The organism is Gilliamella sp. wkB308, from assembly GCF_001690185.1.
Lineage (GTDB): Bacteria > Pseudomonadota > Gammaproteobacteria > Enterobacterales > Orbaceae > Gilliamella > Gilliamella apicola_I.
In genome coordinates this window covers 1-57,671 of record NZ_LZGN01000038.1, presented here as the reverse complement: position 1 = coordinate 57,671, position 57,671 = coordinate 1, and the positions used below count along the sequence as shown (strand labels likewise).

Here is a 57,671-nt window from a genome sequence, read left to right as displayed (position 1 = left end):
CCGTATTAACATGGCTGGAAAAAAAGAACTTGAGTTCAAATATTCCCCTAGGACATTGCAAATATTTTTGCGATGTTACTCTCGAAACAGTGGATTCATGCATATCAATTGCCGTGGCAACATCAGATAAAATCAGCGGTTTCATCTGCTCTGTTCCATGTTCAAAAAAAGCTTGTTGATGTTCAACAATAAATTGACTCACTTTGAATAAAGTTTCATTGCGACTTTCAATACTTTTTATAAACCAATTTGCTTCTTGCAAATTTGCACGAATATATTGACCATCGCTGTCATTAGCCGATTTTGCCATTTTCGCATAGTGTTGATTAATGCGTAGGTTGGGTATGGTATCGGTATTCAATTCAACCTGCCATTTACCCGCCACTTTTTTAACTAGTACATCGGGAACAACATAATCAGGTTGCGTCGTATTTAGCAGATCACCTGGATAAGGATGTAAATGCTTGATAAATTCAATCGATGCTTTAAGTTGTTCATCACTCACATTGAGTAATTTTTTCAATGTTCGATAATCATGGCTTGCCAATAATTCCAAATGATTATCAATTATCTGTTTAACTAATTTTGGGGCATCTAAATATTGAATTTGAATTGACAGACACTCTTGTAGCGTTCTGGCTCCCACGCCAATTGGGTCAAAATGCCAAATCCGCTTTAAAACAGCCTCAATTTCATCAAGCTCTATTTCAGCATTACCTTGCGCTTCAAGCAGTTCTTGAGTTGTCGCCGTTAAATAACCGCGATCATCTATGGCTTGAATGATTGAAATTGCAATGGCGCGATCAGTCTCGCTAAAAGGGGTAAGATCAAGTTGCCATTTTAGATAATCGTATAACGTTTCGTGAGTTTCACCCTGATAGATAGGTAATTCATCGTTACGATAATCCGAATAAGTACCAGACGGTGTCCCAGCTGAATAAATATCATCTAAGGATGCATCTAATGGTATATCCTCAGGTATTTCTTGGCTATCTAATGCTTCACGGGTATCTAAATTTTCAGTCACCGCACTTTCGTCAACGTTAATTTCGTCATAGTGTTCAGCAATTTCTAATAAAGGATTATTTTCCAGTGCGGTTTGAATTTCTTGTTGTAATTCCAACGTTGACAACTGAAGTAATCGAATAGCAAGTTGTAATTGTGGCGTCATCGATAATTGTTGGGATACTTTCAGCTGAAAACTAGGTTTTATCATAGTCTAAATTCATTTCCTAAGTAAACGCGTTTGACATATTCGTTACTTAAGATACTACTTGGTGTTCCATCGGCAATCAAATGACCTTTATTGACGATATAAGCTCTTTCGCAGACATCTAAAGTTTCACGTACATTGTGATCAGTGATTAAAACACCAAGGCCACGATCACGTAGATGTTTTATAATATTTTTAATATCAATTACTGAAATCGGATCGACGCCAGCAAAAGGTTCATCCAACAAAATAAATTTTGGATTAGCCGCTAAAGCTCTGGCAATTTCAACTCGTCGCCGTTCACCACCCGATAAAGATTGACCAATACTATCCCGAATATGCGTAATATGAAATTCTTCAAGCAGTTCTTCTGCCCTTTCTAATTTTTCATTTTTATCTATGTCTCGGCGAGTTTCTAAAATCGACATGATATTATCAATAACAGATAGTTTTCTGAAAATTGAGGCTTCTTGAGGTAAGTAACCTATTCCTTTTTGAGCACGTTCATGTAATGGTAAAATACTAATATCATCGTCATCCAGATAGATTTTACCCGCATCTAACGCCACAATTCCAACGACCATATAAAATGTGGTTGTTTTACCTGCGCCATTAGGTCCTAGCAATCCGACTATTTCGCCAGAATTGACTGTTAAGCTCACATCTTCCACAACGCGCCGTTTTTTATAAACTTTGGCTAAATTTTCTGCCTTTAATATTGACATTTTATTTATTCATCTCTTTAACTTGATTAGGTAAGATAGTGCTCTTAACTCGTGCGTTATTATTTGAATGTGCAGTAATGTATTGTTTTTTGACATCATAAGTAATGAGTTCACTGCTAACATGATTATCTTGTTGATACATATGGGCATTACCTTGCAAAGTTACCTTATTGTCCTTAACGCTGTAGATTACTTGTGAAGCGTGACCTGTTACAATTTTATTTTTTTCAGGTAAAATTTGCTTAAACTTTACTGGTTTGCCATAAGCGGTGATTTTTTGTTTTGATGAATCTTGCATATCTGTAATAACAACTTTATCTGCAATAATAGTTAATTCATCTTGAACAATATTCACATTACCACTAAAAGTAATGGTATTTTTTTCAATATCAATTTGTTGATTATCGGCATCAATAGCAATCGGTTTATTGTTAATTGTTGTTTTTGGCGTTTGTTCTTGATTTTCATTTGAAATTTGAATATTGGATTGATCCGCAAAACAACAAAATGACACAGATAATAGTAAAAATAATGGAAGAATAACTTTTTTTTGCGAACTCATTTTTTATTTTGCCTCAGTATTATAATACGTTTTTATATTTTCAAGGATATTAGCCGTTTTGGCTTGTAAATCACCATCTAACCCAATGCCTGTTGAGTAAAATCCAATGCCTTTGAGTATTACGGGGTCTTTAGATGTGACATGTTGTGTATTTAAATCAACCACTGCTTTATCCGTTTTTACTTGTTGCAATTGAGCATCTGGCACAAGATTATCTAACTGAACATCCTGATAAAGATAAATCAATTTATCATCAGTCAAGGTTGCTTTTTTTGCTTTAATATGCCAAGTGGCAACATGATCGGCATCATAAAGGGTAAAATTAGGTAAATCAAATTCGGTATTATCCGTATCATCAAAATAACGGACATGTGCTGATTCAATTTTATAAATAATTTCTCCTGATAAATCATAAATTTTAGTTATCATTTCATCACTTTGATAAATAGGCGTATTAGATAAATCTGTAATAGGTTGAGTGACAACATCATTATCTTTCTGATAATTATAGTAAACGCCAATCACAATAATGAGAAGTAAAATACAGATTAAGTTTTTTTTATTCATAACAGAAGTCAATTACGCTCATAAAGTTAATCACAAGTTAGGAAAAAATATTATTTAATTAAGCCAGAAATTTAAGATATTTTACTGCATTTTTCATTAAATTAATATCTGACATTAAAAGAAGTTAAATTTTCTTGGGGTGGTAATTCACTCATATTAATTTGGGTAATGCGAGCAGATCGCGGTCCACCATGCTCTAACCACAGTATTAGCTGTGAAATCTGTTGATTATTACCTTGTGCAATTATTTCAACGGCACCATTTTCTAAATTTTTAACATAACCCACTAAGCCAATTTTGACTGCTTGTTGATAAGTAAAAAAACGAAAACCGACACCTTGCACCGAACCACTTACTATAATTTTAATTAGTCTTATCATGTCACAACCTTATACGACTATTTTCTTAGTCCATAATAATGAAGTTATATTGATATTTGAATCAATATATTCATATTTTATATATTTTACTTTTATTGATAAAAAGCTATGATGAATAAAAAAACAAAACCTAAATACTCAAATGATTAAATAAGGAATAACAATGAAACTACTGTTCAAATATAAAAAAAGTTTGTTTTTAATTATGTTGATTTTGTCATTAAGTAGCTACCTTTTTTGTCAACAAATTTATGCGTATTTTCTGGTTGATAAAGATAAAATAGGCGTTGTTGTCGATGAATTTAATGGTGTCAAAGTTTACTATAATGGTCATGTAGGTAATGTGAGTGGACGCAATACGTCTAAAGATGGATATAATCTCGGTTTGAAATACCAATGCGTCGAATTTATTAAGCGTTATTACTATGAGCGCTTTGATCATAAGATGCCAGATAGTTATGGTCATGCGAAAGATTTTTTTGATGATTCTATCGCCGACGGAAAAATCAATCCCAAACGTAATCTACTGCAATATCACAATGGTTCAGGGTCAAAACCTCAAGTTGAGGATATCATTGTCATGGGATGGAGCAGATATGGTCATGTCGCTATTATCAGTAAAGTCAGCGATAATGAGATAGAAATTGTCCAGCAAAACCCTGGTCCTAATGCTAGCTCTCGTGAAACGATTCCTTTAATTTATAAAGACGGTCTATGGAAGATTGATTCATTTCGGGTTTTAGGCTATCTGCGTAAAAATTAATGTTAAATTAATCATTATTAAGAGAATATAAATTTAAAAACTATTTATAATTTATATAAATAGTTAATTACGATCCCAGTTTTTTCCATCAATAAACTAGGATCGTTATTGTTTCTTGTAAAAAAGCAGTTCAATAATTTACTTATAACTCTTTACTTTTGATATCTCCAATAATCAATCCATTATTGATTAGTTCAGGAACATCAACATAAATATTAATACCATAAATTTTACCGTGCCAATCATTATTAACTTTTTTTGCTTTTATATAAAGCTCTTTATCCCCAATTAGTTGACCTTGATTATAAACTTTATCAACATCAATTTTCTGTACAGTGTTAGATCTAACTAGATTGTGATTTTCAAATTCGTTACCTGATATTGATAATCCTAATCCAGCAATAATTACACCGTTCCAATCATTGAACAGTTTAGTTGGTGTTAAATCTATCGTATGTTCAGAAATAAGTTTTCCTTGATTATAAACATCCTTAGATTTTATAGACATTGTTTTGTATACATCAACAATATTATTATTTTCAAACTTTTCTCCTGAAATATTGATATCATATCCTTGCATTTGACCTTTCCAATCATTTATTAAATAATCTGAATTGGTATTTAAGGTTTGTTCAGAAGCTAATGTTCCTTGATTATAAACTTTTGTTGAATCTATACTTAATAACTTTTCTGCAGTAACTTGGTTATGGTTTTCAAAATTTTTTCCAGTAATCGTGATATTGCTACCTTTAACGAATCCATTCCAATCATTTTTGAAATAGCCTTGACTTATCAACGCTGATTTAAAAGATGATAATTCGCCTTGGTTATATAAATCAGTAGCGTTAATTGTTAAGTTATTATACCCTTCAATTAAATTATGATTTTCAAGTTTTTCACTTGATAGTGATATATTGTAAGAAGTAATCCTACCATTCCAGTCATTTTTGAAAATTTTGCCGTAAATGGACAGATCCCCTTTTGAATTCAGTTCTCCTTGATTGTAAAGATATTCTTTTTCAGAAATAGATAAATTTTCACCTCCATATATTACATTGTAGTTTTCTAAATTTGAACCAGTTAAAGATATTGAATTAGCTGTTAACTCACCTTTCCCTGCATTTATAAAGTAAAAAGCGTTTATATTAATGCGATCGGATAAAAGTTCTCCATAGTTATTTAAATGAATTACCGAACTATCTAAATCAACTGAAGACTTAACTAAACCATAATTTTTAAATGACGACCCCTTTATATTAATATATTTACCAATTTCAATATTTCCAGTGCTGTTATTTATAAAGTCATCACTATTTACATAAAGATGATATGATTTTATCGTGCCTTGATTTTCAAAAATACTAGAATTTAGTTGGATGTTTTGGTTCTGTGATTGAATCAAACTTTGTTTGTCGTTAAAAATAGTGTAACCAGATAGGGCAATATTATTTTCCGCCAATATTTTGTTTGCATTATACGTGTTGTTAGCTTTCATAGTTATATCATTACTTGCTTCAATAACACCATAATTTTTAACATATTGAGCTTTAAGTTGAACATTTTTTGATTTGATATCATTTGTATTTAATATATAACCGCTATCAGCAGTAAATTGTTCTCCAGCGGAAAGCTTACCGAAATTTTCTACATATTGACTTTGTATATTAAGATTTTTTCCACTTTCTATAGTCGTATTGTTTCTTATTTCAGAACTATTAAAATTGATTGAGTCCTTTGCCGTCATATAATTGTTATTAATAATGATACCATTGGCATTGATGTTAAGGTCTCCAGCACTTACGCCCAACGTTCCTGAATTACGCACACCGACACCTTGTTCATTTGCACTCAATGTAATTTTACCTGCGTACATGCCACCTAAAGCAGATACATCAATACCATAATTAAATCTATCTTGATAGATTTCATCTTTTTTATTCTCAGTAAAGCTTAAATCTGTACCGACATTATTTTGACCTGCTATCACATTAATTTCTTTATTAGCCCATAATTCAGCATTAATTTTCACACTTCGAGCAATGATATCCGTATAATCTTGCCCAGTATTTTTTAAGCCTTGACCCGTAACATAAATATGTCCACGTTCAACTTGATACCCAGTCAATTTTCCGTTTTCTACTAGCGGTTTACCGGTTGTTAAAGTTGCTCGGTCAGCATTGATAAAACCACATCCATTACAGGTTATACCCGCTGGGTTGGCAATGATCACTTGTGCTTTTGGACCGGCCACTTCAATGTATCCATTCAACTGACTAATATTAGGTGAATTGACTTCATTCAAAATGACTTTAGCGCTTTGTGCGAGTAATATATTTGGGTTAACAAACTCCACTAATTGCGTTTTATATCGATCTGTTCCATTATTTAATATCACTCCTTTTTTGGATACATCAAATTGAGTATATTTATTATGTGAAACCCCACTACTCGATGGATTAGTAATATTAATTATTTTGATACCGTCAGAATGTTGATAAATATTGGGGCGTTGACTACGGTCGGCTGTATTGTCTACGACAATATTGCTAGCATAACAGCTAGCAATCAGACTAACCATTCCCAATGCGATATACGATATAAATATTAAAGGTTTTATTTTGAAGGGTTTTGCTGGGTAAATTGAGCCGTGCTTTTGATGAATTATTCCGACTTTATTTTTATTACTTGCCACCATTTGATGCGATTTAACCAGTTCAGATACAACAATAAATACATTTCGAGCTTTATTAAAAATAATTCGATATAAATTTCTATTCATATTATTTCTACCTTTCATCAATTGTTAATGCATTAAGTTATATACAGCTAATTTTTAGATAAATAAAAGTTTAGTGAACATTGAAGAAAATTTGATACAGTAATTAAAACTCAAGAATTTTTATCATTTATTTATATCATCAATAAGATCTATTGATCTGTTAAGTCTATTGTCACATAAAGAACATTTAAATTAGATAAGGAGGAACAGCGTAACAATTTAAGTTAATTACAACTCACTGAGGGAATTATGATAAATTCCCTGTGATATAGAATTTTGTTTTATTGAATAATAACAATAGGATATCTCATCAAACCTTAGTGTAACGATAAGATTTTATTGATTTTTCTGATTGTTATAATCGCGATGCATTATATGGAAAATAATCATATCCGTAATATTAGATATGATAGTTTCCGTTTTTATTGTATTTTGTTTGTCATTGGAAAAAGTATTATTATCCAAAGTGAAAAACATCTCTGAAGCCGAATTTTCGATTTTATATCGCTGATTATGTTGAGCGTTATCTAATTTATCAACATTAATTGTACCTAGATTGTTGATATTATTTCTACCTGCTACATTGATATTATTAGTTTTGATAATTCCTAACCAATCATTTTTAAATTGATTAGTTTCTGTATATATCTCATTTTTGGCAAATATCTCGCCATTATTATAAATTTGTCCAGCTTTAATAACGAGCTTATCCTTTGCGTTTACGATTTTTCGATTGTCAAAATTTTCACTGTTTATTTCAATTTTATTAGCGCTGATTTCCGCTTGCCAATCGTTTTTAAAATTAGTGCTTTTAGTCGTTAATCGCTCAACAGCTATTAATTTCGCTTGATTATAAATATCAGCTGTATCAAGTTTTAAATTTTTGTTGGCAGTAACTTTATTGTAGTTATCAAACCTACTATCTTCAAATGAAACCAAATCATTAACAGCAATACCATTTAGACTTATTTCATCGGCATTCACCTCTCCTAACCAATCATTTTTAAAATAATTACTGGATATTGCTATTTTATCCTGAGCCAATAATTTTCCTTGATTATATAATATTTCAGTAGAATTGATTTCAAGTTGTTCTTTAGCAATAATTTGATTGTAATTATAGATTTTTGATGAAGATAATTTAACTTTATTCGATTTTATGATGCCTTCCCTACCATTTTCCAATTTGCTAGCGTTTAAAGATAGCGACTCCTTTGCTAACAATTGACCAAAGTTGGATACTTCTTCAAGTTGTAAATTCATGTTATCTGCATCAATAACACCAAAGTTAGTTAAATCTGTCCCTGAGTCATCATTTTTGATCTCTATGTTTGAACTTTTTAAAATACCTTGCCAATCATTTTTTAAGTTTTTGATATTTAATTCCATCTTATCTTTAAATGCGATATTACCATTATTGTACATTCCGTTAGTTAATCTTATATTAGCCCAACCTCCAGTAATCCAGCCATGGTTATCAAATTGCATACCGTTTACATTGATTCGATCCTCTGCAATGATTTTACCTTGCGATGTATTGGTTATTTTCGATTCAGATGTGTTTCCTAAGTTTACCGTTGGTGATTTTACTTCACCTTCATTAACGATATTATTTCCTTCTAATGAAACATTTTCTCCAGCTTGAATTAAGCCTTTATCCTTATTGGTGATATTATCACTATGTACGATTAAATCTTTTTCTGAGGTTAATTTGTTCTCATTTGTCACGTCATCTGCAACTATGTTTAATTTATCCTTAGCTTCAACTTCACCGTAATTTTCAACGTTTTTACCTTCTAAATCTACATCTGCTGATTCAATTTTCCCTTCCCAATCATTTTTAATATTATCACCCGATACACTAATTTTATCGGTGGTTGATACATTTCCCGCATTTTCAGTATAATTAGCAGAAATTTTTATCATTTGTGCTCTTAATCTTCCAACATTTTTGGTACGTTTGGCTGTTATTGTAATAGCTACAGCATTTATATTACCTGTCCATGTACTAATAAATTCTTGACTAAATGAAGTAATATTTTTTCCTGCTGACAATTTACCCTCATTCGCAACCAATTTAGATGCTTTTAGATTGATATCTTCTTCCGCTTCAACGGTTCCATAATTCTTTATCTCTGTTTTTGCCATTAAACTGACATTTTTTTGAGCGGCAATTGTGCCATGATTTTCTATTTGTTGACTGTTTAATAAGATGTCTTTTGTTGCTTTAAGATTACCACCGACATTATTTAAAATTTTACCATCCACCGATAGATTCAATGTTCCCGCACTGGCCATAAGTATTCCATTATTACGTACACCTACCCCTGTTTCGGTACCTATCATCTTAATTTTTCCAGCATACATTCCGCCTAACGCTGAAACATCCAGCGCAAATTCTGGTTGTGCAGTATTGGTGTCTGATACAATTTTTTCAATCTTTGTCAGATCTGCTTTCACTTTGCCTTGACCGGTCACAATAGTGATTTCTTTATTCGCCCACAATTCCGCATTAACATTTACACTGCGTGCGATCAAATCGGTATAATCTTGCCCTGAATTCTTTAATCCATCTCCTGTAATGGCTATTTGACCTTTTTCTACATGATAACCAATCAATTGTCCATCTTTCAGTAGTGGTTTACCGGTGGTCAAGGTTGCCTTATCTGCATTAATAAAACCACAACCATTACAGGTTATGCCTGCCGGATTGGCGATGATCACTTGGGCTTTTTGACCAGCCACCTCGATATAACCATTTAATTGGCTGATATTTTGCGAATTTACTTCATTTAATATGACTTTGGCGCTATTTTGCAGTAATGCATTACCATTAATATCACCGGCTAATTGTGTTTTACTACCGTCACGAGAGTTATTTAAAATAACCCCATTTTTTGATACGTCAAATTGCGTATATTTATTATGTGATACGCCCCCTTTTGTTGGCGTTGCGATATCAATTTGTGTTACACCGTTTGGTAATCCTTGAATGGCTGGGCGTTGTGCTTGATTGGCATTTTGATCGACAACGATATTATTTGCGTAACTAGATTCAACAATGCCAACCATACCTAATGCGATATAGGATAAAAATACTAAGGGTTTTAACATAAAGGATTGATTTTTATGTTTAGAAATCACTTCAATTTTTTTTGTAGTCTGATTATGACTTGTCATGACTTGATGGGAACTAACCATTTCGGATACCACAACATACAATCCACGAGTCTTATTAAAAACAATACGAAAAAAATTCTTGTTCATAGTATTTCTCACCTTTCATCTATTTTCTAAAATGCTAAGACAAATCATATTTATCTATTAAACAATGGGTCATGCTCAATAAATCCATATTTTTTTTATAATTAACCAAACAAATAATTATTGAAATTGATACAACTAAAAATGACAACGATAAGATTTATATATTTGGAACTATTACCACAATTTGATTGCCCCTAAAATAAACAGGCAAATAGCAACGGAAAATTTTATATGATTTAGATAACTTAATTTTTTTATAATAAACTTTAACTTCATATTTAGTCAAAGATTTTATTTATTTTTTTGTCAATTTTCGAGTTTAACTAAGTTAGACTTTAATTCTTTTGAAGTTTATGCCACACAATAAAATTTTAATATTTGGTTTGATAGTCCTCTTATTAAGGAGTTTATGTCAAATCAGACGCTTTTATTAATCCGATTAACAAATCATTGATGTCTTTTGAACAGTTAAATGATCAATGTTGCTAATAAACCTTCAGCACAAAATTATCAATTAAAAAACAAAATGTTATTGCAAAATAATCTGTCAACAAAGGGAAGGAAATTGAAAGAAAGGATTATCAAAGGAACGAAATGTGGCATTATTGGCTTATCAGTCATTTAAACACAACTGATAAACCAATATGATATTTTACCGAGATAAAATTTTATTTAACCGGATCAAAACTTTTAAATGTTGGATAAATACTAATCGCTGATTTCTTGTAATTCTTTTGCATTTATCTGTCCAAAATTTTCTATCCCATTTTCAACTTTTAATACAAGAAGATTAGTATCGATAACGCCAAACCAATCATTTTTGAAATGTTTACTGACACCGTCTATTTTATTTTGGGCAAATAACTCTCCATTATTGTAAAACTCTGTTACGTTAATCTTCAATGTATCAGTAGCACGGATTGATTTTCGATTATCAAATCGTCCTTCAATTATTCCTTCTTCATTTATTTGTCCTTCTATTTTAATCGTGTTGGCACTGATTTCACCTTGCCAATCATTTTTAAAGTTATTACTGATTATATCTAATTCTTTTAATGAATGAATTTTTCCTTGGTTATAGCCATCTGTAACTTGAATCATTAACTTGTTAGCAGCAGTGATTTCATTGTAATTTCTAAAATTTTCATAATGGGAATATATTTCATTAGTTTTTATTAGGCCTTGCCAATTATTTACAAAATTACCGCCTGATAAATATAAATAATTCACTAAAATTTTTCCATAATTATAAACATTACCATAAGGCATTTTCATCTCATCACCCTCTATTAGGCCATAGTTGGTAAAATCATTATCAGAATTAGCAGAATCAATCCCAATTACAGCAGAATCGAAAGATAGTTTACCGTTCCAATCATTTTTAAATTGATGATATATAATATCTAATTTTGATTTTATCGCTATTTGACCTTGGTTATACATTTTCCCATACGATAGAATATTTCCATAATCACCACTTACCAATCCCCAATTATCAAATTGATTTGCGATTATGTAAAAATCTTGATCCGCTTCTATTTTTCCACGCCAAGTATTAACCACGGTTCCAACCTTTCCGGTATATAAATTTACCAATGAACCTTTGATATTACCTTCATTAACTATATTAGTTCCATTTAAATTAATCTCTTCTCCAGCTTGAATTAAGCCTGTATCTTTATTGATAATATTTTTTTCACTAACGACCGATATTTCCTTTCCAGATGTTAGTTTATTTACGTTCATAACATCAGCAACAATGCTTAAATTAGCCTTGGCATTTACTTCGCTATAATTCTCAAAATCTTTCCCTTCTAAGGTAATATTTTTCGACTGAATTACACCAAACCAATCATTTTTGATTTTATCACTCGATACAGTAACGCTTTCTCCTGCTGATAAATCACCCGCATTTTCGGCAAATGATGCTTTAATTTTAACACTTTCAGCTGCATTCATTTTGCCCACATTTTTAGTGTGCCCTGATTTTAATACAATTGTGTTGGCGCTCACATTCCCTGTCCATGTACTAAGAAAGCCCTCACTTATTGCGCTAAGATTATTGCCTGCAGACAATCTATTTTCGTTGGCAATCAATGTGTTAGTTTTTATTTTGATATCTTCTTTCGCTTCAATAATCCCATAATTTTTTATCTCTGTTCTACCCAACACGTCGACATTTTTTTGACTGGCAATTGTGCCATGATTTTCTAATTGTTGACTGTCTAGCAAGATATCTTGTGTTGCCTTAATATTACCCCCCACATTATTTAAAATTTTACCACTAACCAATAGATTCAACATTCCCGCACTTGCCATGAGTGTCCCATTATTACGAACACCTACCCCTGCGTCAGTACCCACCATCTGAATTTTTCCGGCATACATTCCGCCTAACGCTGATACATCTAGAGCAAACTCAGGTTGTACAGTATTCGTGTCTGATACCACATTTTTAATTGTTGCCAGATCTGCATTCACTTTGTTTTGACCTGTCAGAATAGTGATTTCTTTATTAGCCCACAATTCCGCATTAACCTTTACACTACGTGCAATTAAATCGGTATAATCTTGCCCTGAATTTTTTAATCCATCCCCTGTTATGGCTATTTGACCCTGTTCCACGTGATAACTCGCCAATTTTCCATTTTCCATTAGCGGTTTACCAGTAGTTAAGGTTGCCCGGTCTGCATTAATAAAACCACAACCGTTACAGGTTATGCCTGCCGGATTAGCGATAACTACTTGGGCTTTTTGACCGGCCACCTCGATATAACCATTTAATTGACTGATATTTTGCGAATTTACTTCGTTCAATATGACTTTGGCATTATTTTGCAGTGATGCATTACCATTGATATTACCGGCTAATTGTGTTTGGCTACCATCACGAGAGTTATTTAAAATGACACCGTTTTTTGAAACGTCAAATTGCGTATATTTATTATGGGATACCCCATTATTGCTTGGTGCTGCGATATCAATTTGCGTTACACCGTTTGGTAAACCTTGAATCGTTGGGCGTTGCGCTATATTGGCATTTTGATCGACAACGATATTATTTGCGTAACTAACGCCAGTCATACTGACAAAACCTAATGCAACATAGGATAAAAAGACTATCGGCTTTAATAGATAAGATTGAGCACTCTTCTTTGAATCATTTTTAATATGAACACATTTGCTTTGCTGCCCCTTGCTGACAACAACGTGATGTGATTGTGCAATATCAGACACAACAACAAATAAACCACGAATCCGATTAAAAACAATACGATAAAAACTTTTATTCATAATATTTTACCTTTCATCTTTTTGTTAATAGCCGTAATCAATCATATTAATATTAAATTATGAACAGCAAATTTTCTAAAATGACCTCAGAATCAGATAAGACAATTAAAAAATTTAATACGAATTCAACTAAAACGGCTGCGTTATGATTAATGCTTTAAAAAAGCACGCAAATGACTTACAGAACACTTAATGACTTTTATTAAGCTAACGGTACAAACAAAATTTTTATATTGTTTAGATAACTTAATGTTTATATATTAAACTTTAAATTTTCATTTAGTCAAAGAATTTTACCTAATGAATTGTAAGCAAAATATTATTTTCAAATTTCAAGATGATTAAAAACGAAGACTTGTATTGAAATCTTTTTATGAGAATGATTAAAGGTGAGAGATAAATTTAGATAACATTTAACATAATAGAATCTTAACAACCTGATTTATCAAACGAGAAATAACGTTTGGTAAACCAGGTGAGTAATTTTATCAATTATAGCTTACTGTCATGCATTTTATTGATTAACGAAAATACCATTGATCACGCCAATGTTGTTAATATAGGATAATTTAGATTCAATATATTTTGCATTAATTATTCCATGGCTGTCATTGGTCAATGTCCTAGCTGTTAACTTGATATAATCATCAGAAGTTATTTTTCCTTCGTTATAAATGAGGTTAGCGAGTATACTGATTGATTTATTGACAGATAGTGTTCCATAATTATTAAAATTATAGTCAATATCTAAATCAATAGTGTCTGATGCTATCCAACCAAACCAATCATTGTGAAAATTTCTACTGTGTAACTGTATTTTATTTTTGGCCAGTAACTGACCATTATTGTATAAACTACTTACGTTTAATTTGAAATCATCATTGGCTTTTGCGAAATTTCGGTTATCAAAATTTCCACCTTTGATTTCGATTTGATTAGCATTAATTTCGCCTTTCCAATCATTTTTAAAGTTATCAGTTTTTATTGCCAATTTATCAGATGCAAAAATTTTCCCTTGGTTATAGCCGTCTTTCACTTTGATCACCGATGAATTTAATGCATTAATTTCATTATAATTATCCAACTTATTGGTATCCATTGTAATTAAATCGGCTTTGATTTCACCTTTCCAGTCATTTTTAACTTCATTGCCTTTTAAAATGATTTGTTTATTGGCAAATAATTTTCCTTGATTATAAAACTGGTTATTCCCATTAACTGACAGCAATTGACCCGCTTTGAGTTCATTATGATTTTCAAAATTGCTCGTATTTATATCCACCTCATCAGATTTGATAAGACCTTGCCAACTATTTACAAAGGTATTGTTTACTACAGATAAAGTATGATTCACTAAAAGTTGACCATAATTATAAACATTATTATTCAAAATATTTAAATTATCAGCATTGATGACACCATAATTAGTGATAGTAGCGTCCGATTTCGTTTTGTTGATATTCATATAATTACTGGTTAATTTGCCATTCCAATCATTTTTAAAATCTTTAAGGTATAAATTCAAATTGTTATTTAGCGTAATTTGACCTTGGTTATACATATAATCTTGTAATTCCATTAATCCATTATCCGCATTTATCTGTCCAGAATTTTCAAATTGGTTAGCATGAATATCAAATAATTGCTTAGCATTTATTTTTGCTCGCCAAGTATTCACAACTTTTCCAACTTCTCCTTCCCCTAAAAATACTGAGTCACTATTGATTATGCCATCATTGATGATGTTCTTTGCAACTAATGAAACTTTGTCATCAGCTTTGATCAATCCTGTATCGCTATTAGTAATATTGGTTCCTTTTAACAACAATTGTTCATCTGATAGTAATTTATTGATATTGTTTATGTTTCCTATCGATATCACTAAGTTTTCAGCAGAATTAACTTCGCCATAATTTTCAAAATTTTTCCCATTCAAGTTAATATTTTTAGCGTTAATAATCCCTTGCCAATCATTTTTGATATTATCGCTTGTTAGGATAATTTGTTTTCCTGCCGTTAAGTTCCCATTATTTTCTGCAGTTGAAGCATTAATGGTGACAGTTTCATAGGCTTTCATTTTACCCACATTTTTTGCGTGCTTAGCATTAATCACAATGTTATTTGCTTTTACATCCCCTGACCAAATACTAATAAACTCATCACTGGTTGTTGAAAGAGAATTTTTTGCAGACAGTTTTCCTTCATTGGTAATTAACGTGTGGGATTGAAGTTTAAGGTCATTTTTAGCTGTGATTGTGCCTAAATTTTTAATTTCAGATTGACTTGTTAGGATAGTTCCTTCAGAGGATTGCATCGTTCCTTTATTAATAATTTTGCCATCAGCAGAAAGATTCAATGAACCAGCACTCGCCATCAGTTTCCCTTCATTTCGTACCCCTACACCATTTTCGGTACCGACCATTTTAATTTTACCTGCATACATTCCTCCTAGCGCAGAAACGTCTAATCCAAACTCAGGCTGATCAACTTGATTATTAAATCCTTGCTTTTCAATGGTACTCAAATCAGCACTTACTTTAGCTTGTCCTGTGATAACATTAATTTCATTATTTGCCCATAATTCCGCATTAACATTGACACTACGTGCAATTAAATCGGTGTAGTCTTGACCTGAGTTTTTTAAACCATAGCCATTAATTTCAATACGTCCGCCATCAACTTGGTAACTTTGCAATTTACCATTATCCATAATGGGTTTACCCGTCGTTAACGTGACTCTATCAGCATTAATAAAACCGCAACCATTACAAGTTATACCGGCAGGATTGGCGATAATGACCTGCGCTTTTTGACCTGCGACTTCAACATAACCATTTAACTGACTAATATTGGGAGAGTTAACTTCATTTAAAATCACTTTTGCACGATTTTGTAATAATCTATTACCATTAATATCGCCAGCTAATTGGGTATTAGTTCTTCCAGTCGCGTTATTGAGTATGACACCATTTTTGGATACATCAAATTGGTTATATTTGTTGTGAGAGACACCGCTATTACTTGGCGTTGCAATATCAATTTGTGTTACGCCATTTTGCAAGTTGTGTACATTAGGACGTTGTGCTTGGTTAGCCGTTGGATCGACAACGATATTATTGGCATAACTGACATTAACCACACTAACCAAACCCAATGCAATATATGACATAAAGACTAAAGGTTTTAATCTGCAAAACTGAACATGCTGGATTGGATTAGGGCTAACATGAACTGTTTTGATTTGCTTAGCATTGTCGGTTATGACTTGATGCGATTTAGTTATATCTGATACAACGACAAACAATCCACGGACTTTATTGAAAATGATGCGATAAAAATTCTTATTCATAGTATTTACACCTTTCACCTATTATCTTGTTAAAACGTAAAAAAATCATCATATTAAACAAATGATTACTTCGATAAATCTACAAAAATAGTTAAATACGGCAATACAAATAATATTTTGAATTTAATGCAACAAAAGGAAATCGACAGGATGACAAATTGCTTTAAAATTAACTAGTTATCTACTAATTGACCATCATCCTTGGTAGAACAGAAAGAAACAGACACACCAAATTAACATCATTTAGATAATTTGATGCATGTATAATAAACATTAAATTTATATTTAGTCAAAGTTTTATTTGTGCATCCGTAATTTACATTTCTTTGTTAATCCAAACAATTTTTAGGTTTAGCTAAGACTTTTGAAAACAAGATTTTTCTAATTTATTAATATATCACTTAATGTGTTTTCTGTTTTGTTAAAAAAGTATTTCTATCAAGCAGATAGTTGGTGTGATCAAATCGGTTTTAATATTTGGGCTCTTGATGATGTTTTAATTTTATTCGGTGTAGATATTTCTATTATCTGCAATTTTATTGATATTAATTAGCGAAGTTATAAAATTTTTTACGTTTTTTGGGGATTAAAGTGAATGAGAAGAGAGCTCATAAGTTGACAAAGATTGAAAAAATTAATTTTTAAGATCCTAGCTTACCTATTGATGATATATTTCAGTAAACTAGGATCTTATCTTTACAACAAAACAGAATTAATTGATCAAATTAATCTATTCATCTTTTGCATTAGTGGACTTTCCATTAATTAGACCACGATTAACGATTTTATCAGATAAATTGTCAGTAATAATTTCAGCATTAATCACACCATGCCAATCATTGAGAAAATGATTACCCGCTAATTTAATCTCTCTTTTCGAAATCACATTGCCTTGGTTGTATGTATAATTAGAATTAATAGTTAACTGATCACCAGCTTCAACCTCACCAAAGTTTTCCATATTTGTTGTAACATTCAGATCAATATTTTCAGCTTTAATTGAACCAAACCAATCATTTTTTAGGTTGTGACTGACTACTTTTACTTGTTGGTTAGCCAATAATTCACCATTGTTATTAAAATCATTCAGGTTAATATTCATTGTATCATTCGCTATTAATTTATTACGGTTATCAAATCTATTACCTGTGATTTCAATGTTATTTGAATTTATTTCACCAAGCCAATCATTTTTGAAATTATTGCTATTAATTAATAACTTGCCTTCAGTTAAGAGCTTAGCTTGATTGTAAGCGTTTTCGACATTGACATTCAGCTCAGAATTAGCAAAAACTTGATTGTAATTGTCAAATTTTGCACCTACCAAAGCAATATTATTAGCTTGTACTTCGCCTTTCCAATCATTTTTGAAGTTGTCACTCGTTATAGATAAATCATTTTTTGCCAATAATTTACCTTGATTGTAAACATTCTTAACATCAATATTGAGTAAGTCATTGGCATTCATTTCGTTATAATTAATAAATTCACCCGTTTCGTTAACTTGATCATTGTTGGTTTTAATGTTCACAAGATTTATTTGATCAGCATTAACTTTACCGTTCCAATCATTTTTAAATGAATCAAAAGATAGATTAATTTTGAAACTTGGTGTTTCTGAACTTTCAGAATGTGGTGAAGGTTCGGGTGAAATTGATGATAAAATTCCTTGATTATAAAGTATTCCTTTTACGGCGATATCGATGGCTTGTACACCATTAACAGCACCATAATTTCTAAAGTTATTGCCTTTTAAATCAACGATTTTCGATTGCATTGTACCATTCCAATGATTAAAGACATCATCACTAATAACATTCATATTTTCTATTGATGCTAACACACCGTTATTGGATAACATTTTGGACTTTATGGATAATTCTTTTTGCGATCGAATCTGACCTGTTGAATGATTTTGAATGTTCTGACCTGCTAGCATTAATTTATTATCTGAGGTTAACGTATTAATATTATTTATATCTACAACGTCAATGATCAAGTTGTCAGTTGCGTTAATTTCTTTATAATTTTCTAGATTTTTTCCTACAAGTTCAATATGTTTTGACTGAATCACGCCAAACCAATCATTTTTGATTTGATCAGTTACTATCGCAAGAAATTCTCCCGCAGTTATATCACCAGCATTTTCAGCATATGATCCACGAATGTTCATTTTTTCAGCCGCATTGATTTTACCTACGTTTTTAGTGTGTTTTGCCAATAAGCTAATTGTATTGGCACTCACTTTCCCAGTCCATGTACTAAGAAATTCATTACTTTCTGAATTAAGAGTATTTCCTGCTGATAATTTATTTTCGTTGGCAACCAATTTAAATGCTTTTAGATTGATATCTTCTTTTGCTTCAACAGTACCATAATTTTTTATCTCTGTTTTACCCACCAGTTCGACATTTTTTTGACTGGCAATTGTGCCATGATTTTCTAATTGTTCACTGATTAATGAAATGTCTTCTAAAGCATTAAGGTTACCACTTACGGTATTTAAAATTTTGCCATTTGCTAATATATCTATTGTTCCTGCACTGGCCATAAGTACCCCATTATTACGAACACCTACCCCTGCTTCAGTACCGACCATCTTAATTTTTCCGGCATACATTCCACCTAACGCTGATACATCCAGTGCAAATTCAGGTTGTTCAGTATTGGTGGTTGAGGCGACTTTTTCAATACTTTTCAGATCTGCCCCCACAATCACTTGACCTGTCACAATATTGATTTCTTTATTAGCCCATAACTTGGCATTGACATTTACACTGCGTGCAATTAAATCGGTATAATCTTGCCCTGAATTTTTTAACCCATCCCCGGTAATGGCTATCTCACCTTTTTCCACTTGATAACCAATCAATTTTCCGTCATTCATTATCGGTTTACCGGTGGTTAAGGTTGCCCGGTCTGCATTAATAAAACCACAACCATTACAGGTTATGCCTGCCGGATTGGCAATAATCACTTGTGCTTTTTGACCAGCCACCTCGATATAACCATTTAATTGGCTGATATTTTGCGAATTCACTTCGTTTAATATTACCTTGGCGCTATTTTGTAGTGATGCATTACCATTAATATTACCAGCTAATTGTGTTTGGCTACCATCACGAGAGTTATTTAAAATGACACCATTTTTTGATACGTCAAATTGGGTATATTTATTATGGGATACGCCATTATTGCTTGGTGCTGCGATATCAATTTGTGTTACACCGTTTGGTAAACCTTGAACGGTTGGACGTTGTTCTTGGCTGGCATTTTGATCAACAACGATATTATTTGCGTAACTAGATTCAACAATACTAACCATACCTAATGCGATATAGGATAAAAATACTAAGGGTTTTAACATACAGGATTGATCTTTTTGCTTATAATACCCTTCCATTTTTTTTGTGGTTTGATTTTGACTGGTCATGACTTGATGAGATTTAACTATTTCAGAAACCACAACAAATAATCCACGAACTTTATTAAAAACGATGCGATAAAAATTTTTATTCATAGTATTTTTCACCTTGTATCTAATTGCTGATGTCTAAAAACAAAAGCATATTAAGTTATTAAAAATTAATTAAATTTATAAAAAAACTAAAAAAGAAAAAATTAATATCCTTTTATTAATAAGCAAAGATATTAATGGGTTACTACAACTTGAAAAAAATATACAAATTCTATCATTCGGGTATTTATGGGGATTTCCTATTAACCAATAGCAGGTTAATTAGTTTTGATTATCATCAATTTTATGTCGTTAATATGAATAGTTTGACCACTGACTCTATATTCAAAAATTTAAGTAAAAAGAACAGTATTTCAAATCACTCATTGGATCTTATTAACAAATAGCTATTGGTTAAATATTGTTTTTATTTGATATATAAATGTAAGTTAATCTTATTTAACATGACTAATGAATATCAAAAAAACAAATAATACTGGAACTTATTGATTTCACAATGGTGTGTCTTTTATTGATTGATGTGAAATTATGCCTATACCACAAGGCATACATTGGATAAATTAAAGTGTACTATATAAACATTTATTTGAGGTTCGGTCAAAGACTTTATTAAATTATTTTATATATTATTGAAAGAATTTAATTCAATTTTAATTTAAATCAAAAAAATTTAACTTTAGTAAATTTTTATATCAATGTTTTGCGATTTGAATGTTTATATTTTTAATAAGATGAAAAAATTAGTTTCTAATTAACCATTATTTTTACTTTACTACGTTTTTTCGACATTTATTGCTTTTTAAAAAATAGCGGTGGTTATAGGGGTAAAAATTTATATGAGCAGCATCTAAAGACAGCAATGTTAGCGAAAAGAAGCATTACATTTGATCACACCTTTTTAAGATAGCTAACATTAATGAGCAAGTTAAATCGGTTTCTATTTTTAGTATATGATTATTTAAATTTCGAAAAATAGACCCTGGTTTTCTAATTTTTATATATAGAAAACCAGAATCTAAAGTTATAAACAACTGTTCAAGTTAAAAAACATTAGCAATCCAGAAGTTATAGTTGATTTTCATCATTTATAATTCCTGTTATTAATCCATAATTCTCAATATGATTCACTTTCGTTTTAATGTATTTTGCATTCATCACAGCTTTCCAATCATTTCTAAAATAATCAGCATATAACCAGATGTGCATATCAGAATCAACTCGTCCGTAATTATAAAAATTCTTTGTCACAATATTCATTAAATTACTTGTTTCAAATTTTCCATAATTCGATAACTGAGTCGAAAGAATATCTAGGTTTTCAGCTTTAATCAAACCATACCAATCATTTTTAAAATTGGTGCCGCCTATTTCTAGATCTCCAAATGTAAATAAAGTCTTGTTATTGTAGAAATCATTAACGTTGATAGTTATATATCGATTAGCTTTTATTTCGTTCATGTTGTTCATTTTTCCACCGGCGATATCCAGTTTATCGGCATCAACATGACCAGCCCAATCATTTTTAAAGTCTGCACTATATATACCAATATGATTATTTGATGTAAACCGACCTTGATTGTAAATGTTGTTAACAATGATTTGTAGATCATTAGTCGCATTAAAGGTACTATGATTGTCCAGTTTATTAGCAAATATTGTCACTAAATCAGCTTTAACAAGACTTTCATTTCCTTCATTTGAAAAATATGAGGTATTAATATCTAAATTTTCATCAGATAATAATTTAAATTTGTTATACAACTGTTTAACATCGATTTTTAGGGAATCTTGAGCAGTTATCAAACCTTTATTTTCTAATGTTGAACCTGATAGATTAATTTTGTCACTGTTTATTGAAGCATTCATTTCATTTTTTTGTTTTTCAGCTTGAATGTTTAATGCATGTTTCGCCAATATCTGTCCTTGGTTATAAAAATCCTTAGATTTAATTTTAATTTGATCTTCTGACTGTATCGTACCAAAGTTAGAAAAACTTTCATTGACGATCTGTTCGTCGAAATCAATGAAATTAGCTTTGATTGTTCCATGCCAATCATTTTTAAAATTCTTATTCTGATTTACTTTTAGAGTTCTTCTTGCATCAAATTGACCATTATTGTAAAAATCATTACTTTCAACGATTATTCCACTGGATGAGTATACCGAACCTTTATTTTCAAAATAATCATTATTGGCATATAATTCACCGACTTTTACTTTGCCAAAAGCGGTGTTAATAAAGTCACTACCCGATTCATAAAAATAGCCTACATCGATAAGACCTTCATTAACACTTTTATGTTGATTTATTAACTTGAAATTATCAGCTATTATTTTGCCATTAATGCCATTGTTATAGTTTATTTGAGCAAATATATCCAATACGCCAGTTGAAATTGTACCATCAGAATCGAAATTTTGTGTTACAACTGCCGCATCATAAGCTTTTATTATTCCGTCTTTTTTGTTAGAAAATTCTATACTATTAATCCTGATTTCGTATCTTCCCACTAATTCATTAAGATTCGTGATACTTTTAACATTCAGAGTTAATCTATGGTCGGCAATAAGTTGACCATAATTGACAAATTGGTCACCAAAAATTTTGATATCATTTGATTCAATCTTGCCTTTCCAATCATTTTTGAATTTTCTACTGTTTATAGCGACTTCTTTTTTAGCAGCTAATTTTTTATTATTTTCAAACTGATCTGCGAGCAGATTAATTGTGTCATTTACGTTAATATTGCCTGTATTTTTTGCCATATTCGCATTAATTTTTAGATTTTGCGCTTTTATATTTGCTGAATAACTATTATCAAACTCTTTACTCGTTGTTGTAATCTGTTTACCCGAAGATATTAATCCTTGGTTACCAACCCAACTTTCCGCATTAAGCGTGATATCACCTTGCGCATTTAATCTATCAACATTTTTTATTTCTGCTTTACTGGATAATACAATGTTTTTTGAACTTTCAATTGTTGAATGGTTTTCAATTCCACCATAAGTCGTTTTGAATTCGAGGTTTTGCGCTGAACTGATATAACCAGCATTAATTACTTTGCCATCGTTGGTTACAGTTAATGTTCCTGCATTTGCCAATAACGTCCCATTATTTCGTACACCAACACCACGTTCTGTCCCAACCATTCTAATTTTATCCGCATACATGCCCCCTAATCTTGAGACATCTATGCCAAACTCGGGTTGTCCAACGTGATTATCAAAGCCTTGTGTATCAATATGTTTTAAATCCGCGCTAACTTTTGCTTTACCCGTTATGACATTGATTTCTTTATTTGCCCATAATTTAGCATTGATATTGACACTTCGAGCGATCAGATCACTATAATCTTGTCCGGTATCATTTAAACCATTACCTGTAATTTGAATTTGACCTTTTTCGACCAAATAGCCTTCTAGGTTACCATTTGTTACAATCGGTTTACCGGTTGTTAACGTGGCTCTATCTGCATTGATAAAGCCACAATTATCACAGGTAATCCCAGCTGGATTAGCGATTATCACCTGTGCTTTTTGCCCGGCAACTTCAATATAACCATTTAATTGGCTGATATTGTTAGAATTAACTTCATTTAAAATGACTTTTGCGCTGTTTTGTAATAATGGATTACCATTGATATTTCCTGCTAGTTGTGTATTCGTGCCACCAGTAGCATTATTAAGAATCACACCCTTTTTTGACACATCAAATTGAGTATATTTATTATGAGACACACCGTTTCTACTCGGTGCAACAATATTGATTTGTGTTGTACCATTTTGTAATTCCTTAACGACAGGACGTTGATTTTGATTGGCTAAGGGATCAACCACAATACCTTTTGCATAAGTTGTACCAACAACACTTACCATACCTAATGCAATATAGGATAAAAATGCAAGTGGTTTTAATGTGCAATATTTTGTATCGTTATTTGAATTCTGTTTAATATCCGTTTTTTTAGCTTTTCGGCTGCAACGTGATATCGCCTGATGTGATTTTACAATTTCAGATACCACAACGAACAATCCACGAGTTTTATTAAAAACAATGCGATAAAAATTTTTATTCATAGTATGTCTCACCTTTCATAGATCTACTCTTTTTTACTCAAAAAGAATCGGAATTTTCTTAAAAATCAGTCATTTTATAAAAATCAATTTATTCTATAATCAAGGCATAAATTAAGATTACTGGTTTACAAAATGACTAATATCAATTAGTTACTACAATGAAAAAATGACTACAGTGTAATTAACAATCTGTTAATTGAATTGAATTGAATCAAATCCAATTAATATCAATAGTTAATATAACTTTTTACTGCAAAATGTAATGTGAAATTAAGCTCATATCCATTAGTCATCGTTTTGTATAAGTTATCAATAGTTAACTTTCATAAAATAGGACTATTCGAATAAGGTTAATTCTAGTTATAAAAAGGAAATTTAATAGAATCTAACAACCTGTATAGCGAAATTAGATGGCTATTCTTTTATGGCTGACTGAATGCTTACAATCAACAAAAATAGTGACCTTTTTAATGTTATGTATCTTATCTTGGTGGTAAGAGTTAAGACTTTTCCGCGATTAATAAACACTTAAAAAAACTGTAATCAATTTATTAATATTTGATCATTTTATCATCAGTTTACAAAGTAATGATAAAACCCATAATTATGCGGTTTAGATAAGATAACTTATATATAATAATCTTTAAATAAACTTTCAGTCAAAGGTTTATTTAAAATATCTTCATTAGCTTTACAAAAATTTTTTTTAATTTTTCTTCATTAACTAATGCATTAATTATTATGGAGTTATTTAATTGATTTTATTTAGTACTTTATTATTGTTTATTGAAAACAATAATAAGTACTAATATATAGTTGGCTAAATGATAGGTAACACTAATAAGTCCAATTTAAATAGAATCCGAGTGTTAAATGATTAGTATTAAATTTGTCAGGTTTATGTAGGGGCACGCCAGCAAACATATCATAATAAAGACCAAAGTGACGTCCTCTGATTCCGATAGCCGAACCGACTAATTTTTTACCCGTCAGATTTTCGGAATTTCCCCCAAATACGCCACCGGCATCCAGTCCTAAATATAATTGCTGGTTTAGTGGCGTATACCATATTAAATCATTGCGAACAAACCAGCCATTATCAGCGCTTAACATCTCTTCACCATCAAATCCTCGTACCGTCCAACGACTACCAATCGAAAATCGATCCGGTGCAGTTAATTTATTACGTCGAGTGTATTGTCCTTGTGAATCAAGGCTGTACCCAAAATTTTGATTACCGAGTTTAAAAGGCACATAAACGGACAAATTAGCATTAATGATATCGGTTAAAGCACTACCGATTTCAGATTTTTCTTCAAATGCTTTTTGTGCGCCAAACCAACGTACGCCTTTTTGATAAGATGCACCTGCATAAAAAACGATATTATCGAAGTAGTGACTATGCTGTAAGCCAATTCGCCAATTGCTTGTTTTGCGCCGCTGAATTTCGATTTCAGTATCATTGATGAAATTGTGAGACTCTCTTAAATTGATGCCATAACTTAATATTGTTTTTTGCGCTTCATTACGGTGCAATACTCGGCTAATTTGAAAATTATAATATTTACTTCGTCCTTTATATTGATAATCGACCACATCCGAAATTTTTTGATTGTAGGTATTTGCATACATCGAGGCATCAAAAAGCCAATAACCAAATGGGACAGAATAGGCGAATAGATAATTTTTTGAGCCATAATCGTCCACTCCCTCTAAATTATGTCCACCAGAAACATAAAAACTGTCACTAAGACCAAGTGGATTATCCAAATAGAGTGTGAGCCCACCTTGATAGCGACCTGTACTTTTTGATCCCGAATTATCTAACGATAATCCTATTCGCCAATATTTCGATTGTTGACGTTGGATAACAATATCTGTTTCACCGGCCTCTTCTCCTGGTAATAATTGGATTTGAGCGCTGGCAGTTGGGATTCGCTGAAAATTTTCAAGTCCTTGTTCGATAGCACGTAAGTTAAGTAAATCGCCTTTTTTTAATGGCATATTACTTGTTAAATTGGCTCTGGTGTCGCTATCTGATGAATAAAAAATATTTCTTACCGTTCCTTTCAGCAACAATAAAGTAAATGTTCCTGAATTGAGATCTTGTTGAGGCGCCAAAACCCGTGTTGTGATATAGCCATAACTAATAAGCTGATTTTGTAATTCCGTCATCAGTAAATTTAAACCTTTGCCACCCAAGCAACGACCTTCTGCTTGTTTGGCTAACGTATTTAGCGGTATGGTAATTGGAAAGGCATCACGTTCTAACAGTTCAACGTGTTGAATCGGAAAACAAAATTCCTCTTCAGGAAAATTGATCGTCTGAATTTTTTGTAAAGGTGACATTAAACTCACATTAGGTGTTTTATTAGACAATGCCTCTTCTGTTGCTTTTTGCCTTTCTTGTTGATAAATCAGCTGCTGATCACTGATCTTTCGTTCTTGTGCTGTCGGTAACTGCTCAGCAAATACGTTATTTGAAAAGATAAAACTTATTACTACAATTAACAATACTCTGATTTTCATCATTTTTCCTATTATTGTATTTTAGTTTGCGCTAATGTTAATTCGATAATCTATTTTAGTCCATAAAAAAATAGACATGCGTTAAAAATAATCAGTTCAATCGTTAAAATCTTTTCTAAATAAAAGAAAATATATTAGGATATATCAGCATGAAAATTTGAAATAAATCGTTTGAAATCTCGCAGGCAATATTTTGATTATACTAATTGATAATTATGATTCTTTTACGTTTAATATTTATGATTATCTTTGTCGAGCTAAAGCCAAAGTTAAAGTGATTAAAAATAATGAGATGACAATTGACCAATTGAAAAAATTAAACTTTTCTAAAATTGTTCTCTCTCCAGGACCGGGGAATCCTAGCAATGCAGGCATAACGCTTTCCGTTCTGGCTGAATTCAATCGTATCTGCCCAATATTCGGGATCTGTTTAGGACATCAAGCAATAGCACAATATTTTGGATATGAGATTGTCAAATCTCCGCAACCAATGCATGGTAAACTCGATAATATTAATCATGATGGTCAAGGAATATTTACTGGAATTGACAATCCACTGACGGTAGTGCGTTATCACTCTTTAATGGTAAAGGATAATTTATTACCTACATCATCACCACTCATTGTCACCGCACGAAATAAACAAGGATTGATTATGGGATTACGCCATAAACATTTACCTATTGAGTCGGTACAATTTCATCCTGAAGCAATCAAAACAGATTGTGGTTTGCAAATCATCAAAAATTTTGTTCATCAATAGGATTTACATGAAAGTTCATATCGATTTTGAAGGTCAACATAAATATTTTTGCGATCCCATAAAAATATTGGCAACAGCTAATGTGTCATCCATAAAAAAATGCGTAGAAGAGATTGAATCATTTATTGCACAAGGATTTTATGCAGTAGGGTATTTAGCCTATGAGAGTGCAATGGGCTTTAATCAGGCTAATCAAACCCAATCCAATCCACCTCAAGATACCGATTTACCTCTACTATTATTTGGTATTTTTGATAAATACACATCTCACTCCCCTACATCAATACCTCATTATCAGGCAGAACCATTAGAATTAAGCTGTGATACAACTATTGAAGAATATAATCAAAAAATTGATTTTATCCATTCTCAAATTGAATTAGGAAATACTTATCAAACCAATTATACCATTCAATTTAAAGCGCCTTTTGACGGAAATCCAATTGATTATTACTATTTTCTTCAAAAAAATAATCAGGCAGATTATTGCGCTTATCTTGAACATGATGATTATCATATTTTATCGATTTCACCCGAGTTATTTTTTAGGATTGAAAATAAAACGATTACCACTAAACCGATGAAAGGCACCATAGGGCGTGGTTTGACTACACAACAAGATAATCAACAACGCATTTTGCTGATGTCAGAAAAAAATCTAGCAGAAAATATGATGATTGTTGATTTACTTCGCAATGATTTAAGTCAAATTTCCAAACCCGGCACGGTTGTTGTACCAAAGCTCTTTTCTGCTGAAAAATATCCAACCGTGTGGCAATTAACTTCAACTATTGAGGGACAATTAATAGAGGATATTCATTTATTTGACATTTTTCGGGCATTATTTCCATGCGGTTCAATTACCGGTGCGCCAAAAGTTAGTACGATGCAAATTATTACACAAATTGAAAACACTGCTCGAGGAGTTTATTGTGGCACGATTGGATATATTGAACCGTTTGGGCATAAAATGATATTCAATGTGCCAATTCGCACATTAACGATAAATCAGCAATATATGCATTATGGTGTGGGTGGAGGGATTACTTGGGATTCCACTTCGCAAGATGAATATAACGAAATTTTAATTAAATCAGCAATTTTAAATCGTACTATAACCATACCAGAATACATTATTGAATCACTGTTACTTGAAAAGGGTCAGTTTTTTTTATTGGATCAGCATTTAACAAGATTAGCTGATTCTGCAAGTTATTTTAATTTTGAGTGCAATATCCATATCATTAAATTAACCCTAATTAATCTGGCAAAAAACTATTCTGAAAATGTGTATAAAATACGGATTTTACTTAGAGAAAATGGGCATTTTGAGATTAACCACGATAGTATTATCGCACCTATGCAAATCGCCGAAATTGCGTTTGCTCCAAATTGTGTTAATAACCAGAACCTCTTTTTATACCACAAAACATCAATTCGGCATCATTTTCCGGCACTACCCCCTGCAAAAGAGTATATTAACTTTAATCAACATGACGAAATCACTGAGTTTGTTAATGGTAATATCGCGTTATTGGTTGATAATCAATGGGTAACCCCCAAGATCACCTCTGGATTATTGGCAGGGACAATGCGGCAATTTTATTTGGAGTCAAAGCAATTAATTGAAAAAACACTAACTAAAAAAGAGTTATTACACGCTGAAAAGATCGCGTTCATTAATAGTGTTCGCAAATGGGTAGAAATTGATGATAAAGTTTTCAACCAGTTTAAACAGCAATTAATAAACGCAACGATATAAAGGTGACGATTTCGCCAACTTATTGGCGAAATATTATCGAATAGATTAATGTGTTATCGAGGTAGCAAACTCACGCTCTTCATCTTGCCAACCTTTCGATAATGCATTGACTAATGCAGCATAGCCATTATTTTTTAACGCTATACGATGTTCAAAAAATTTTGTTTCAATATTATCTTTACTATCTTTAACAACCCAACGCCCCTTTATTATCGCATCGCCAGTGTAACTGCCATGAAATCCATCAATGAATAGTTTAACGGTCAATGTTGGGGTGGTAATTGCTTTGGTTGAAACTAAATAATGAGGTAGAAAAATCGATAAATCTTGTTCTAAACGATCACCAAGTTGTTGTGAAAGCGATGAGCCCCATAAATTGTTTGAAGCCGTAACAAACTGAATATTATCCGTTTGCAAGACAATCCCTTGTTTGTTTAAAAAACTGGCTACATCTATGGATTCAATCCATATAAAACCATGTGTTGAATTCAAAGTTTGTGAACGTTGATTTTGTAAGTGACTCTCTAATTGAAAGTAATGTTTTTCAGCGGTACCTGAAGAACAGCCAACTAATGTCGTTAATAATGCCATAATCCCAATTGTAAAAATGCGATTTATTATGCTTTTCATTATTTTTTACCTTTTGCTTTGGGTTCCAAATCTTGTTTAACAGGTGCAGAGAATATCAACGCATTGCTTTTATCATTCAATGTGCTTAACAATGGCGTTAACTCATCCATCATTTGTTGAATTTTTTGCAAACTCTCTTTTATTTGATTATTCATCTCTGAACCGGGTTGTAATTCTTTCATTGTATCGTTCAATGAGCGTAACGCTTTTTGCAGATCTTTTGGCATCGTTTGCATCTCTTTGCTTGCCATGATCTTATTCAACGAATTCATTAAACGCTCACTCGATGCCAATGATTGATTAAACTGATCCATTGTTTTATTCAGTGGTAAATTATTAAAGTTATCTAATAATTGTAAAATTTTAGCTTGTATTTGTGCTATGCCTGTTGAAGTAGTATCGATGGTATCATAACCATATTGCACAGCTGTTTTTTCATTGTATTCATTTTTTAAATCAGGGTAAAAATCCAAATCAATATACAGCGCACCCGTAAATAAATTTGATGTTTTAAGCGAAGCTCTTAAACCATTTTTTTGTTCTTCCATGATCTGCTTTGCAATATCGATTTTTTCATCCACTAAGTCGGATAAACGATCAGGCTCAATCTTAATTAAGACCGGTACTTTCTGATTCAGTATTGACGATTCATTTAGCATGTCTATGGTATAAAATGGCACTTTGCTAACCGTACCGAGCCTTATTCCATGATACTCAACCGGTGCGCCAACATTTAGCCCCGATATTGAATCTGAAATCATAATCAGGAACTCTTTATATTGAGTGTATTGAGATTCTTGTATCGACTTTTTATCATCGTATAATTGATATAATGCATACTGCTGTGCTGGTGCCCCCAATTTAGATCCGTCCGGTAAATCAAAACTGATTCCCCCTGATAACAGAACATCTAAAGAAGGAAAATTTAAACTTGCACCCATAGAAGAAAGTGTTAAATTAATTCCACCTTCTTTCCAAAATCTAACATTTTGTGTCACTAGCGCATCGTAAGGCTCTTTGATGAAAATTTGATATTTCATTTTACGCGCTTCAACATCAAATAACGAGGTTTCTACATTCCCTACCCGATAGCCTCTAAACATCACTGAAGCACCACGCGGTATCATTCCACTTTGATCGCTTTCTAAATTTAACCGAATACCCTTAATACTAGGATCGGATATGGGTGGCGAATCGGACAATTCAAACGGATCGTTTTTGAAGCTATGTTTATCATTTCCTGCGACTAATTCAATATAAACACCCGATAAAATCGTACCTAACCCCGTGACCCCATCACGCCCTATTTCTGGTTTAACCACCCAAAATATAGAGTCATTTTTAAGCAAAGGCTCCATATTTTTATAGATTCGTCCTTTGATGACAACTTGATTATAATCATCCGATAACGTCACTTGATCTATTATGCCTACATCAACACTACGATTTTTAATCACCGTTTTTCCGGCAACAATACCGCTAGCATCTTTTGCCAGCAAAGTGAATGATGTTCCTCTATCAGCAAAATGAGAGTAAATTATCCAAAGCCCAACAATTACAGTAACAATAGGGATAATCCATATTGCTGAGATAGCTCTGATTTTGATAATTTTTGCTAATCTATTTGAATTTGTCATATGTTTCCTATAACGCTAATTTCTAATTGGTCTACGATCCCAAATTAATCGAGGATCAAATTTTTGCGATGCAATCATTGTCACAATTACGACGGTGGCAAAAAATACAACACCAATATCAGGATATACCCCCATCATTTGTTGATTTCTAACTAATGAACACACGACAGAAACCACAAAGATATCAATCATTGACCATTTACCGATAAATTCGACAGCACTATATAATTTTTTCATTCTCAAACAACTTTGTTTATTTTTTCGCTTAACCGCTAAGGCAAAATAACAAAGCCAGCTAAGTGAAATAATTTTCAAAATTGGAATAACAACACTTGCTGTAAAAATAATTAGAGCAACAGGTACATCACCCGCTTGCCACATATAAATTACCCCATCCATAATGGTTGAAGTCGATGGTGAACCAAATACAACCGTTATCATAATGCCATATAAATTTGCTGGAATATAAATAAGTAATGAAGTTGTAAGTAGTGCAATCGTCCATTGTATTTTATTACGGTTTCGAATCTGACTTTTCTGTTTACACCGAGGACATTTAGCATAGTCAACAGGGACAATAGCCTGACAACAGCTACATAACTTTAATTTTTGACTGATTGCTGTTTTACCTGTTTTTATTTCGCCTTTAGCAAAATTATTTGTTTTAATCTCATTCCAAATTGCATCAGGGGAAAAAATAACTAGCGCTTTTATATAAAAAAAGGCGAATAAGCAAAAAGCCCAAAACGAACTGGTTACGCCGATATTACCGTAACTCATCAATTTAACAAAGCTAACCAGTACTCCTGTTAGAAATATTTCTGGCATACACCAATGTTGAAATCTTTCGTATACCACTAACAGATCTCTTTTGCGATATTTTGAAAGCTCTATTTTAGAACAAAGTAGCGCAATAATTGATAAATTAATAACGGGAAAAAGTAATACAAACACGACAAAAAGCGCCGAAATATAGCTGTAATTATCATCATAGAGTGTTTGAGGAATATCAATAACACTCACGCCATTAAAATTACCGACCAGACGAATATCAATAAATATAAAATGACTTGCTGCAATAACCATTATCAATGCGCATATGGCATAGATCATCGCTTTCAACTTCATATCTGCATTATTTTTTGCTAAGGTTGTATTACAACGAGGACACACAGCCTTATGTTTCAAAAGAATATCAGATAGCTCTACAACCAAATCGCAGTTTGGGCACAATTCATATTCATTGTATTGTTTATCAATGGTCATTATTTCCCTTTATGTAAGCGCTAATGAGATATGTAAAAAAAGTTAAGTTTAGCATAACATTTAAGTCTAAAGCTTTAAACAATTTGATCGACAAAAAATTGACTTCAATAAGATTAACTTAATCCGTATATTACTTATTAATCGTATTAAACTCACATTAACAAATATCATTTTGCAGGAAAAACGAGCGAATAAAATCCAATTTTTACCTTGTTTACTTTCTATTTCTTCAATTATTCTTTTTTTGATAAACAAGTTAAAATTAGTTTTTATTTACCCCAATCTATTGCTGGCTAACACTTATCTCAAATTGAACTAGACTTTCCCTATTTTAGTCCCTCACTTAAGTTTAAATTTGCGCGTGAATTTAGTCGACATTATGAAAAAAAACATTTTATTATGTATCAGTTATTATCTATTTTATTTAAAGCAAAAAAAGCTTGATACTGTATAACAATACAGTATAATACCACCCAATATGCTAACTCAGTGGAATTTTATTATATGAACGAAAACAAACAACGTGCACTTTCAGCAGCATTAAGTCAAATCGAAAAACAATTTGGTAAAGGTTCTATTATGCGTTTAGGGGATACCCAAACGTTAGATGTTGATGCCGTCTCAACTGGTTCTTTAGGACTTGATATTGCATTAGGCATTGGTGGTTTACCAATGGGGCGAATAGTTGAAATTTTTGGACCAGAATCATCAGGTAAAACCACATTAACATTATCAGTTATTGCTCAAGCTCAAAAAGAAGGTAAAACTTGCGCATTTATTGATGCTGAACATGCCTTAGATCCAATTTATGCAGCTAAATTAGGCGTACAAGTTGATGACTTATTAGTTTCACAACCTGACACCGGTGAACAAGCACTTGAAATTTGTGATGCATTAGTTCGTTCTGGCGCAGTTGATGTGATCATTGTCGACTCGGTAGCAGCATTAACACCTAAAGCTGAAATTGAAGGTGAAATGGGTGATTCGCATATGGGGTTACAAGCTCGTTTGATGTCACAAGCCCTGCGAAAACTTACTGCAAATATTAAAAATGCGAATTGTTTAGTCGTATTTATTAACCAAATTCGGATGAAAATTGGTGTCATGTTTGGTAACCCAGAAACCACAACTGGTGGTAATGCACTTAAATTCTACGCATCTGTTCGTTTAGATATCCGTCGTACTGGTGCAGTAAAAGAAGGCGAAGATGTGATTGGTAGTGACACACGAGTTAAAGTCGTTAAAAATAAAGTCGCAGCGCCATTTAGACAAGCTGAATTTCAAATACTATATGGTTGTGGTATTTCTAAAGACGGTGAATTAATTGATTTAGGTGTCAAACATAAATTAGTTGATAAAGCGGGTGCATGGTATAGCTATAACGGCGAAAAAGTAGGTCAAGGTAAAGCAAATTCAATTAAATTTTTACAAGAGCATCCCGAGATTGCCAATGAACTTGAAACTAAATTGCGAGAACTATTATTAAATAGTCCTGCGGTTTTTTCTGATGAAGACGTTTCACCAGAAGATGAAAGTTTTGAGTAATGAGCAAAAAACTCAATAAATTAATCTTAAATAAAGCTGTGCAATTACTTGCACAGCGTGACCATTCATCTTATGAATTAAATCAAAAAATAACACTATTTTTTGCAAAAAAAATCAAACATTCGGACGAAGAGTATCACGAACAATATCATCAACTTAGCACAGAAATTAATGATGTTATTGAGTATTGTATTGAGCACAATTGGATGAATGATGCCCAATATATTGAAAAATATATTGCTATGCGAGCCAACAAAGGATATGGAAAATACCGAATTGCATTAGAACTTAAACAACGAGGTTTACCAACCGACTTAAGCCGTGAAATGCTAAATAATTCAAATATAAATTGGTCTGAAATTGCTCACCAACAATTAATTAAAAAATTCAAACAAATTGATCCCAAAAATAAACCATTGTGGTACAAAAATATACAATTCTTAACAACCCGAGGTTATACACAAGATGATGTAAAAAATGTGTACAGTTTGTTGACTTAAACTAGTAATATATCTAAAATGTATGCCATCGAAGTTTGAACGATACCCTTTACGAATAAAGCTCACTAGGTCATTTTATTTTTTCCTTATTTACTTGTAATATTAGCTAGATTCACTGCAGTATAAAGAACATCTACTATTCAACTTTAGTTGTAACGGGTATATTACTATATTTAAATATCTATCATTTTTATATGGAAGCCTAAATGAAAAGCACTGCAGAAATTCGTCAAAATTTTCTTGACTTTTTCAATAGCAAAGGACACGAAATCGTAGCAAGTAGTTCCCTTGTTCCACATAATGATCCAACATTACTATTCACTAATGCTGGAATGAATCAATTTAAAGATGTATTTCTTGGTATAGATAAACGTCCTTATAGTCGAGCAACAACAGCACAACGTTGCGTACGCGCTGGTGGTAAACATAACGATCTTGATAATGTCGGTTACACAGCTAGACATCATACTTTCTTTGAAATGCTAGGTAATTTCAGTTTTGGTGATTACTTCAAACGTGATGCAATTCATTTTGCATGGGAATTATTAACCAGTAAAGAATGGTTTAATCTTCCGAAAGATAAGCTCACTGTGACTGTGTATGAAACAGATGACGAAGCTTATGCTATTTGGGAAAAAGATATCGGTATTCCAAAAGAACGTATCATACGAATTGGCGATAATAAAGGTGCACCTTATGCATCTGATAACTTTTGGCAAATGGGTGATACCGGCCCTTGTGGTCCGTGTACCGAAATTTTTTATGATCATGGTGATCATTTATGGGGTGGACCTCCTGGTAGCCCAGAAGAAGATGGTGACCGTTTCATTGAAATTTGGAACATCGTCTTTATGCAGTTTAATCGCCATGCCGACGGTACCATGGAGCCTTTACCTAAACCTTCAGTTGATACAGGTATGGGACTTGAGCGTATTGCTGCCGTACTGCAACATGTTAACTCTAATTATGATATTGACTTATTTAAACAGTTAATTAAAGATGCAGCTGAAATTATTCAAACTAAAGATTTAGAAAATAAATCTTTGCGAGTTATTGCCGATCATATTCGATCTTGTGCGTTTTTAATTTCAGATGGTGTGATGCCTTCTAATGAAGGTCGTGGCTATGTGTTACGTCGAATCATTCGACGCGCAGTACGACATGGTCATATGCTAGGCGCAAAAGGGATATTTTTCTATAAACTGGTAAAACCATTAATTAACGTAATGGAAAATGCCGCAGTAGAATTAAATAATAATCGTGAACATGTTGAAAATACCCTAAGACTAGAAGAAGAACAATTTTTAAAAACATTAGAACGTGGGTTATTTTTACTTGATCAAGAATTAGCAAAAATTACAGGTCATGTTTTACCGGGTGATATTGCCTTTAAGCTTTATGATACTTATGGTTTCCCATTAGACTTAACGGCTGATGTCTGCCGTGAAAAAAATATCACGATTGATGAAGTCGGTTTTAATAACTGTATGGATGAGCAACGAAAACGCGCGCGTGAATCAAGTTCATTTAGTGTTGATTATAGTAATGTGATAAAACTTGATGATGTAACTGAATTTTTAGGTTATCAAGCAACGGAATCTTCCGCAAAAGTTGTGGCAATATTTAAAAATGGTCAAAAAGTTGACAGTATTCATGCAGGTGAAGACGCTATTGTTATATTAGATAAAACCCCTTTCTATGGTGAGTCTGGTGGTCAAATTGGCGATAAAGGAGTCTTAACCAATGCTAACCTTGAATACACCGTTTTTGATAGTCAAAAATATGGTAAAAGTATTGGTCATTTAGGGCAGATCGTAAAAGGATCCCTAAAAGTTGGTGATAATGTTACTGCAGCCATTGATGTTGAGTTACGTGAACGCATTCGTCGTAATCATTCTGCTACACATTTATTGCAAGCTGCACTGCAACAAATTTTAGGCAATCATGTCCATCAAAAAGGTTCATTAGTCAATGATAGCTATCTGCGTTTTGACTTTTCACATAATCAAGCCATAACAGCAGAGCAAATTATTGAGATTGAAAATCTGGTGAATCAACAAATACGTCGTAACTTACCTGTCGATATTGAGTTAATGCCAATAGATGAAGCTAAAAATAGAGGCGCTATGGCATTATTTGGTGAGAAATACGAAGACATTGTTAGAGTGCTAACAATGGGAGATTTTTCGATTGAATTGTGCGGAGGTACGCATGTTGATCGAACTGGTGATATCGGTTTATTTAAAATTACCTCAGAATCCAGCATTGCTTCTGGTGTTCGTCGTATTGAAGCTACAACAGGGCAAAATGCAATGGAGTACATACACCATGAATCCAATTTGTTAACGCAAATTGAACAATTGGTAAAAAGCGACAAATCTACAGTTTTAGTTCGTATTGAGCAATTGCTTGAACAAACTAAACAGTTAGAGAAAACCATAGAGCAATTAAATGCACAAAAAGCTAGCCAACAAAGTGCACAACTGCTCAATCAATGTGAAAACATTGGTAATAAAAATTTGCTAATCGCTAAACTTGATAATGTCGAAGCGAAACAATTACGCACAATGATTGATGACCTTAAAAATCAATTGAAGTCTGGAGTAATTGTTCTTGCTGCTGTTAATGGTGACAAAATTAATTTAGCTGCTGGTGTAACAAATGATTTAATTAATATTGTTAAAGCTGGCGAATTAGTATCTCAATTAGCATTAATGGTAGGTGGTAAAGGTGGTGGGCGGCCTGATTTCGCCCAAGCAGGTGGAATGGATCTTTCAGCGTTACCAGGAGCGTTATCTTCTGTGAAAAAGGAAATCAGTAATAAATTACAAGCTAGTTAGTGAGGATAGATTCGATTGACTTAAAACAAGCCAACAGAGTTTGTCTTTTAAATCCATTATTGTGTTTATTGATGGACTAACGAAGCTACTTTTTATAACAGTTTGGATATATAAATAACTGAGAGTAGGAGATCGAATGTTAATTTTAACTCGGAGAGTAGGTGAAACACTAATTATTGGTGACGATGTTGTTATTACCATTTTGGGCGTGAAAGGCAATCAGGTCAGAATTGGTATTAATGCACCTAAAGAAGTTTCTATTCATCGTGAAGAAATCTATAACAGAATCCATCAAGCACAAAACAAGGCTGATGAGGTTTCTGAGCCTAAAGAATAGCAATTTTTTGGGCACGAATTAAACAACTAGAACGCGTAAGCAAAAAAATGTTTGACTTATTTTTTGTAAACCGTAATATGTGCGCCACACATAATGATTTTGTTGTTCAGATAAAATCATAGTTGTTTTGGTGAGATGGCCGAGAGGCTGAAGGCGCTCCCCTGCTAAGGGAGTATGCGGTCAAAAGCTGCATCGAGGGTTCGAATCCCTCTCTCACCGCCATTTTTAAAATTTAAAATATGCATCCGTAGCTCAGCTGGATAGAGTACCCGGCTACGAACCGGGCGGTCAGGGGTTCGAATCCCTTCGGATGCACCATTTTAACAAAATTCAAAATATGCATCCGTAGCTCAGCTGGATAGAGTACCCGGCTACGAACCGGGCGGTCAGGGGTTCGAATCCCTTCGGATGCACCATTTTTACGAACTTACAAGCATCCGTAGCTCAGCTGGATAGAGCACTCGGCTTCGAACCGAGCGGTCAGGGGTTCGAATCCCTTCGGGTGCGCCATTCATTCAAGCATCCCAAAAAGATTCTTCGATTAGTACTAATCAATCAAAGGTTATAATGTATAAAAACGCCTAGAAAATTGTTCCAGACGCATTTATTAATCATACGCTCTACTCTTACAACTTATCCTAATTACCAATACCCTAAAAATGCTTATATAAAACGCTCTACAACGCTTTTTATGTTTCTCAGGCATCTAATGTCATCTATTCCTACCCAAGCCCTAAAAAGTGTTTTAAGCAAGATTAGAAGTCAAAGTGCACATTCTAAGTTAATACTAAAATGAAAAATGAACACCATAATAAAAGCGTTATGATTCCACAAATTATCCCTGTTGTTGCAAAACCAAAACCTCTTTTATTATTATTTTTTATATCACTCATAGCAACAGCACTCAATACTATAGCGACAATAGCGACGACAATACTTAAAATATTGATGACCAAAATAGAAACCAGTGATGAAATTCCGCAACTCATCCCCGCTATAGCTAAACCACTTGTTGCTTTATATTGTTGTTGATCCATTTATCTTTTGCCCCTTGATACTTTTGAAAAATAAAATAAATAGCAGTTAAGTATAAGATTATCGTTTTAGCAGATCAATATAAGATATATTTCACTTTATCAATCATAAATCACCCCTATTCAAATTATTTTCGTGATAGATGCGAATAAGATCGATATCAGCAGCAATAGACATATAACAATAACTAAATGATTTAGATAATGATTTAATACTATATAAAAATAGGAAAATAGATATAAAACCAATATGAAACATCGGTATGATAAAATTTACCAAAAAATGATTGTTAATAACTTGTATTTGTTTTTCTTTTATGAATAATAGTCGAGATAAAATATTCAGCAGTATAAGCAAGAAAAATAAATGATAAAATAATTGCTTTTATCCAATTGAACTACATTGATTGACGAATATCAATAGATTTCTTCGGGTATACCACTCTGGTTGAATCCCGATATAAATCGAGTATACTAAGCTCAAACTTTAAATATTTATAATCAGTCTGCTTTTTTATTTTAAATATGGTCGTCGCTATATTAAAATAACCATTAAAGTAGATAGATATCTTTAATTAATCATAATGGACTTTTTTTATGTTGGACCCGAATTTACTCCGAAATGAATTGGATCTTGTCGCTACTAAATTAGCGCGCCGTGGATTTAAATTAGATGTTGATAGTATTCGTCAACTAGAAGAAAAACGTAAAGTGCTACAAGTTGAAACCGAAAGCTTACAGGCTGAGCGTAATGCACGTTCTAAAGCTATTGGTGAAGCTAAAGCTCGTGGTGAAGATATCACGTCCGTACGTGAAGAAGTCAATAAGCTTGGTGAAAGACTCAACAGCGCTAAAGCTGAGCTTGAAATCTTACTGAATCAAATTAAAGATATTGCATCAAATATTCCAAATATTCCTGATGATTCTGTACCTGACGGTAAAGACGAAAATGATAATGTTGAAATATCGCGTTTTGGTACGCCAAGAACATTTGATTTTCCAGTACAAGATCATGTTGCTTTAGGGGAACGATTTGGTGGGCTTGACTTTGCTGCGGGGGTAAAACTCACTGGAGCTCGTTTTGTAGTGATGAAATCACAAATTGCGCGTTTACACCGAGCTATCACCCAATTTATGTTAGACCTTCATACCGAGCAGCATGGCTATGCTGAAATTTACGTACCTTATTTAGTTAATAAGGCCACTTTATTTGGAACAGGTCAATTACCAAAATTTGCAGGTGACCTATTTCACACAAAACCGCTCGATGAAGAAGCAGAAAGCAGTAATTATGCATTAATCCCAACCGCTGAAGTTCCGGTGACAAACTTAGTACGTGATGAAATTTTAGATGAAAATGAGCTTCCATTAAAAATGACCGCTCATACACCTTGTTTCCGTTCTGAAGCGGGATCTTATGGTAAAGACACACGTGGTTTAATTCGTATGCACCAATTTGATAAAGTTGAGTTAGTGCAAATAGTGAATCCAGAAGAATCCATGCAAGCGTTAGAAGAGCTTACTGCTCATGCTGAAAAAGTATTGCAGTTATTAGAACTGCCTTATCGAAAAATTGTGCTATGTACCGGTGATATGGGCTTTGGTTCTTGTAAGACTTATGATCTTGAAGTTTGGGTTCCTGCTCAAAACACTTATCGAGAAATCTCTTCCTGCTCCAATATGTGGGATTTCCAAGCTCGTCGTATGCAAGCGCGTTATCGTAGTAAAGTAGACAACAAAACATACCTAGTCCATACGTTAAATGGTTCTGGATTAGCAGTAGGGCGTACATTGGTAGCCATTATGGAAAACTATCAGCAAGCTGATGGAAGCATTAAAGTTCCATCCGTTTTAGTCCCATACATGAATGGTGTCGAAGTAATAGGCTAAAAAACGTTTTTTAACCCTATAATAGCGCTATTCATTAGCGCTATTTTTTTATTAATTAAGGTGAAACCATGATAAAAGGTGTTGTCCTGTCAATACTCGCATCATGCCTTTTTGGCTTACTTTATTATTATCCCGTGTTATTGCATCCCTTGTCAGTTATTGATATCTTTTGCTGGCGATTGTTGACTTCTTTTCCTGCGATTGTGATTCTAATTTTAATCGAAAAACAGTGGTCTGCCATTCATCTACTTTTTGTCCGTATAAAAACACATCCCCTTCTCTTAATTGGGTTATTGTGCTCATCACTATTATTGACAGTCCAGATGATGATCTTTATCTGGGCGCCTATCAACGGACATGGCTTGTCAGCTTCTTTAGGCTATTTTCTACTACCGTTAACCATGGTTATTTCAGGACAACTGTTTTATCAAGAAAAACTCAGTTTTTTACAAAAAATAGCAGTGGGGCTTGCGGCATTAGGGGTCGCTATTGAAATTGTCAATACAGGCGCATTTTCGTGGGAAACAGCCGTCATTGCCCTAGGATACCCCGTTTATTTTATGACACGCCGAAAATTACAAATAGAGGGCATTGCAGGCACGTTTTCAGACTTCTTCTTTATTTTTATTGGCTGTTTGATCTATTTTATTCTTAACTACAGTTGGGATGAGATTATTCATGACATGACGAGTTTTCCTATTTTTATCCCTATGCTAGGAATCATTACCGCTATTGCTTTTGCAATGTATTTTGTTGCAAGACGATTACTACCGATGGGATTATTCGGATTACTCGGATATGTTGAACCTGTTCTGCTTTCTATGGTATCAGTACTATTTTTGCATGAATCTGTATCATCAGAGCATATCATCTCATATGGGCTTATTTGGTTGTCTGTCTGTGTATTAGCATTAGAAGGTAGTCTATTTGTTTTACGAGCGATAAAGCGTAAAAGAATTCGGTAAATAACAAAAAAGCACATTTTAATGTGCTTTTATTTGGTATAGTGGGATTTATTTACTAAACGTGACCGGCTGACCATAACTTTCAATAATCGCTTGGATTCTGTCTAAGGTTTCTCTTGGAGGTGCCTCAACCCCTTCCAATTGATATTTATCCCCTATCGTATCCCACTTATAAGCTCCCATTTTATGGTAAGGCAATAATTCAACACGCTCAATATTATCCATTCCTTGAATAAATTGACCGAGTAGATGTGCAGAATTATCATCATCCGTCCAGCCCGGCACAACGACATAGCGGATCCACGTTTTTTTATTAATTTTTTGAAGATATTTAGCAAACTCGAGTACCCGTTTATTCGAAACACCGACCAGTTTCTGATGTATTTCATCATTCATCTGTTTTAAATCAAGCATCACTAAATCCGTTACTTCCATTAACGCATCAACAGTCTGATCGAGTTGTCTGGCATAACCGTTGGTATCTAGACAGGTGCTTATACCCTCTTCATGACAAGCCTTAAACCATTCTGTAATAAATTCAGATTGCAACGTTGCTTCACCACCCGATGCGGTGACGCCGCCACCATTAGGCATGATAAAACTTTTGTAAGAAACAATTTCTTTCATTAGTTCATCAACCGTGACTTCTCGTCCTGCTTTCAAATCCCAAGTATCACGATTATGACAGTATAAACAGCGCATTAAGCAACCTTGAAAAAAAACAATGAAGCGAATTCCTGGCCCATCGACAGTACCAAAAGATTCGAAAGAATGAATACGACCTTTAATCGGTTGTTTTGTTGTCATAATGATATTGTTATTTTGTTCCATAAATTTTCTCTAATCGTTGCTCACATTGCTTATACGTTATTTTAACTCAGATAAGGTTTAGCTTTCACCAATTACACTAATCAGAAACGCTTTTTTAATTTTGGTAATTATAAAAGTTAAAAATGAATAATATCAACACAACTACTCTTTTGCGAATAATGAATATATGAATTTAGTCAATATTATAAAAAAAATAGCGCCCTTTTAGGACGCTATTTTGTCGTAATTTATAATCAACTAAATTACATAGATTGTGTAAAAGTACGTGTAATCACGTCTTTTTGTTGTTCTTTAGTTAATGAGTTGAAACGCACTGCATATCCAGAAACACGAATGGTTAATTGTGGATATTTTTCAGGGTGTTCCATCGCATCTAACAATGTTTCACGATTCAATACGTTAACATTTAAGTGCTGACCACCTTCAACTGACGCTTCGTGATGGAAGTAACCATCCATTAAACCAGCCAAGTTACGTTTACGTGCATTATCATCTTTACCTAATGCATTTGGTACGATAGAGAAAGTATAAGAAATACCGTCTTTAGCGTAAGCAAATGGCAATTTAGCAACAGATGTTAATGAAGCAACTGCACCTTTTTGGTCACGTCCGTGCATTGGGTTAGCACCTGGTCCAAATGGTGCACCGGCACGACGACCGTCTGGCGTATTACCTGTTTTCTTACCATATACAACGTTTGAAGTAATGGTTAATACAGATTGTGTAGGAATTGCATTACGATAAGTTTTAAGTTTTTGAATTTTCTTCATGAAACGTTCAACTAAATCTACAGCGATATCATCTACACGTGGATCATTGTTACCGAATTGTGGATATTCACCTTCGATTTCAAAATCAACCGCAAGACCATCTTCATCACGAATGGTTTTCACTTTTGCATATTTAATTGCAGATAATGAGTCAGCAGCAACAGAAAGACCAGCAATACCACATGCCATAGTACGAATAATATCACGGTCATGAAGCGCCATTAATGATGCTTCATAGCTGTATTTATCGTGCATATAGTGAATTGCGTTTAATGCTGTCACATATTGTTTTGCTAACCAATCCATAAAGTGATCTAAACGAGCAAAGACTTTGTCGAAATCAAGATATTCATCAGTGATTGGATCTTCTTTCGGGCCAACTTGCATTTTTAATTTCTCATCCACACCGCCATTGATTGCGTATAGAAGCGTTTTAGCAAGGTTTGCACGCGCACCAAAGAATTGCATTTGTTTACCAACAATCATTGGGCTTACACAACATGCGATTGCATAATCGTCGTTGTTAAAGTCTGGACGCATTAAATCATCATTTTCATATTGTAAAGATGACGTATCAATCGATACTTTTGATGCGAACTCTTTAAATCCACTTGGTAACTGTTCAGACCAAAGAATAGTCATATTTGGTTCTGGTGATGGACCCATAGTATATAAAGTGTTTAAGAAACGGAAAGAAGTCTTAGTAACTAATGTACGACCATCAACACCCATACCAGCGATAGATTCTGTTGCCCAAATAGGGTCACCAGAGAATAATTCATCATATTCTGGAGTACGTAAGAAACGAACCATACGTAATTTCATTACGAAGTGGTCAACAATTTCTTGAGCGTCTTTTTCAGTAATTAATCCAGCGTCAAGGTCACGTTGGAAATAAATATCAAAGAATGTTGAAGTACGGCCTAAAGACATAGCGGCACCGTTTTGAGATTTAACCGCAGCTAAATAACCGAAGTAAGTCCATTGAACAGCTTCTTGTGCCGTTTTCGCTGGTCCAGAAATGTCGTAACCATATTTAGCAGCCATTTCTTTAATTTGACCAAGCGCACGATGTTGTTCAGCGATTTCTTCACGACGTTGCATTGTCATGGCTAAATCAACACCATTTTCAAAATCTGCTTGTAATGAATTGAATTGAGCAAATTTGTCTTGCATCAAATAATCGATACCGTAAAGTGCTACGCGACGGTAATCCCCAATGATACGACCACGACCATACGCATCAGGAAGACCAGTGATAACACCTGATTTACGACAACGAAGAATATCTGGTGTATAGATATCGAAAACACCTTGGTTATGGGTTTTACGATAATCAGTAAAGATTTTTTTGACTAAAGGATCAAGTGTTCTGTTGTAAGCTTTACAAGAGTTTTCGATCATTTTGATACCACCAAACGGGATAATCGCACGTTTTAATGGTTTCTCAGTTTGTAGGCCAACAATTTTTTCTAAATCTTTTTCAATATAACCTGCATCATGAGCAGTAATTGTCGAAATAACACTCGTATCAAAATCTACAGGGGCATGGGTAGCATTTTCAATTTTGATGCCTTCCATAACTTTATCCCATAATTTAGTTGTCGCATCAGTTGCGCCAGCTAAAAAAGACTCATCACCCTCATATGGTGTGTAGTTTTTTTGAATGAAGTCGCGGACATTGACATTATTTTGCCAATCACCATCTTTAAATCCTTTCCAAGCGACCGCTTGTACTTCGTTTAAATTACTCATAGTTTTTCACCTCAGGTTTACTAAAATTTCTATCTACTCTTTTGTATATAAGGGTAAATATCATAAAAATCAATGTGGCTTACGTAAATATAATGCCCAATAAGGCAGCGCAACGGCTAAACCACCTAAAATATTCCCGATTGTTACAGGAATCAAATTCTTTAACACAAAATGCTCAACGGTTAATTCTTTAAATGCATCTGGTGATACACCAATTGCATGCCAAAATTCCGGAGAAGCAAAATTGTTGATCACAATTCCCATTGGGATCATGAACATATTAGCAATGCTATGCTCAAAACCACTAGCAACAAACATTGCTACTGGTAAAATCATGATTAGCATTTTATCTAATAAACTACGACCAGCGTAACTCATCCAAGCCGCCAAGCACACCATTAGATTGGCTAATAAACCAAGAAAAACAGCTTCAATAAAAGTATGATGCAATTTATGATCTGCAGTTTGCAGAACATTTAGTCCCCACATCCCATTGGCTACCATATATTGACCTGAGAACCATATCACGCCAACAAACAGTATAGCACCAATAAAATTACCAATATAGACTAAAATCCAATTGCGAATCATTCTAAACCAACTGACTTTATGCGTCATTTTCGGCAAAATTGTTAAAACTGTTGAAGTAAAAAGATCTGCTCCACAGCAAACAACGAGCATAAGTCCTAATGAGAAACAAATACCACCGACTAATTTAGCAAGTCCAAACGCAACGGTTGAAGTACCTGTTGTCACGGTAATATAGAATACAAAAGCAATTGAGATAAAGACACCTGCAATAATGGCAGATAAAATCGTGCTACTAGGGTGCTTATTTACTTTATAATTACCGACCTCTTCAGCGATTTGGGTCATTTGTGCGGGGGAAAGAGAATCCACAAGCTTATCATTACTCAATGTTAACATCCTCAAAAAAACTAGGGTTTTATGAGGCGGATAGTATACTCTTAATTTATGTCAAATCATCAATTTTTTAGTTAAAAAAATTTAAAAAATTATAACTCATTATTTTTATTTTATTTTTTTACATTTATTAACATAAATAATAACATTCTGTTTTGATTTAAAAAAGTGTTTAACAATTTTAATAAGCTTTTAAAACAGACAGTTAACTATTTGATAGCAATTATAAACGTTTTTTTTGCATTGCTGTCGACTGAATAAATTCGGATTAAATAAAAAAATTTTCCATCCTTTTTCTGATATATCGAAAAAGGAGGAAAATAAAATAGAACAAGTCTTAAATAAATATGTAAATGTAACTTCACGTTACAATTTGGATATCCTTATCCAAATTTTGCCCGTAATCCAATTGTTATGGATTACTTACCTCTGAAACTAAGAAGTCAACTTTGCTAGGTAACCCTGGTGATACTCGAATCACTTTAGGATTACGCCCAATCACTTCATAGCCTTTTGGTAATGTTCTGGTATCCAATTTAATCACAAAATTGGCTCCTCTTTCCCAACGACCACCCGATACACCGACTAGATGATAACGACCCATTGCATCGGTTGTAATGATTTCACCCCGAGCCGTAACCAGTTTGATCCCCCCTAATCCTTCTTCACCTTCATCTTGAATACCATTACCATTTTTATCCACATACACTTTTCCGAAAATAAGCGCATCATCAAATAATGGATCAGCCGTAACCGTTACTGTTGCATGAGAGGTATTGGATACAACTCGTCCGGTTAATGAGTTTATCGCTTTCGCTGTATTGGTATATTCGCCTTGAGTCACTCCCGAACCGACCACCAGCATATAAGTAAGCGTTACTTCATCGTTAGATTTTAATTTGATGACCTGAGATGTAACCGTTCTTCCGCCACTAAGATCAGCAACTTTTTTACCATCAAGACGCGTTGAACCTTTAACAAACTTAAAGCCTGCCGGTAAGATATCTTGTATCTTGATAGCTGAAGCACGTGGACTATTATTGATAATTCGAATTGAGTAAGGCACGATATCACCTACAACGACATTATCTTTCTGTGCCATTTTAATTATCGTGACATCCTCATCCGAATTACGATACCCTAATAGCATTTCATTTGCTAACCGTGTCAAAGTTGTTGACATATCTTTTAACATGACAGGCACAGTGTGAGCACCACCCACACCATTGAATATTACCGAAGCTGGTGGATTAGCTAAATTAATTAAGTCATGTTCAATTACTTTACCGTTATTGTCTGCATATTGATCAAATGACGGTATCAAATCAAATAAAGGATTACCACGACCAACATTGACACTACCATCGTTATACTCGCCATACAGGACTCTAACAAAGTATCGTGCTGCACCATTATTATTGGTATCAATAATGAGGTTACGGAAACTAAATTTACCATTTTCGCCACTTATTGACTTAACCGGTTGACCATTTTTATCTAAGATGTGTTGTTTATCACTATCTAATAAGTAAACATTCACACCTTTTAAGCCATTATAATTAGTAGCACCTTTTAACCCTCCACCCTGATTATCATCAAGAATTCTTCCTTCAATAAATCCTCCATTGATATAACCAAAGTTTTGATCGATTAAACTACCCGAAATATCTAATGTTGCCACGTTTTCTGTTTTAGGTGTATTTACGGTGCCATTACGATCATGATGCGCATCATCCGGATCAAAGCTTGCTCTTAAAGTCGTCGGTATACCGGTAACTTCAATTTTCCATTTACCCGGAATAATATTGTTAATTTCATAATCAACATCATTCGCTGCCAATGTGTGTGTAAAGTGGATAGCAGGATTGTTTACATTCTCGAATAGTAATGTGACCGGCGCATTAACTGAGCTATCAATTGAAGGATTGTACTCTCCATCATCATTGTTATCTAAGAACACTTTACCTTTAATACCACTAATACCACTCCAAGCAAAAATCACTCCTTGAGCATGATCGGTTGCACTCGCAAACTGGTAAATTTCCTCCATTTCGTTATCAGTCTTATTCGTTGTTGCAGCAATATTACTATCTGTTAGTAAGAAACTACTTATATAGCTAGAATTTTGAATAGAGACTTTAACTTTATAGTTAACACCTGCAACTAAGTTTTCAAACTTATATTGACCAAGATCATCAATATTTGTGCCTTTACTTATTGCTTCAACACTATCAACCAAATCATTTTCGACAAATAATTCAACTGTATAATGTGGGAACAGTGAATCAATACCAATATCTTGAGCTGTTATTGCGTTACCATCATTGGTATCGATATCAATCACAACTTGACCACTAATGCTTGCTTGACCTTTTAGACCAAAATCAACATTGGTGACTAATGGAGAAGATGCCGCATTCATATCTAGTTTTGTTCCATTTGGAACATCAGTAGCAGATATACCTTGTGGTTTAACCACATAGCTATAACTATAGCCTGAACCTGCTACTGGTTGAACAGTAATAATCCATTCACCTTCTGCAATATTATTGATCTCATATTGACCGTTAGCATCACTCACAGCGGTTAGAAGAATATTAGGATTATTCGCATCCCTTGCTTCAACGGTAACACCCGCTAAAGTAGTATGATATGTCTGATGTATACCTTTTCCTGAGTAATCTTTATAAATTTTACCTTTTAACGCTTTTTGACTCTTATAGCCATAATCAATATTGTCAACTTGTTGATTAACACCCGCTACCACTAACATATCATGATTACTTGCATTTCCACCATTAACCATGGCTGGACTGAAACTGATTTGATATCCAGACTGCAATAAGGTGCTATCATCAACGCTCACTTCATATTGATTATATGCCGTTAAATTATCAAACTGGTAATGACCATTGTTATCCGTTGTCGTTCTGATTTCAGGCGCACCACTTAAGCCATTACTTTTGAGGGTAACAGGAATACCATTTAAAGGTCTATCAATAGCTGCCGCATGGTAATTCAAACTAGCATTATCATTGATATCCATATCGACAACCACTCGCCCAGCAATTTTAGCACTACCCTTCAAGCCATAGTCGATAGTTTTACCTGCGGTATCTGTGGCAGAAATGGTTAGTTTCAACTCGCCAGGATTGACCTGATCAATGGATGAATAATTAACAGCATAATTGACGTAACTATAATTCCAATCTTGAGGATAACCCGTAATTTTAACAATCCATACACCCGACGTTAGATTGTTTATTGCATAACTTCCATCAGCGAGTGAAACGCTCGAAACTTTTGCGTTATTACTTTGATTGATGGCGCTCACCTCAACCCCAGATAATGTAGGATAATTAGCATTATGAACAGAATTACCCATAATATCTTGATAGATATGACCACTGATACCTATATTACCTTTATAACCAAAATCATTATTGACTTTTTGATCGTTGTCCGCCGAAACAACTATCGTAGCAATATCGAATGCATTATTCGTCGATGCCTTACCTGTCGGACTAAAGCTAATGACATAACCACTTAAAGCGTTTGTAGGGTCAGTCACTCGAATTCGATAATTACCACTCGATAAACCATTAAATTCAAAATAGCCATTACTGCCAGTGTTCGTTTGTTTATAGATAACAGTATCATTAGTTGGATCAATTAGGTTTATGGTTAAATTAGCAATACCGGTATCACCTTGTGACAATTGTTCATCGACATCGTTGTCCAGAACAACCATACCTGTAATTATGCTTTGACCTTTCATACCTAGATCAAGTTTGATCTCTTGACCGGTATTTGAATCAACCTGATAACTAATACTATTAGTACTGTTCCCACTTGAACTTACTGATTTTTCAACAAAATAGCTATAAACTAAACTTGAACGTGTTGGATGTGAAACAGAAACTGTCCATTTACCTTCTGTTATATTGTTAAATAAGAAGTTGCCATCGCTACCAACCGTTTGGGTATAAGTCACTTTTTTGTTATTAAACTCACCTTCAATTTTTACAACAGCACCCTCTAATTTTGTATGGAATGTTTGATAAGAACCATTTCCGCTTGCGTCCAAATAAACTGTTCCTGATAAGTTGCGTTTAATTTGATAACCGAAAGCACGTTTTTCTGGATTAAGTTCATACCGACTGTCATTCGGACCATTAATATCAAACGTTGCTATCGCCGATGGCGTTGCTGGATTTCCGGGACTAAAGACAAGTTTATAATCATTATGATTTACTGTGCTTGTAATTTCATAATTATGTTGACTTAATCCGTCTATTTCAAAAGCACCTGTAGATGGGTCAACCGGTATATCTTTAGGTGTGAAGCCCGATTTATTGTTTGCTGAATTTAAGGTTATTACTGGGGTTATTGGTGTAGATAGCTGTCCAAATGCCATATCGTTTTGACTATATTGATCATCGTTATCTCTGTCAATAACCACATAACCTGTGATTTTACTGCTACCGCGATAACCGATATCGATATTGTCAATTGAAGGTTGATTGACAGTTAAGTTAATATCTAATGACAAACTATTATTCTGCCCAACAATCGTTCTGTTATTCATTGAAGTATAATTTAAAGCATAATTATTCCAATCTGCCACAGTTTGTGAGTTATCAGCAGAAAGAACCCATTGACCTGGTGACATATTTTCGAATTTAAAATTTCCTGAACTGTCAGTTATTACCGAAAATGTTGCTTGATTATTAGTCGCATTAGAATTTGGGCTTGGCACTTTTGTCAAATTAAGTTTGACCCCAGCAAAGCTGGTATCAACATCTGTTTTACTTTGACTATTATCCACATCAATCGTTACTTGTCCTGCGATAATACCGTCATAATTAAATCCAGTACTACTACTGAAATCATCATTAGTTAGCGGCATAAAATCAATGATATTTTTATTATTTGCTATCTCTGATGCAGGAATAAGTTTAGCGCCATCTGGTGTAATGACTTCTACTTGATAATAATAATTTATAGGTAGTTTTTCGAAAAGATATTGGCCATTTTTCGATGGATTACCATTTAAAGAAATATTATCCGTATCAATTGTTTTAAGGGTTTTATATTGATTTGAGCCTGGAACCTTATAATTCAGATTCACCTTCACACCATTAGTAAGCTCATCAACCGTTTTGATTTTATTGTTATTGAAATCAATCCAGACATCACCACCAATTTTTTGCTTACCTAAAACAAGATAATGATTATCAAGTGATCCTTCTAAAGGTAATCCACTGACAGGAATAACGATATTTTGTGCTTGATTGCCTGATTTACTTTGTTTGAAATCATAGTCACTAATCGAATTCATTATGATTTTAACAGAGTAATTAACACCCGTTCCGTATAAAAGATTAGCAAAATGGTAATGACCATTGTTGGTTTTTTGAGTCATCAATGGCTGTCCACTGGCATTTAATCCTGAATACAATTCAACAGTTGCCTGTACCGAGCCATCAAGTGGATGCGCAAATTGATTTGTATGATTCAAATCTTGGTTAGAATCGTTGAAATCGATATACACATTACCTTGAATTCCGTCATAGCTAGCCTGATTATAATAGAATATTTTACCGTCAATACCTCGATTATTGATAATGATATTTGATATGGTATCAATCGGTTGCACTGAGTTTTCGCTATTCCCAACAATAACATAGTTTTGTGGGGCTAAAATAACACTGACTTTATAGTTACCATCTGGCAAATTATAAAAATGATATTCTCCATTTGCATCACTATACTGGCGAACCATTTCTTTATTCGTCGAAGCATCGTATAAACTGAGTAATACCCCACCTAATGGCTCACCTGTTGCAGCAGCAGGATCACCAATTAATGTTTTGCCCGAAATACCACTATTTGTTGCGGTAGTGCTGGTTATACCTGCCGATGGATTAGCATTTGTTTTCCCTGCTAATAAGAAGTATTTACCTTTCTGACTACCACCTTTAGTATTAAAAGATATCGGATTTAAAGTTTTGTTCGTATTGTTATCTGCATTCGCTATCACGCCATAACCGCTCGGTGGTTCAATTTCAACGGTATAAAGGCTAGCTTTCGAATCATCTTTACTCAAACTAAAACTATAATAACCAATTTCATTGGTTTTAAGCGTACTAAATGGCGTACCTGTTGCGTCACTTCCTTTATATAAATTGATAGTTACATTTGAAACAGGAACATCACCCGTTCTATTGAAACTGATATCAGGTCGACCATTATTATTGATATCGATCATGACATAACCCGATATCGACGCATCCCCTTCTTTTTTATAAATGAAGTCTAAACCACCACCTGATAAAATTGGCGTCGATGCAGTGATTTGAACATCGTTCACGGTATCAGAAGGACTTTTCAATTCATAACGTTTATCTAAGCCTGTATCCGTGACTTTTATCGTGTAATTATCATTTAAAAGATGACTGAAACGATATTTACCGTTATTGTCCGTTTTGGTATAAGAATATAATTTATTACTGCCTTTACGATAAATTTCGACACGTACACCTGTAATTGGCACGTCACCTTTAGACGCATCAAAACTACCATTATCATCATAATCGTAATAAAGCTGACCGCTAATTTCTGTATTATTATTGGCTCTAATTAACCAATATTGATTTGGTACTCCTCTTGGTAATAAATAAACCTGCATATATTCCAAATTTGTTTTTATTTCATTTGGAAGATAAGTTTTTTCTGTTTTAGATGCGCTGCTATTACCAACTAATTTGAAAGCACTATGATCCAATCCATTTAATCGCAATAACATACTTGTCAGATATAAATTATTATACCGAGTTGAGTTTTGTTTATTATAAACAAATCGCCCATTTTGTTTTACTTTGTTATCAACAAAATCAGGATCAGCGAGGATTGAATCTATACTTTTCGTTCTATCATAGTAATTAGGATAAATTCTTGGTGTAAAGACCCCTTCTACAGATAAATCTGAAAGGTTATACCGTTGTAATTCATCTGATGTTAATAAAACCGATTGCTCATTTTTTTCAGTTGATCCAGTGATGTCTAAATAAATATTACCTGACAAGGCTTCAGTGAGCCCTGAAGGCGCTATCGTTGCTTGCATAAACCATTGATTATTATCATCCATATTTGCTAATGTGCCATCAGCTAATACTTCAAAATTTACTGTACCAGGAGGTGAAGAAGGATCCTTATCGGCAATATCTAAATATTTAGTTTTATCTGCTTGATGAACAATACGGTATTTGCCTTCTGGTAATGATTTAAGATTGATTGTTCGATAGTAATCACCAATAACACTCCATTTTTCATAATTACTTCCATTCCAGAAATAGAGATCAAAATATCCATCGCCTTTCTCAAGTGTTTGTTCACCTGCATAGTCCATATCGCCATTGAGATCATTAACCGGTGCCCCCGAAAATTGTCCTTTTCCTTGCATTAGAAAGTTTTTCGTCATCGGGACATCTAGTTGTTTAAATTGTACTTTATAACTTGGCGCTAACTCTTTAGCGGTATTTGTGACAGCCGTTGTACCTGAATAGATAGCTTTAACGATGTAAGTCACATCTCGATTAATACCATCTTGTTGCCCTTGAAAACTATATTCACCCTTAGCATTGGTTAGTTTTTTGCCAATAAAATTACTTCCGTTTTCAGTACAATCATTAGTACCGTCATCTTCACAAAGTAAAACGACAGCATTTTTCAATGGTAAGTCATTAGCATTGTACATTTGCCCTGTTTGTATCTCACCATCGCCTAACCATGTATCTAAAAATACTGAACCACGAAGAACATCTTCGTTAATTTTCAATTTATACCAGATATTAGTATCACTGTTATATCTGTTACCACCACTCGCATTAACAACAATGCTTGATATCGTTTTTTTGTTATCATTAGGATCGACACTCGAACCGCTATTCTGATCATTATTTTCGAAATCAACATCACCAGCCTTGATATTACTGTCACCACCATACTCCTGTTTAGCAGTAACACGATACTCTCCATTAGGCAAATTGGTAAAATTGTAATAACCCTTGTTATCTGTTGCAAATTCAGTGATAACTGTCCATTTTCCCGATACTTTGCGTTCCAGAGTAACCCGATTTTGTTTAATTGGTGTATCTTGATTTGGATTGTAAGAGCCTAAAGCCCCTCGATGGCTATTATTTAAATAAACATATCCCGAAATGGTATTGGGTCTTTTTGGTGTAAAATAGATGGTATCTTCCCAAGTTCTATTTGGGGTTACATTAATCGAATATTCGCCATTATATGATTCGGGATAATCCAAATTTTCCGTATCATATTCAACAACAGAATAATAAAACAAACCGGCATGATCGATAGGATAATTTTGTGAGCCTCTTACGCCATAAAACCCTGGTTTTTGATAGCTAACTTCTAATTTATTACCTTGTAAATCGGTTGCTTGAGTAACGCCATCTTCTTCAAAAAAGGCTATTTTAGTATAAGTACTGGCGGTAATCGCTTCAAGCCCATTAATCGTTGAACTCCAGCTCCAGTTCCCATTAGCTGTTTTCAAATAATTAACGACTAATAAATTACCTAAATTTTTACGTATTGGTGAATACCAAAAATTTTGGTTAGTTCTTCTTTCGTCAAGTTTAGGTACGATAATCTCTTTAGCCGCAATGTTAGCTTGTGTACCATTGCTTAATGTGACTTTTCCTTTATGCGTACTTCTTGAATTAGATGAGGTACTGGTTGACTTACCGTCTGTGTCATTAACAAAAACAGTATTATTTAAATTTATATTTGACTCTGTGACAACAACTTTATAATCTTTGTTTTTTACTAATCCGACAAACTGATAAGCGCCCAAATTTCCGGTAAATTGAGAAGCAATTTTTTCCCAATCGGTTCCATTATGTTGGTAAAGATCAACAGTGGTATTAAGTCCTGTACTGCCTTGAGCCGCAAGCGGAATATTATTGCCCGTTTTACCTGAGTCTGGACCTGCTATAATATATTGCTGAGGTCCTAGTACAAACACATTTCCAGATATACTGGATAAAGATGTATCCTTAGGATCTAATTGAAACAAGAAATTAGGACCACTAGGCACCCCAGTTGAATCGGGTATTGTTAATTGCGCTTTTGCCCTGTTTTTACTATCAGTAGTAAAAGGCGGAGAAGTGACATTTGTTACCTGAATATCATAAGTCGCAACAGCTAGATCTCGAAAGCTGTATTTCCCATCACCACCTGTAATAACTGTATCTGTTCCCATTACTTTGGTTGTTGTACCGGAATAATACAGCTCGACCCTCATGTTTTGTAGACCAGTATCAATATCAGCTTCATAGGTATTGTTGTTATTTCTATCAACCACAACAACACCATCAACAGAATTGATATTACGATGTTTAAGATTAAACTGTCCGCTTTGATCTGAACCTTCCATTTTAAAAGAAATGAGTTTAGCATATTGATGACTATTATCTGGTAGTGTTACATCCCATAATTTATAATTTTGAGTTTTTAAAAAAAGATCAACATCTTCATCAAAATAAGCCTCATATTTAACGTTCAATAATGTGTTTTTTATCTCTATTTCGCCATTATTATCTGTTTTTAATACTATATTATTATCCGTATTGGTTACCATTCCAAACGTTGATTGAGTACGTATTTTTACTGGAATATCTTTAATACCTGCATCTGTTCCATTTTTAACTTTTAGATGAATAGTTCCCCCTTTTCCTTTTAAAAAGAGGTTTTGACCTAATTCACCTGTTGCCCCTCTAACAGTTACGCTTTTGGAAACGTTTTCCCCATTATTGGTTGCTATTTCAACGACATAATTTCCTAGGGTGTTAACTTCAAAGTTATACTGACCATTATCATTTGTTTGTTCACTTGATACTAAGATACCTTGATCGTTTTTTAATGTAACGGATAGACCTTGTAACGGAAAGGTTACATTAGCTGCGGTATCATCGTAGTCTAAAAATACTCTTCCCGCTATTGGAATTGCATTAGCTACCGATACAACTGCTAACGACATAAAGGTGGATAGCAACATCCATTTTAGACATTGCAATATTGCTTTATAACAAAAAACATCAACCCAAGATCTTTTTTTAGCATTCATTTTCGCTGTTGCATTACACTTAATTCGCATTATCTTCTCTCCTGATATGCGTAAATTCTTTTCTTTTCGATTTTCAGCTTTTAGGTCTGATTTTATCTGCACGGGTAAAGGTATTTGACCACTGTTAAATTTTTGCCAACTGTTCATTAGAAACTCCCCACTACATTGACAAACCAACCATGTGAACGGTAGTTCAAGCGTGTTAAGTTGTCGTTATAATCCGTGAAGTTGTAACCCACGCCCATCTTGATGTTGTCGCCAACATTGCGATAAACACTGGTCACTAAACCGTCTTTATGGTCATCTGCCAGATCAGTACGTAACGTTCGACCTTCAACCTGATATTCCCAGTCACCCGTCTTATAATTAATCCTTAGTGCATATAAATCAGCGCCTGATGAATACCAATCGCTTTCACCTTTATAACGTAAATGCCCCTGTCTTTGTGCCGCTTTAAACGCCGTCTCCCAGTTCGCATTCCATTCGTAAACACCTTCTAATGACCATACCCAGCTCTTTTGGTCATACAAACTCGATGTATAACGTTTACCGCTTGATGATGTTGAGTTCACTATCAACTGGTCATCCGGGTCTAATCCATACACATAGGTCATTTTGCCAAAAAGGTTCAGATTATTGATTACTTGAGGTCGGTAGGCAAAACCGATCATTGACTCCGTGTAATTACTTACTACATCACTTGAATCATCTTGATTACCAAACGTTTTGGCAAAATCAAATTGTCCAAGCCAACTTAAGTTTTCATTAACTACCGTTTTGACCCGGTTAGTGGTGACCCATTGTCTTATGCGTTCACTACCTTCATCTATCCGATATTCCAGACGATTGCGTATTTGAAATAAATCATTTTTATAACCATAACCAGCGGCATAAATATCCCGACGAGTTTCATCATTTCCGGTTAAACTGGTGTGATTGCGGTGACGGTTGCTCACACGGCCTATCGAGTAAGACCCCTCTATAAATTGGGCTTCCGTCGGTTTATAACTCACCCCGTAAACATCCGATGTCGTGTGGTCTATGCGGTTAGTTTTAAATTGTCGCTCAGAATATAACTCCATTTGA

Annotated in this window: 29 protein-coding genes, 4 tRNA genes and 1 pseudogene (1 of these 34 running past the window's edge); 13 read left to right on the top strand and 21 right to left on the bottom strand. The window is 33.6% G+C overall.

The genetic code is table 11. The features are described from left to right. The 5 genes from A9G10_RS08185 to yccX form a co-directional block, all read right to left on the bottom strand. On the bottom strand, positions 1–1,213 hold the 5' portion of the coding sequence (locus A9G10_RS08185) for an RNA polymerase factor sigma-54 (RefSeq protein ID WP_065559472.1). 203 nt of this gene lie to the left of the window's left edge; the window shows 1,213 of its 1,416 coding nt (coding positions 1–1,213); it begins with the start codon at positions 1,211–1,213; the stop codon falls past the left edge of the window. Beyond that, positions 1,213–1,938 carry an LPS export ABC transporter ATP-binding protein gene (lptB, locus tag A9G10_RS08180; RefSeq protein WP_065559064.1) on the bottom strand — a complete coding sequence of 242 codons (726 nt, stop codon included), beginning with the start codon at positions 1,936–1,938 and terminating at the stop codon, positions 1,213–1,215. The genes A9G10_RS08185 and lptB overlap by 1 nt, the downstream gene beginning before the upstream one ends. A 1-nt stretch (position 1,939) precedes the next feature. Beyond that, the gene (gene lptA, locus A9G10_RS08175; RefSeq protein WP_065559063.1) at positions 1,940–2,500 is read right to left on the bottom strand and encodes a lipopolysaccharide transport periplasmic protein LptA; all 561 of its coding nucleotides are present in this window, start codon (positions 2,498–2,500) and stop codon (positions 1,940–1,942) included. A 3-nt stretch (positions 2,501–2,503) separates the two neighbouring features. Next, a complete protein-coding gene (gene lptC, locus A9G10_RS08170; protein WP_065559062.1) occupies positions 2,504–3,067 on the bottom strand; it encodes an LPS export ABC transporter periplasmic protein LptC in 564 nt (187 codons plus the stop codon). Between the two features lie 101 nt (positions 3,068–3,168). Continuing rightward, positions 3,169–3,447, bottom strand: a complete 279-nt coding sequence (yccX, locus tag A9G10_RS08165) for an acylphosphatase (RefSeq protein WP_065559061.1) — start codon at positions 3,445–3,447, stop codon at positions 3,169–3,171. A gap of 163 nt (positions 3,448–3,610) precedes the next feature. On the opposite strand from yccX, the gene A9G10_RS08160 reads away from it, so the two are divergent. Further along, positions 3,611–4,210, top strand: coding sequence for a CHAP domain-containing protein (locus A9G10_RS08160; RefSeq protein WP_065559060.1), 600 nt, complete (start codon positions 3,611–3,613; stop codon positions 4,208–4,210). Between the two features lie 142 nt (positions 4,211–4,352). Here A9G10_RS08160 and A9G10_RS08155 read toward each other — a convergent pair whose 3' ends face one another. From A9G10_RS08155 to A9G10_RS08125, 7 genes are all read right to left on the bottom strand, one after another. Next, a complete protein-coding gene (locus A9G10_RS08155) occupies positions 4,353–6,989 on the bottom strand; it encodes a two-partner secretion domain-containing protein (RefSeq protein WP_065559059.1) in 2,637 nt (878 codons plus the stop codon). Between the two features lie 336 nt (positions 6,990–7,325). Then, on the bottom strand, positions 7,326–10,256 hold the full coding sequence (locus A9G10_RS08150) for a two-partner secretion domain-containing protein (RefSeq protein WP_065559058.1): 2,931 nt from the start codon (positions 10,254–10,256) through the stop codon (positions 7,326–7,328). Positions 10,257–10,964: 708 nt separating this feature from the next. Beyond that, positions 10,965–13,550 (bottom strand): two-partner secretion domain-containing protein, encoded by a 2,586-nt coding sequence (locus A9G10_RS08145; protein ID WP_065559057.1) that lies wholly within the window; start codon positions 13,548–13,550, stop codon positions 10,965–10,967. Between the two features lie 514 nt (positions 13,551–14,064). After that, on the bottom strand, positions 14,065–16,899 hold the full coding sequence (locus tag A9G10_RS08140) for a two-partner secretion domain-containing protein (RefSeq protein WP_065559056.1): 2,835 nt from the start codon (positions 16,897–16,899) through the stop codon (positions 14,065–14,067). Positions 16,900–17,629: 730 nt separating this feature from the next. Next, positions 17,630–20,419, bottom strand: coding sequence for a two-partner secretion domain-containing protein (locus A9G10_RS08135; protein ID WP_065559055.1), 2,790 nt, complete (start codon positions 20,417–20,419; stop codon positions 17,630–17,632). Between the two features lie 1,023 nt (positions 20,420–21,442). Then, positions 21,443–24,457, bottom strand: coding sequence for a two-partner secretion domain-containing protein (locus tag A9G10_RS08130; protein ID WP_065559054.1), 3,015 nt, complete (start codon positions 24,455–24,457; stop codon positions 21,443–21,445). 837 nt (positions 24,458–25,294) lie between these two features. Next, positions 25,295–26,989: a ShlB/FhaC/HecB family hemolysin secretion/activation protein gene (locus A9G10_RS08125; protein ID WP_065559053.1), complete on the bottom strand. Its 1,695-nt coding sequence runs from the start codon at positions 26,987–26,989 to the stop codon at positions 25,295–25,297. Between the two features lie 190 nt (positions 26,990–27,179). Between A9G10_RS08125 and A9G10_RS08120 the strand changes: the two genes are divergently transcribed. Both A9G10_RS08120 and pabB read left to right on the top strand, forming a co-directional pair. Then, positions 27,180–27,749, top strand: coding sequence for an anthranilate synthase component II (locus tag A9G10_RS08120; protein WP_065559052.1), 570 nt, complete (start codon positions 27,180–27,182; stop codon positions 27,747–27,749). 7 nt (positions 27,750–27,756) lie between these two features. Next, complete coding sequence (gene pabB, locus A9G10_RS08115) at positions 27,757–29,511, top strand: aminodeoxychorismate synthase component I (RefSeq protein WP_065559051.1); 1,755 nt, start codon at positions 27,757–27,759, stop codon at positions 29,509–29,511. 45 nt (positions 29,512–29,556) lie between these two features. Here the strand turns inward: pabB and A9G10_RS08110 are convergent, their stop codons facing one another. Genes A9G10_RS08110 through A9G10_RS08100 form a run of 3 tightly spaced genes read right to left on the bottom strand, consistent with a single transcriptional unit; the run spans position 29,557 to position 33,044 of the window. Continuing rightward, complete coding sequence (locus A9G10_RS08110) at positions 29,557–30,141, bottom strand: PqiC family protein (RefSeq protein ID WP_065559050.1); 585 nt, start codon at positions 30,139–30,141, stop codon at positions 29,557–29,559. Beyond that, the gene (gene pqiB, locus A9G10_RS08105) at positions 30,141–31,778 is read right to left on the bottom strand and encodes an intermembrane transport protein PqiB (protein WP_065559049.1); all 1,638 of its coding nucleotides are present in this window, start codon (positions 31,776–31,778) and stop codon (positions 30,141–30,143) included. Before pqiB ends, A9G10_RS08110 begins: the two co-directional genes overlap by 1 nt. A 15-nt stretch (positions 31,779–31,793) precedes the next feature. Beyond that, positions 31,794–33,044 (bottom strand): PqiA/YebS family transporter subunit, encoded by a 1,251-nt coding sequence (locus tag A9G10_RS08100; RefSeq protein ID WP_065559048.1) that lies wholly within the window; start codon positions 33,042–33,044, stop codon positions 31,794–31,796. A gap of 504 nt (positions 33,045–33,548) precedes the next feature. Between A9G10_RS08100 and recA the strand changes: the two genes are divergently transcribed. The 8 genes from recA to A9G10_RS08060 all read left to right on the top strand — a co-directional run bounded on the left by recA (position 33,549) and on the right by A9G10_RS08060 (position 38,776). Further along, positions 33,549–34,589 carry a recombinase RecA gene (gene recA, locus A9G10_RS08095; RefSeq protein ID WP_065559047.1) on the top strand — a complete coding sequence of 347 codons (1,041 nt, stop codon included), beginning with the start codon at positions 33,549–33,551 and terminating at the stop codon, positions 34,587–34,589. Next, positions 34,589–35,089: a regulatory protein RecX gene (locus A9G10_RS08090; RefSeq protein WP_065559046.1), complete on the top strand. Its 501-nt coding sequence runs from the start codon at positions 34,589–34,591 to the stop codon at positions 35,087–35,089. The genes recA and A9G10_RS08090 overlap by 1 nt, the downstream gene beginning before the upstream one ends. Before the next feature lie 206 nt (positions 35,090–35,295). After that, positions 35,296–37,929: an alanine--tRNA ligase gene (alaS, locus tag A9G10_RS08085; RefSeq protein ID WP_065559045.1), complete on the top strand. Its 2,634-nt coding sequence runs from the start codon at positions 35,296–35,298 to the stop codon at positions 37,927–37,929. A 136-nt stretch (positions 37,930–38,065) separates the two neighbouring features. Next, positions 38,066–38,266: a carbon storage regulator CsrA gene (csrA, locus tag A9G10_RS08080; protein ID WP_065559044.1), complete on the top strand. Its 201-nt coding sequence runs from the start codon at positions 38,066–38,068 to the stop codon at positions 38,264–38,266. 129 nt (positions 38,267–38,395) lie between these two features. Next, positions 38,396–38,488: transfer RNA gene (locus tag A9G10_RS08075), tRNA-Ser, on the top strand. 19 nt (positions 38,489–38,507) lie between these two features. Beyond that, positions 38,508–38,584: transfer RNA gene (locus A9G10_RS08070), tRNA-Arg, on the top strand. A 21-nt stretch (positions 38,585–38,605) separates the two neighbouring features. Next, positions 38,606–38,682 (top strand) — tRNA-Arg (locus A9G10_RS08065). 17 nt (positions 38,683–38,699) lie between these two features. Further along, positions 38,700–38,776: transfer RNA gene (locus A9G10_RS08060), tRNA-Arg, on the top strand. 266 nt (positions 38,777–39,042) lie between these two features. Here A9G10_RS08060 and A9G10_RS08055 read toward each other — a convergent pair. Beyond that, complete coding sequence (locus tag A9G10_RS08055) at positions 39,043–39,303, bottom strand: DUF4190 domain-containing protein (protein ID WP_065559043.1); 261 nt, start codon at positions 39,301–39,303, stop codon at positions 39,043–39,045. 594 nt (positions 39,304–39,897) lie between these two features. Here A9G10_RS08055 and serS point away from each other — a divergent pair. Next, positions 39,898–41,190: a serine--tRNA ligase gene (gene serS, locus A9G10_RS08050; protein ID WP_065559042.1), complete on the top strand. Its 1,293-nt coding sequence runs from the start codon at positions 39,898–39,900 to the stop codon at positions 41,188–41,190. A 68-nt stretch (positions 41,191–41,258) separates the two neighbouring features. Further along, on the top strand, positions 41,259–42,155 hold the full coding sequence (rarD, locus tag A9G10_RS08045; protein ID WP_065559041.1) for an EamA family transporter RarD: 897 nt from the start codon (positions 41,259–41,261) through the stop codon (positions 42,153–42,155). 48 nt (positions 42,156–42,203) lie between these two features. Here the strand turns inward: rarD and pflA are convergent, their stop codons facing one another. The 5 genes and pseudogenes from pflA to A9G10_RS12805 form a co-directional block, all read right to left on the bottom strand. Then, positions 42,204–42,986, bottom strand: coding sequence for a pyruvate formate lyase 1-activating protein (gene pflA, locus A9G10_RS08040; protein ID WP_218837373.1), 783 nt, complete (start codon positions 42,984–42,986; stop codon positions 42,204–42,206). A gap of 242 nt (positions 42,987–43,228) precedes the next feature. Continuing rightward, complete coding sequence (gene pflB, locus A9G10_RS08035) at positions 43,229–45,511, bottom strand: formate C-acetyltransferase (protein WP_065559040.1); 2,283 nt, start codon at positions 45,509–45,511, stop codon at positions 43,229–43,231. A 69-nt stretch (positions 45,512–45,580) separates the two neighbouring features. Further along, positions 45,581–46,429 (bottom strand): formate transporter FocA, encoded by an 849-nt coding sequence (gene focA, locus A9G10_RS08030; protein ID WP_257006728.1) that lies wholly within the window; start codon positions 46,427–46,429, stop codon positions 45,581–45,583. A 418-nt stretch (positions 46,430–46,847) separates the two neighbouring features. Beyond that, on the bottom strand, positions 46,848–56,732 hold the full coding sequence (locus A9G10_RS08025) for an SdrD B-like domain-containing protein (RefSeq protein WP_065559038.1): 9,885 nt from the start codon (positions 56,730–56,732) through the stop codon (positions 46,848–46,850). Further along, positions 56,732–57,671, bottom strand: a pseudogene (locus tag A9G10_RS12805) (hypothetical protein); the annotation flags it as partial. The gene A9G10_RS08025 and the pseudogene A9G10_RS12805, both read right to left, overlap by 1 nt.

Coding starts and splice junctions, on each gene's coding strand:
- lptB (WP_065559064.1), bottom strand. CDS start 1,938: ATGTCAATATTAAAGGCAGAAAATTTAGCCAAAGTTTATAAAAAACGG.
- lptA (WP_065559063.1), bottom strand. CDS start 2,500: ATGAGTTCGCAAAAAAAAGTTATTCTTCCATTATTTTTACTATTATCT.
- lptC (WP_065559062.1), bottom strand. CDS start 3,067: ATGAATAAAAAAAACTTAATCTGTATTTTACTTCTCATTATTGTGATT.
- yccX (WP_065559061.1), bottom strand. CDS start 3,447: ATGATAAGACTAATTAAAATTATAGTAAGTGGTTCGGTGCAAGGTGTC.
- A9G10_RS08160 (WP_065559060.1), top strand. CDS start 3,611: ATGAAACTACTGTTCAAATATAAAAAAAGTTTGTTTTTAATTATGTTG.
- A9G10_RS08155 (WP_065559059.1), bottom strand. CDS start 6,989: ATGAATAGAAATTTATATCGAATTATTTTTAATAAAGCTCGAAATGTA.
- A9G10_RS08150 (WP_065559058.1), bottom strand. CDS start 10,256: ATGAACAAGAATTTTTTTCGTATTGTTTTTAATAAGACTCGTGGATTG.
- A9G10_RS08145 (WP_065559057.1), bottom strand. CDS start 13,550: ATGAATAAAAGTTTTTATCGTATTGTTTTTAATCGGATTCGTGGTTTA.
- A9G10_RS08140 (WP_065559056.1), bottom strand. CDS start 16,899: ATGAATAAGAATTTTTATCGCATCATTTTCAATAAAGTCCGTGGATTG.
- A9G10_RS08135 (WP_065559055.1), bottom strand. CDS start 20,419: ATGAATAAAAATTTTTATCGCATCGTTTTTAATAAAGTTCGTGGATTA.
- A9G10_RS08130 (WP_065559054.1), bottom strand. CDS start 24,457: ATGAATAAAAATTTTTATCGCATTGTTTTTAATAAAACTCGTGGATTG.
- A9G10_RS08125 (WP_065559053.1), bottom strand. CDS start 26,989: ATGATGAAAATCAGAGTATTGTTAATTGTAGTAATAAGTTTTATCTTT.
- pabB (WP_065559051.1), top strand. CDS start 27,757: ATGAAAGTTCATATCGATTTTGAAGGTCAACATAAATATTTTTGCGAT.
- A9G10_RS08110 (WP_065559050.1), bottom strand. CDS start 30,141: ATGAAAAGCATAATAAATCGCATTTTTACAATTGGGATTATGGCATTA.
- pqiB (WP_065559049.1), bottom strand. CDS start 31,778: ATGACAAATTCAAATAGATTAGCAAAAATTATCAAAATCAGAGCTATC.
- A9G10_RS08100 (WP_065559048.1), bottom strand. CDS start 33,044: ATGACCATTGATAAACAATACAATGAATATGAATTGTGCCCAAACTGC.
- recA (WP_065559047.1), top strand. CDS start 33,549: ATGAACGAAAACAAACAACGTGCACTTTCAGCAGCATTAAGTCAAATC.
- A9G10_RS08090 (WP_065559046.1), top strand. CDS start 34,589: ATGAGCAAAAAACTCAATAAATTAATCTTAAATAAAGCTGTGCAATTA.
- alaS (WP_065559045.1), top strand. CDS start 35,296: ATGAAAAGCACTGCAGAAATTCGTCAAAATTTTCTTGACTTTTTCAAT.
- csrA (WP_065559044.1), top strand. CDS start 38,066: ATGTTAATTTTAACTCGGAGAGTAGGTGAAACACTAATTATTGGTGAC.
- A9G10_RS08055 (WP_065559043.1), bottom strand. CDS start 39,303: ATGGATCAACAACAATATAAAGCAACAAGTGGTTTAGCTATAGCGGGG.
- serS (WP_065559042.1), top strand. CDS start 39,898: ATGTTGGACCCGAATTTACTCCGAAATGAATTGGATCTTGTCGCTACT.
- rarD (WP_065559041.1), top strand. CDS start 41,259: ATGATAAAAGGTGTTGTCCTGTCAATACTCGCATCATGCCTTTTTGGC.
- pflA (WP_218837373.1), bottom strand. CDS start 42,986: ATGGAACAAAATAACAATATCATTATGACAACAAAACAACCGATTAAA.
- pflB (WP_065559040.1), bottom strand. CDS start 45,511: ATGAGTAATTTAAACGAAGTACAAGCGGTCGCTTGGAAAGGATTTAAA.
- A9G10_RS08025 (WP_065559038.1), bottom strand. CDS start 56,732: ATGAACAGTTGGCAAAAATTTAACAGTGGTCAAATACCTTTACCCGTG.